Origin of the sequence: Amnibacterium kyonggiense (genome assembly GCF_004364555.1) — a bacterium.
Taxonomy (GTDB): Bacteria; Actinomycetota; Actinomycetes; order Actinomycetales; family Microbacteriaceae; genus Amnibacterium; species Amnibacterium kyonggiense.
On the sequence record NZ_SOAM01000003.1, the window covers coordinates 1 to 55,675 of the forward strand.

A 55,675-nucleotide genomic window follows, 5' to 3' on the forward strand; every position below is an offset into this window, starting at 1 on the left:
TTATTGGCATTGACAATTGTGCACGCTGTTGAGTTCTCAAGGATCGGCCGCACATCGCCCACCAGGCTCACACCCAGCAGCTCGAGGCGCCTCGATTTCGGCTTGCAGACCCTAGCACCGGCGATTCGACTCGCTGTGCGTGAGGGCCGTTCGGCCTGTCAGGCAGTGGGCGGAGAGTCCGGATCGAAGTGACCCTGTCCTCATCCGCGGCGTCGCGCTGACAGGAGAAGACATTACGGGTCTCGTCACCTGTTCGCAACTCGGGCGAAACATGGGGCGTGTCGCGCGTCGTTCCGGGGTTCCGCTCGCGACTCAGGGGGCCACGACGGCGGCGAGCGTCCGCTTGCCGCGCCGCAGCACCGCGAACCGTCCGTGGAGCAGGTCGGCCTCCGCGAGGGCGGCGTCCTGGTCCTCGACGCGCCGGTTGTTCACGTAGACCCCGCCCTGGGCGATGCCGCGGCGCGCGTCGCCGTTCGACTTCGCGAGGCCGACGGTCGTGAGCAGCTCGTCCAGCCGCCGCCCGGGCTCCCCCGTCGTCCGCGGCAGCTCCTCGAGGGCCGCCGCGAGCGTCTCCGCGTCCACGGCGGCCAGGTCGCCAGAGCCGAAGAGGGCGGCCGAGGCGGCGCGGGCGGCCTCCGCCGCCGCGTCGCCGTGCACCAGCGCGGTCACCTCCCACGCCAGCCGGCGCTGCGCCTCGCGCGCCCCCGGCCGCTCGCGGACGGCGACCTCGAGCGCCTCGATCTCCTCGCGGTCGAGGAAGGTGAACACCTTGAGCCGCGGGACGACGTCGGCGTCGGCCGAGTTGAGCCAGAACTGGAAGAAGGCGTACGGCGAGGTCTCGGACGGGTCGAGCCAGATCGCCGTCCCCTCGCTCTTGCTGAACTTCCTGCCCTCGCTGTCGGTGATCAGCGGCGTGCCGATCGCGTGGACCGACACCCCCTCCGCTCGACGGATCAGATCGATGCCGCTCGTGAGGTTGCCCCACTGGTCGCTGCCGCCGGTCTGCAGCACGCAGCCCCGCGACCGGTAGAGCTCGAGGAAGTCGTAGCCCTGGAGGATCTGGTAGCTGAACTCCGTGTAGCTGATCCCGGCGTCCGAATTGAGCCGGGCGGCGACCGCGTCCTTCTTCAGCATCGTGCCGATCCGGTAGTGCTTGCCGATGTCCCGGAGGAAGTCGATGGCCGACAGCGGCGCCGTCCAGTCGAGGTTGTTCACGAGCTCCGCCGCGTTCGGCCCCTCGAAGTCGAGGAACGGCGCCACCTGCGCCTGGATCCGCGCGACCCAGTCGGCGACGAGGTCCTTCGTGCGGAGCACCCGCTCTGAGGTGGGTCGCGGATCGCCGATGAGCCCGGTGGACCCGCCGACGAGACCGAGCGGGCGGTGGCCGGCGAGCTGGAGCCGGCGCAGCACGAGGAGCTGGGTCAGGTGACCGAGGTGCAGACTCGGCGCGGTCGGGTCGAAACCGCAGTACGCGGTGATCGGCCCCGCGGCGAGCGCCGCGGCGAGCGCGTCCTCGTCGGTGGAGACGTGGACGAGTCCGCGCCACTGCAGCTCCTCCCAGACGGAGGCGAAGCTCGGATCGTTGTGCTGGCGGGCGAGCACGGTCGATGACACGGGTCGACGCTAGCAGCGCGGACCCGCATTGATCCTGCAAAATCAAGCATCGGGACTTGTTCCTGCTGGATCAAGCCTGTAGCCTTGCCAAGTGTTCGTCCTCACCGTCGATCAGATCGACAGCCGCGGATCCGACCTGGACGCCGTCGCGGGGGTGCTCGAGGAGCGGGACGCCTGGCGCCGCCGCGGTGCGGCGCTGGGACCGGACCGCACCGCCGGCGACGAGTTCCAGCTCGTGTACGCGGAAGCGGAGCCCGCGCTGGCCGCCGCGCTGCGGCTCCGACGGACGGGGACCTGGAGCGTCGGGATCGGCGTCGGCGAGGTCCGGCTGCCCCTGCCGGAGACGACGGGCGCGGCCCGCGGCGACGCCTTCCTCGCCGCGCGTGCGGCGGTCGACGTCGCGAAGCGGGCGCAGCACCACCTGGCGGTCGCCGCGGCCGACGCCGCCGCGGCGACGGGAGTCTCGGCACTGGTCGGGCTGCTCCTCGAGGTCCGGGCACGTCGCTCCCCCGAGGGCTGGGAGGTCGCCGACCTGCTCGACGAGGGGCTGTCCCAGGCCGCCGTGGCCGAGCGGCTCGGGGTCACGCCTCAGGCGATCAGCCTGCGCGCGCGGGCGGCCGGGATCCGGCTCGAGCACGACGCGATGCCCGCGCTCGTCGCGGCGCTCGCTTCGCTGGACGTCGCCGCCTGACCATACGATCGCCCGCGTGAGCTCCATCGGGTCGTTCTGGTTCCTCTACGCCCTCGGCTGGTTCCTGTTCGTCGTCTGCCCGATCGCGACCGCGGTGGTCTCCGTCGTCGCGTGGCGTCGGCGCGCACAGGTCGTGACGATCGTCGCGGTGGTGCTGCTCGCGGTCACGCTGCTCGTCGCGGCGGTCGTGCCGGACGGATCCCCCGCCGTCGTGACCGCCCTCACCACCCTGGCCGCGCTCGTCGTCGCCGTCGCCGGCGGCAGCCCGGTCGTCCGCCTGCTGCTCGACCGCACCGCCTTCGACGAGCGGGAAGGGGTGCACGGCGGCATCGTCGTGAACGAGCGCGAGGTGCTCCGCGGCGGCGAGGTGATCGGCCTGCTCGAGCGGCTCGCGGTCGCCGGCGCGATCATCGCCGGGGTGCCGGAGGCCCTCGCCGTGATCATCGCGATCAAGGGCGTCGGCCGGTTCACCGAGCTGGACACGGGCCCCGTGCGCGAGCGGTTCATCGTCGGTACGCTCGGCAGCTGGATCTGGGCCGCCGCGGCGGCCGGCCTGGTGCTGCTGACGCGCTGACGCGTCTTCCGTCCGCTCAGCGCGGGGCGCGGGCCCTCGGCGGACGTCCCGGACGATACGCGGACACGGTCGGGTCGTCCGGGATCCAGAACCTCCAGGGGAACCGCTCGCCGTCCCCGCCCGCGCCGGAGACACCGACGCGCGGCCCCGTCGCGACCCGGGCGACCGGCGCCTCCGGGAGCGCCAGGCCGAACGGCGGCGCGAGCAGGTCGGTGCCGCCGTCGGCGAGCGCGATGCCGAGGGCCACGACCAGTCGCGCGGGTCCGCGGGCGAGGTCCGCGTCCCGGCGGGCGGTCGTCCTGCGGCTGCGGGCCAACGAGGACCCCGCCACGACCTCCCCGGCGCGCAGCAGCACCGCGGAGGCGCGGCCGGGCGGGGAGCAGGTCACGTTCGCGCAGGTGTGCATGCCGTAGGTAAAGTACGTGTAGAGCGTCCCCGCGGCGCCGTACATGACGGCGTTCCGGGCCGTCCTCCCGCGGTACGCGTGCGAGCCGGGGTCCTCGCCGTCGCCCTCGTACGCCTCCACCTCCGTGAGGCGGACGGCGACGGTGCCCTGCGCCGTCGTGTGCGAGACGACCGCGCCGAGCAGCCGTGGCGCCACCTCCTGCGACGGCGCCTCGAGCAGCTCCCGGAGCGCAGCCGTCACCGCCGCGGCAGCGCGAACAGGAACCCGTTCGCTGCCGCGTACGCGATCGCCGCGACGAGGATCAGGCCCGCGACGAGCGCGACGATCCGGATCACCCACGGGCTGGACCAGCGGCCCCCGTGGTGCTCGCCGTAGCGGCCGTCCCGCTGCTGGAGCGGTCGCCGCGGACGGCTCACGGCAGGGCCGCCTTCGCGCTCCGCACCCGCTCGGTGAGCGTCGCCAGCTGGTGCCTGACGCGCTCGGGCGCCGTGCCGCTCACCCCGGTGCGACTCGCGACGGAGCCCTCCGCGGTGAGCACCGACCGCACGTCCGGGGTCAGCGCGGGCGACACCGCGCGCAGCTCGGCGTCGTCGAGCCCGTCCAGCCCGACCCCGCGCGACTCCGCGACGGCGACGAGCGCGCCCGTGATCTCGTGCGCGTCGCGGAAGGGCACGCCCTGCTTGACCAGCCACTCGGCGACGTCCGTCGCGAGCGAGTAGCCCTCTGGGGCGGAGGCGGCCATCCGCTCCACGTCGAAGCGCAGAGTGGCGACGAGACCGGTGACCGCGGGCAGCAGCGTCTCCAGCGTCACGACCTGGTCGAAGACGGGCTCCTTGTCCTCCTGCAGGTCGCGGTTGTACGCGAGCGGCAGCCCCTTCAGCGTGGTGAGCAGGCCGGCGAGGTCGCCGACGAGGCGGCCGGCCTTGCCGCGCGCGAGCTCCGCGATGTCGGGGTTCTTCTTCTGCGGCATGATCGACGACCCGGTCGACCACGAGTCGTGCAGCCGCGCGAACCCGACGTCGCGGGTCGACCAGAGGATCACGTCCTCCGCCAGCCGGGACAGGTCGACGCCGATCATCGCCGCGATGAAGGCGAACTCGGCGACCACGTCGCGCGCCGCGGTCCCGTCCATGGAGTTCTCGACCGTGCGCGAGAACCCGAGCCGCCGGGCGACGAGCCCGTCGTCGAGCCCGAGGCTCGAGCCGGCGAGGGCGCCCGAGCCGTAGGGCGACGCGTCCGCGCGGCGCGCCCAGTCGCCGAGGCGGTCCAGGTCCCGCACCAGCGGCCAGGCGTGCGCGAGGAGGTGGTGCGCGAGCAGCACCGGCTGCGCGTGCTGCAGGTGCGTCCGGCCGGGCAGGATCGCCCCGAACGTCGCGTCCGCCTGCGCGCCGAGCGCGTCGACGAGGTCGATCAGCTGCAGCCCGATCACCCGGACGTGGTCGCGCAGGTAGAGCCGGATCAGGGTCGCGATCTGGTCGTTGCGGCTGCGGCCCGCGCGCAGGCGCCCGCCGAGCTCGGCGCCCGCCTCGTGGAGGAGCGCCTGCTCGAGGACCGCGTGCACGTCCTCGTCGTCCGGTCCCGGCACGAGGGAGCCGTCGGCGACCCGGGCGTCGATGCGGTCGAGCGCCGCCGTCAGGCCCGCGAAGTCGTCCGGGGTGAGGTAGCCGGCCCCGGCGAGCGCCTCCGCGTGCGCTTTCGACCCGGCGATGTCGTAGTGCGCGAGCGCCCAGTCGAAGTGTGTCGACCGCGACAGCTCGCGCAGCGCGTCGGAGGGCCCGGAGGCGAACCGCGCGCCCCACAGCGACCCCGCGTTCGTGCCCTGATGCCCGTCGCTCATGCTGCCGCGAGCCTAGCGAAGCGGCTGCGGACCGCGGCCGTCACGCCTGGTCCAGCAGCCAGATCAGGAGGGCCTTCTGGGCGTGGAGCCGGTTCTCGGCCTCGTCCCAGATGACGCTCTGCGGCCCGTCGATGACCTCCGGCGCGACCTCGAAGCCGCGATCGGCGGGCAGGCAGTGGAGGAACACCGCGTCCTCGACGGCCGCCGCCATCAGCTCGGGGGTCACCTGGTACGGCGAGAGCGCCTCGACCCGGACGGCCTTCTCGTCCTCCCGGCCCATCGACACCCACGTGTCGGTGACGACGACGTCGGCGCCCGAGACCGCCTCGCGCGGGTCGTGCGTCAGCGTGATCGAGCCGCCGGTCCCCGCCGCGATCCGCCGCGCATCCTCGACGATCGCCGTCACGGGCGCATACGCCTCCGGGAAGGCGACGCGCACGTGCATGCCGGCGGTCGCGCCCGCGAGCAGGTAGCTGTGCACCATGTTGTCCGAGCCGTCGCCGACGAAGGCGACCGTCAGCCCGGCGAGGCGCCCCTTGTGCTCGCGGATCGTCAGCAGGTCCGCGAGCAGCTGGCACGGGTGGAAGTCGTCGGACAGCGCGTTGACGACGGGGACGGTCGTGCCCGCCGCCATCTCCTCGAGCCCCGCCTGCGCGTACGTGCGCCAGACGATCGCCGACACCATGCGCTCGAGGACGCGCGCCGTGTCCGCGGGCGTCTCCTTCCCGCCGAGCTGGCTGCTCGCCGTCGAGATGATCAGCGGGCTGCCGCCGAGGTCGGCGATGCCGACCGCGAAGCTGACCCGCGTCCGCGTGGAGGACTTGTCGAAGATCACCGCGACCGTCTGCGGGCCCTCGAGCGGGCGCCTCCCCCAGCGGTCCGCCTTCACCTGCGCGGCCAGGTCGAGGATCTCGAGCTGCTCGGCGGGGGTCAGGTCGTCGTCGCGGAGGAAGTGGCGGGTCACCGCTCAACGCTATTGGGGCCGAGCTGGATCGGCCGAATCGGCCGCGGGCCGGCTGCGGGCCGCCTCCGGGGGGCGCGGCACGCGTGCGACTCGGGCGGGATGCGACGATCCGGGCGTCCTCGCACGCCCGGATCGTCGGATCGCGCCCGTCGAGACCTCGGTGCTGCGATCGGAGCCGCCGAGCGCCGACGGGTCAGGACGCGGCGAGCGCCGTCCCGAAGCGCTCCGCGAAGGCCTCGACCTCCTCGTCGCCGACGATCAGCGGCGGCGCGATGCGGATCGACGTCGGGTTGATCGCGTTGACGATGAGGCCGTTCGCGAGCGCGGCCTGCGCGACCGCGGAGGACGCGCCCTCGACCGTGCCGACGCCGATCAGGAGGCCGCGGCCGCGCACCTCCGTGACGAGGGGCGAGCGGAGGCGTTCGACGGCGGCGCGGATCTCCTCGCCCCGCCGGTGCGCGTTGCCGGCGAGGTCCTCCCGCTCGATCACGTCGAGCACCGCGTTGGCCGCCGCGGTCGCGAGCGGGTTGCCGCCGAAGGTGCTGCCGTGGTCGCCCCGCTGCAGCAGGCCGCTCGCGGCACCGAACGTCACGAGCACACCGAGCGGCACGCCACCCGCGATGCCCTTCGCGATCGTCACCGCGTCCGGCGTCACGCCCTCCAGCTGGTACGCGAACCACGCGCCCGTGCGGCCGACGCCGGTCTGGATCTCGTCGACGATCAGGAGCGCCCCGTGCCGCTCCGTGATGCGGCGTGCGGCCGCGAGGTACCCGTCGGGCAGCGGGACGACGCCCGTCTCCCCCTTGATCGGCTCGACGATCAGCGCGGCGACGTCGTCGCGCATCGCCTCCTCCAGCGCCTCCACGGTCGTGTCGATGTGCTCGACGCCGCCGGGCAGCGGCAGGAACGGCGCCTGCAGCGCGGGCTTGCCGGTGAGCGCGAGCGCGCCCATGGTGCGGCCGTGGAAGCTGTTCCGCAGCGCGAGGATGCGCGGCCGACCGGTGCGGCGGGCGAGCTTGAACGCCGCCTCGTTCGCCTCCGCGCCGGAGTTGCCGAAGTAGACGCGGCCCTCGTCGCCGGCGCCGGTGATGCGCTTCAGCGTCTCCGCGAGCTGCAGCTGCGCCGGGCTCGCGAAGTAGTTCGAGATGTGGGCGAGCGTGGCGATCTGCGTGCTCACCGCCTCGACCACCGCGGGGTGCGCGTGGCCGAGCGAGTTCACGGCGATGCCGCCGAGGAAGTCGAGGTACCGCGTGCCCTCGTCGTCCCACACCCAGCAGCCCTCGCCGCGGACGAGCAGCCGCAGCGGCGGCGCGTAGCTCGCCATCAGGTCGTGGGCGTGACGCTCGCGCCAGTCCGTCGTCGTCGCCGTCGTCATGCGGGGACCACCTCCGTGCCGATGCCGCTGCCCGTGAACACCTCGAGCAGCACGGAATGCGGGACGCGGCCGTCGATCACGGCCGCCTTCGGCACTCCGCCGACGACCGCCTCCAGGCACGCGGTCATCTTGGGGATCATGCCCGACTCGAGGGACGGCAGCATCGCCGTCAGCTCGGCCGTGGTCAGGGAGGAGACGAGCGAGTCGCGGTTCGGCCAGTCCGCGTAGAGGCCGGGCACGTCGGTGAGCACGACGAGCTTCTCCGCCCCGAGCGCCACGGCGAGCGCGGCGGCGGCGCTGTCCGCGTTCACGTTCAGCGACTCCCCCGGGCGGTCGAGGTCCGGCGCGATCGTGGAGACGACGGGGATGCCGCCGGCGTCGAGCTGGGCGAGGACCGGCGTCGGGTCCACCGCGACGACGTCGCCGACCTGCCCGAGGTCGACCTCCGCGCCATCGACCTCCGTGGTTCGGCGCCGACCGCCGAACAGGCCGCCGTCCTCGCCGGAGATCGCGGTCGCGATCGGGCCGTGGAGGTTGATCGCGCCGACGAGGTCGCGGCTCACGACGCCCGTCAGCACCATGCGGACGACGTCCATCACCTCCGGCGTCGTCACGCGGTAGCCCCCGCGGAACTCGCTCGCGATGCCGAGCCGCTCGAGCATCGCGGAGATCTGCGGGCCGCCGCCGTGGACGACGACCGGGCGGACGCCGACGGTGCGGAGGTACACGACGTCCTCCGCGAAGGCGGCCGTGAGGGCGTCGTCCACCATGGCGTTGCCGCCGAACTTGATGACGACGACCCTGCCCGCGAAGCGCGTGATCCACGGCAGCGACTCGATCAGGACGGCGGCCTTCGCGGCGGCCTCGTCCGGGGTCGTGGTCTGGACCGGCAGCCCGGGAATCGCCGGCGTGGTCACGAGGCGTACGCGCTGTTCTCGTGGACGTAGTCGTGCGTGAGGTCGTTCGTCCAGACCGTCGCGGACGCCTCACCCGCGTGGAGGTCGATGACGACCGACACCGCCCGCTCCGTGAGGTCGACGAGCGTCCGCGGCTGGTCCGGCTGCCCGGCCCGGCACACCTGGACGCCGTTCATCGCGACGTCGATCCCGAACGGGTCGAAGGCGGCCTTCGTGGTCCCGACCGCGGCGAGCACCCGGCCCCAGTTCGGATCGTTGCCGAACACGGCCGCCTTGAAGAGGTTGCTCCGGGCGACGGCCCGGCCGACCTCGACGGCGTCGTCCTCGTCCGCCGCGTTCCGCACCTCGATCGCGACGTCGTGCGCCGCGCCCTCCGCGTCGGACTGCAGCTGCAGCGCGAGGTCGCGGCAGAGGTCGACGAGCAGCGCCTGGAACTCGTCGGGGTCCGGCGCGACGCCGGACGCCCCGGACGCGAGGAGCGTCACCTGGTCGTTCGTCGACATGCAGCCATCGGAGTCGAGGCGGTCGAACGTGACCCGCGTCGCGGCGCGCAGCGCGGCGTCGAGGTCGGCCGACTCCACGTCGGCGTCCGTCGTGATCACGACGAGCATCGTCGCGAGACCGGGCGCGAGCATGCCGGCGCCCTTCGCCATCCCGCCGACCGTCCAGCCCGTGCTGCCGCGCCGCACCGCCTGCTTCGGGCGCGTGTCGGTGGTCATGATCGCGCGCGCCGCGGAGCCGCCTCCGTCCTCCGCGAGCGCCCCAGCCGCGCGCGCGACGCCGGCGACGAGCTTCGTGGAGTCGAGCTGCTCGCCGATGAGTCCCGTCGAGCACACGAGGACGTCGCCGGGCGACAGGTCGAGGACGCGCCCCGCCGCCTCCGCCGTCTCGTGCACGACCTGGAAGCCGAGCATCCCGGTGTAGCAGTTGGCGCCGCCGGAGTTTAGGACGATCGCGGACACCACGCCGTCCTTGATGACCTGCTTGCTCCAGATGATCGGGTTCGCCGTGCAGCGGTTGGAGGTGAACACGGCCGCCGCGGCCGCGGAGGGCCCGCGGTTGACGACGAGCGCGAGGTCGGGGCCCTCGCCGGAGCGCAGGCCGGCCTCCACGCCGGCCGCTTCGAACCCTGCTGCTGCGGTGACGCTCATGGTGCCGTTCCGTCGATGATCATGGTGCCGTCCCGTCGAGCGGCAGCCCCGCCGCTTCCGGCAGGCCGAGGGCGAGGTTCGCCGACTGGATCGCGGCGCCCGCCGTGCCCTTGACGAGGTTGTCGAGGGCGGCGACCACGACCAACCGGTTCGCCGCCGCGTCGACCGCGAGGCCGAGCAGCAGCGTGTTCGCGCCGATCGTGTGCTCGACCGCGGGGAAGCGGCCGGCCGGCAGGAGGCGGACGAACCGCTCGTCGCCGTACGCCTCCTCGTACACCGCCCGGATCCGCCGCTCGTCCGCGTCGGGAGCGAGCCGGGCCGTGCAGGTCGCGAGGATGCCGCGCGCCATCGGCACGAGCACCGGGGTGAAGGAGACGGTGCCGCGCACGCCGGTGACGAGCGCGAGGTTCTGGAGGATCTCCGGCACGTGCCGGTGCACGCCGCCGATCTGATACGCGTTCGCGGACCCGAGCAGCTCGCTCGCGGACAGCGCGGGCGAGCTGGAGCGGCCCGCGCCGGACGGGCCGACCGCGAGCACCGCGACGAGGTCGTCCTGCTCCACGAGACCCGCCGCGACGGCGGGGGCGAGCGCGAGGCTGACGGCCGAGGCGTTGCAGCCCGGTGCCGCGATGCGCTTCGTCGCCGCGAGGGCGGTGCGGAGCCGGCCGTCGGCGGTGGGCAGCTCGGGCACGCCGTAGGTCCAGGCACCGTGCCACTCCCCCGGATAGAACGCGTGCCAGTCCGCCTCGCTCGTGAGGCGGTGGTCGGCCCCGGCGTCGATCACGAGCACGTCGTCGGGCAGCTGCGCCGCGATCGCGCCGGACTGCCCGTGGGGCAGCGCGAGGAAGACGACGTCGTGGCCGGCGAGCACCTCCGTCGTCGTGTCCTGGAACACCAGGTCGGCGGAGCTGGCGAGGTGGGGCTGGACCTCCCCGACCGTCCTCCCGACGCTCGAGTGCCCGGTCACCGTGACGACGTCGAGCTCCGGGTGCGCGGCGAGGAGGCGGAGGACCTCGCCGCCCGCGTACCCGCTCGCACCCGCGACGGCGACCCGGAATCCCACGTCAGCACCCTACCGAGCCGCGCCTGACGCCCTCCGCGGGCCCCGTCGGCGACGGGGCCCGCGGAGGGCGTCAGGCGAGGACGGCGGCGGCGAACCCGGCGGCGCGCTCGCGCAGCGTGCGGATCCGCTCCTCCCTGGCCGCCTCGACGTCGAAGCCGAGGTAGGCGATCGGCGGCGGCTTGCGGACGTTCGCGGAGCACTGGAACGACTCGCAGACGAGGACGCCGACGGTGTCGCCCCTGCGGCCCGCCGCGCCGGCGCGCTTCGCGGTGTACAGCACGACGTCGTTCGGCAGCCGCACGTCCTGGCACCAGGAGCACTGGGCCCGGGCGACGGGGGTCGCGTCGGCGCGGCGCAGGAGCACGCCGACGGTGCCGTCGTCGGTGGGGACGACGACGTACGCCCGCTTCGCGAGCTTCGGGTCGCGCCAGCCGAGGAGGTCGAGCCGGCTCCAGTCGAGGGCGGCGAAGTCCGCGGGCAGGGTCAGGTCGGACACCTCTTTGCGCGTCGTGTTCACGAACGACGCGCGGAGGGTGCCCTCGTCGAGGGCGTGCATGGATGAACCGTTCTGTCGGATGCGCCCGCGGGCGCGGGGAAAAGGGTCGTCAGGAGGTGGACGACCCTCTGCCGCCGACGGAGAACCCGCCGACGACCTCCTTCCCGTGGTTCACGGCGCCCATTGTCCTCCTGCGGGAGCAGGCTGTGCGCATGAAGCCGTACGAGGTCCGCGCGCCGCGTCCCGACGAGCTGCGCCAGCTCGCGCAGCTGAAGATCGACTGGGCCGGCCTCGACCCGCGTCCGGACAAGGCCGCGGAGTGGGTCTACGCGGACGAGCTCGCCGCCTGGATGGACCGGATGGGCGACCGGGTGCTCTGCCGGGTCGCCGTCATGGGCGACACCCTGATCGGCATGGCGTGGCTCGTCGTCTTCGAGCGCGTGCCCGACTTCGTCGAGCGCAGGCGGAGGACCGGCGACCTCCAGAGCGTGTACGTGCTGCCCGGCAAGCGTGGCCACGGCGTCGGTCTGGCGCTGATGAACGCGATCACGGCGGAGGCCGACCGCCGCGGCATCCCGCGACTCACCGTGCACTCGAACTCGCCCGGCGTCGCCCTCTACGAGGCGGCCGGGTTCCACGGCGCCGCGACGCTGCTGCACCGCGACCGGCCCGCGGACGCCCCGGCGGGCTGACGCGTTCTCCGTCTCGCAGGACGGCTGGTCCTCCGAGACGGAGAGCGGGGCTACTCGCGGAGGCGGGCGCCCCAGCGCTCCGCGGCGACCTCGACGCCGGCATGCTTCGCGGCGGTCGCCTCGGCAGCGGTCAGGGTGCGGTCGGGCGCGCGGAAGCGGAGGGCGAACGTGAGGGACTTCGCGCCGTCCGGCAGGCCGGCGCCGCGGTAGTCGTCGACGAGGTCGATCGCCTCGAGCAGCGCGCCGGCCCCGGACACGACCGCGTCCCGCACCCCGTCCGCCGGCACGGTCTCCGCGACCACGAGGGAGACGTCCTGCGTCGCCGCGGGCATCGTCGAGATCGGTGCGAACTCGACCCCGCGGGGCGCGGCGGCGAGGAGGGCGTCGACGTCCACCTCGACCGCGGCGACGCGGCCCGGCACGTCCGCCACCGAGCCGGGCAGCAGCTCGCCGGCGACGCCGACGACCTGCTCCGGCGTGCCGACCGTCACGACCTCGCCGGAGCGCGTCGGGTGGAACCCGGCGGGCACCGCCTCCTGCCGCACGCGGAGCTCGACGCCGACCGCCGCGCCGATCCGGCGCACGGCGTCGACCGCGTCGCGCCAATCGACCGGCTCCGCGGCGTGCCCGGGCCCCTTCGGCAGGCGGTCGCCCGCGACGACGACCGCGACGTGCACCGGCTGCGGCGGCAGGTCGTCGGTGATCCGCGTGAGGAGCTCCGGCGCGGGCCGCGCGCCGACCGGCGGCAGCTCGGCGGTGCCGTAGGACGCGCCCTCGACGGGGAGGAACACCGAGCCGAGCTCGAACAGCGCCACGTCGACGAGGCCGCGCGCCCGGTTCCGGCGCACCGCGTCGAGCAGGCCGGGCAGCAGGGAGCGGCGCAGGAGCGGCGCCGTCGCGTCGAGCGGGTTCGCGACCCGCATCGACGGCCCGGGCGCGTACGCCGCCTGCTGCTCGGCGGAGACGAGCGGGTAGGACTGCACCTCGGAACCGCCGGTGGCGGCGAGGACCGTGCCGAGGGACCGGCGGAGCCGCTGCTCGCGGGTGAGCCCCCGCCCGGGCGGGGCGACCGGCAGCACCGACGGGATGCGGTCGTAGCCGACGATGCGGACGACCTCCTCGACGAGGTCGACGGGCTCGAGCAGGTCGCGCCGCCACGTCGGCGGCACGACGAGCAGGCCGTCCTCCCCCGACTCGACCGTGCAGCCGATCGCCTCGAGCGCGGCGACGGCCTCCGCGTCGGTCGCCCGCGCCCCGGTGCGGCGGAGCACGGCGTCCGTCGGGAGGAGCACGGCGGCCGGCCGCTCGGCCGCGTCGAACCACGTCTGGCCCGGGTCGGCGGTGCCGCCGCCCAGCTCGACGAGCAGGTCGACGGCGCGCTGCGCCGCGGCCCGGGCGACCGCGGGGTCGACGCCTCGCTCGAAGCGACGGCTCGCCTCCGACGGGAGCTTGTGCCGGCGGGCGGTGCGGCCGATGGACACCGGGTCGAAGTTCGCCGCCTCGATCACGACGTCCGTCGTCGACGCGCCGATCTCCGTCGCCTCGCCGCCCATGACGCCCGCCAGGCCGATCGCGGCGCCCGTCCCGTCCGTGATCACGAGGTCCTCGGCGTCGAGCGCACGCCGCTGCCCGTCGAGCGTGACGAGCGGCTCCCCCGGCTTCGCCCGGCGCACGCCGAGCGCGCCGCCGCCGATCCGGGCGAGGTCGTATCCGTGCAGCGGCTGCCCGAGCTCGAGCATCACGTAGTTCGTCACGTCGACGGCGAGCGAGATCGAGCGGACGCCGGCGAGGCGGAGGCGGCTCGACATCCAGCGGGGCACGGGCGCCGCGGGGTCGATGCCGCGCACCACGCGCGTGACGAACACCGAGCAGCCGGCCCGGCCGCGGATCGGCGCGCCGTCGTCGACCGCGACGCGGACCGCGCCGTCGTCCGTGTCCGGCGGGGACACGGCGAGCGCCGGGTCGCGGAACGCCGCACCCGTGGAGGCGCCGTACTCGCGCGCGACGCCGCGGATCGACAGCGCGTAGCCGCGGTCCGGCGTGACGTTGATCTCCACCGCGGCGTCGTCGAGGCCGAGGAGCGCGATCGCGTCAGTGCCGACCTCCGGGTCGAGCCCGATCTCGGTGAGCCGGAGGATGCCGTCGTGCTCGTCCGACAGGCCGAGCTCGCGGGAGGACGCGATCATCCCGTCCGAGACGTGGCCGTACGTCCTCCGCGCGGCGATCGGGAACGGTCCGGGCAGCACGGTGCCCGGCAGGGTGACGACGACCTTGTCGCCGACGAGGAAGTTGCCGGCGCCGCAGACGATGCCGCGGACGGCCTCGCCGCCGTCGGCCGCGCGCTCGCCCTCCGGCGCCACCCGCACGGAGCACCAGCGGATCGTCTTGCCGTTCTTCTGCGGCTCGGGCGTGAACTCGAGCACCTCGCCGACCACGACGGGACCGGAGAGGTCGCCGCCGTGGACGGTCTCCTCCTCGAACCCGACGCGCACCAGCGCGGCGTGCAGCGCCTCGGGCGTCGTGCCCGCGGGCAGATCGGCGTACTCGGCCAGCCAGCCGACGGGGATCCTCATGCGTGCACCTCGTTCGGAGCGGGAGCGGTACGGCGGCGGGTCACCGGGTCACCAGGCCCCACTGGCCGGCGAAGCGGACGTCGCCCTCGATCATGTCCCGCATGTCGTTCAGGTCCTCCGCGAACTGGAGCGTGCGCTCGATGCCGAGGCCGAACGCGAAGCCCTGGAACTCCTCCGGGTCGAGCCCGGCGGCGCGGAGCACGTTCGGGTGGACCATGCCGCAGCCGCCCCACTCGATCCACCGGGCGCCGCCCTTGGCGTTCGGCTGCCACACGTCCATCTCGGCGGACGGCTCGGTGAAGGGGAAGAAGTTCGGCCGCAGACGGATGCGGGCCGCCTCGCCGAACATGCGGCGCGCGAGGTGCTCGAGCGTGCCGCGGAGGTGCGCCATCGTGAGGCCGCGGTCGATCGCGAGGCCTTCGAACTGGTTGAACACCGGCAGGTGCGTCGCGTCGATCTCGTCGGTGCGGTAGACCCGCCCCGGTGCGAGGACGTACAGCGGCGCGCCCCGCTCGATGAGCGAGCGGACCTGCACCGGGGAGGTCTGCGTGCGCATCACGAGGTGCGCCCCGAGCGGCTCGACGAACAGCGTGTCCTGCGGGCTGCGTGCCGGGTGGTCCGGGTCGATGTTCAAAGCGTCGAAGTTGAACCACTCGTGCTCGAGCTCCGGCCCGGACGCGACCTCCCACCCCATCGCGATGAAGGCGTCCTCCACGGTCTCGCGGACCAGGGTCAGCGGGTGCCGCGCGCCGATCCGCGCCCGCACCGGTGCGGCGGTCAGGTCGACGCGCTCGGCCTCGAGCAGTGCGGCCCGCTCCGCCTCGGCCAGCACGGCCTCCCGCGCGGCGACCGCGGCGTTGACCCGGCCCCGCGCCTGGCCGACCAGCTTCCCGGCGGCGGGCTTCTCGGCGGGCGGGAGGTCGCGGAGGCGCGCGTTCAGGCGGGCGAGCGCCGACGACTCGCCCGTGTGGGCGATGCGCGCGGCCTTCAGCGCCGCGGTGTCGGTCGCGGCGTCGACGGCGGCGAGCGCCGCCTCGACCGCGGCGGACACCGATTCCTCGGTCAGCAGGGCGTCGGACACGGTCCACGATCCTACGGATCCGAGCCCGCCGGGTCCTCCCGCCCCCGACGACCGCCCCGACGACCGCGAGGGGCGCCGCTGGAGGGCGGCCCCGGTTCGGGGCAGACTGCACACCATGCCGCGCCCGGCTCCGAACAACCGTCCATGCTGATCGACCGCCCGCACGTCGGCCCGTCGGCGACCGCGTTCGCCAGGAGCCCGCTGCCGCCCGCGGTCGCGCTCGAGCGCATCGCGGCGTACCCGATCCCCGACATGTTCGTCGGGTGGGGCGTCTTCCCCGCCGTGACCGCCGTCGACGACGAGACCTGGGACCACGTCGGCGCCAGCCGCGTGCACCGCCTCGCGGACGGCGGGACGGTCACCGAGACGATGATCGAGTACACGGCCGGTACGGGCTTCGCCTACGAGCTCGTCGGCTTCACCGATGTGTTCGGCAAGCTCGTGCACGGCGTGCGCGGCGAGTGGTCCGCGTCGCCCGACGGCACCGGTGCGCTGCTGCGCTGGACGTGGGAGTTCGCGCCGCGACCGTTCCGCCGGACGCTGATGGCCCTCGTCGTCGGCCCGCTCTGGAACGCCTACATGCGCCGGATGATCACCGCCGTCACCGCCGCGGTGTCGGAGGAGCCCGCCCGCGCCTGAGCGCCGGACCCGCCCGCGTCCGGTTGACTGACCGTCCGTGACGGTCGTGGTGCTCGGGCTCGTCTCGTCGCTGCTCTACGGCGTCTCCGACTTCTTCGGCGCCGTCGGCTCGCGGACGCGGTCCGCGACGGAGGTCGCGTTCGGTGCGCTCGTCGTCAGCGGCGTCACGGTGCTGCCGGCGTTCGCGATCGTCGAGTCCCGGTGGTCCTGGTCCGCGGTCGTGTTCGGAGCGCTCGCCGGTGCCGCCGCCGGCGTCGGGGTGCTCCTGCTCTACGCGGCGCTCGCGGTGGGGCCGGTCGGCTTCGTCTCCCCGGTCGTCGCCCTGATGAGCGCCGTGCTCCCCGCGCTCTGGGCCTTCTCGACCGGCGAGGGCACCTCCCCGCCGGCCATCGCGGCGCTCGCCGCGATCGTCGTCGGCGGCGTCCTGATCGGTGCGGAGCCCGACGCCGGGCTCCGCCCGCGACCGCGGACCGTGGTGCTGACCCTCGTCACCGGCGTGGTCTACGCGGCGTACTTCGTGTTCATGGACGCGACGCCCGAGGACTCCGGAGCGGTGCCGATGCTCTCGGACTCCGTCGCCGCGGTCGTCGCGGTCGGGGTCCTGCTGCTCGTGAGCCGGCGCCGCGGCGGGGCGGCCGCTCCGCCGACCCGCCGGGAGGTCGCGGTGATCGTCGCCGCCGGGCTGACCCAGGGCGTCGCGACGGTGCTGCTCGTCACCGCGCTGCACCTGCCGGGCCTCGCGATCGTGTCCGCGCTCTCGGCGCTCTACCCCGCGACCACGGTGGGACTGGCGGTCGTCGTCCTCCACGAGCGCCTCCGCGCCCGCCACGCGATCGGGCTGCTCGTCGCCGTCGCCGGGGTGGCCGGGCTCGCCCTCGCCCGCGGCTGACCGATTCTCCGTCTTGGAGGAGGTGGCGTCCTCCAGAACGGAAGGTGCGTCAGCGGAGGGCGGCCTTCGCGAGGAGGACCGCGCGGGTCCGGTCGTTGGTCGCGAGTGCGGCGGCCTCCGCGAGCGCGGCCGCGGCCTCGTCGCGGCGGCCGGCGCGGGCGAGCAGCTCGCCGCGGACGCTCGGCGGCAGATGGGAGCCCCGGAGGGCACCCGTCGCCGCGAGGGCGTCCACGATCGCGAGGCCGGCCTCCGGCCCGTCCGCCATGGCGACGGCGATCGCGCGGTTCAGGGTGACGACCGGGTTCGCGGCGAGGGCCTCGAGCGCCGCGTAGAGCAGGGCGATGCGCCCCCAGTCCGTGGTCGCGACGGAGGGCGCGATCGCGTGCTGCTCGGCGATCGCCGCCTGCAGCTCGTACGGGCCGCGACCGCCGCCCAGCGCCTCCGCCCGGCGGAGGGCGGCCGTGCCGCGGCCGATCTGCGCCCGGTCCCAGCGCGAGCGGTCCTGGTCCTCGAGCAGCACCGGTTCGCCGTCGGGGCCGCGGCGAGCGGCGAAGCGGGAGGCCTGCAGCTCCATCAGGGCGACCAGGCCGTGCACCTCGGGCTCCCGCGGGACCAGGCCCGCGAGCACGCGGCCGAGCCGGAGGGCCTCCGCGGCGAGGTCGGGACGCATCCACTCCGCGCCGCTGGTGGCCGAGTACCCCTCCGTGAACACGAGGTACACGACCCCGAGCACCCCGCCGAGGCGCGCGCTCCACTCCCCGGGGTCGGGCACCTCGAACGGCACCCCCGCGAGCGCCTTCTTCGCCCGCGTGATCCGCGCCTGCACGGTGGGCACCGGCACGAGCAGGAGGCGCGCGATCTCCTCGGTGGTCAGGCCGCTCACGACCCGCAGCGTCAGCGCGACCTGCGACTCTCGCGACAGCGCCGGGTGGCAGGCCGTCATCACGAGGCGGAGGACGTCGTCGCCGATCGGCTCCCAGTCCTCCTCCCGCGTCTCGGCGAGGTCGTGCGCGATCGCGCGGTACCGGTCGTCGAGGCGCTCCCGGCGACGCCATCCGTCGATCACCCGTCGCTTCGCGACCGCGGTGAGCCACGCGCCCGGGTTGCGCGGCGTGCCGACCGCGGGCCACTGCTCGAGGGCCTCGAGCAGCGCCTCCTGCGCCAGGTCCTCCGCGAGGCCGAGGTCGCCCGTCGTCCGGGCGAGCGTCGCGACGATCCGCGCGCTCTCGATGCGCCAGACCGCCTCGACGGCGCGGGCGGCCTCGGCCTCCCCGACGCGGGTCACTGCGCGAGCCGTCGGGCCTCCTCGTCCGCGCGCCAGCCCTGCTCCTTCTGGAGGTACTCGTTGTCCTCGTGCCCGGCGAAGTCGCTCTCGTCCGTCACGCGCCGGACCTCGATCCTGTTCCCCTTCGTCAGCGGCGCCCGCTTCGCCCACTCGACCGCCTCCTCCTTCGTGGCGGCCTGGATGGTCCAGAAGCCGTTGAAGAGCTCGTGCGCCTCGCCGTAGGGGCCGTCGGTGACGATCGGGGCCTCACCGGTGAACTCGACGACCGCGCCCTGCGCCGCGTCGGACAGCCCCTCCCCGGCGAGCAGCACGCCCGCCTCGATCATCGCCTCGTTGAACTTCCCCATCGCCGTGATCACGGCGTCGAAGTCCATCTCCTCGAACGACTGCTCCGACCGGCTGTTGCGCATGATCAGCATGTACTTGGGCATGGTGTCCTCCCGGACGTGTCGTGGGGCGCCCTCTGCGCCTCCATGCCTACACGTCGAACGGGGACACCGCGGATCGACATCGGGGGTTCACGGATACGGAGATCCGGCGCTTCGCGGCGCGGATCTCCGTATCCGTGAACACCTCAGGCGCGGTGGGCGAACGCGGAGGCGTAGAGGCAGACCGCGGCGGCGGTGCCGAGGTTCAGCGACTCCGCCTTCCCGTAGATCGGCACGGCGACCGTGCGGTCCGCCAGCGCCCGCGCCGTGTCGGACAGGCCGTGCGCCTCGTTCCCGAACAGCCATGCCGTCGGACCGCTCAGGTCGGTCGCCGGGAGCGGTTCGCCGCCCATGTCGGCGGCGAGCAGCGACAGCCCGGCGGCCCGCACCTCTTCGGCGGCGGCCTCGATCGTCACGCCGGTCACGACCGACAGGTGGAACAGCGAGCCCGTCGTCGCGCGGACGACCTTCGGGTTGTACGGGTCGACGGAGGACCCGGTGAGGATCACCACGTCCGCGCCCGCGGCATCGGCGGCGCGGATCACCGTGCCGGCGTTCCCGGGGTCGCGGACCTCGTCGAGGACGGCGACGAGGCGGGTGCCCTCCGGCAGCGCCTCGCGGAGTCGGGTGGGCGTCTGGTGGGCGACCGCGAGCACGCCCTGCGGCGTGCGCGTGTCGGCCATCGCGGCGAGGACCGCGTCGGTGACGAACTCGACCTCGATGCCCGCGGCCGTCGCGGCCTCCGCCAGCTCGGGGTGCCGCCCGAAGCCGTCGGACGTGAAGAAGAGCTCCTCGACGGTCGACGCCGCGTGGGCGATGAGCTCCCGGACGACCTGGGGGCCCTCCATGAGGGCGAGGCCGGTCGCCTCGCGGTCGGGCCGCTGCTTCAGCCGCGCCACCCGCTTCACGGTCGCGTTCTTCGTGGACTCGATCAACGGGTCTCCAGTCGTCTCGATGCGGGCCGGACGTGCGACGAGCCCGGCCTCGCGGCCGGGCTCGTCGTGCGGTGCTGCTGCCTACGCGGTGGCGGGCGCCGACGTGTCGGCCGGGAGGGCCGCCTTCGCCGTCGCCACGAGGCCCGCGAACGTGGCGGGCTCGTTGATCGCGAGGTCCGCGAGGATGCGGCGGTCGACCTCGACACCGGCCAGGGTCAGGCCCTGGATGAACCGGTTGTAGGTGAGGCCGTTCGCGCGGGAGGCCGCGTTGATCCGCTGGATCCAGAGGCGACGGAAGTCGCCCTTCTTCTGGCGGCGGTCGCGGTAGGCGTAGACGAGGGAGTGGGTGACCTGCTCCTTCGCCTTGCGGTAGAGGCGCGATCGCTGACCGCGGTAGCCCTCCGCCCGCTCGAGGACGACGCGGCGCTTCTTGGCCGCGTTGACGGCGCGCTTGACCCTAGCCATGAATGTCTCCTTGAGTCCTTCGGGCCTAGCGGCCGAGCATCTTCTTGATCTGCTTGGCCTGCGGCGCGGCCACCTCGGATTCGCCGGTGAGGCGGCGCGTGAGCCGGCTCGGCTTCTTCTCCTGGTTGTGCCGCATGCCGGCCTGGGCCTTCATGACCTTGCCGCTGCCGGTGATCTTGAACCGCTTCTTGGCACCGGAGTGCGTCTTCTGCTTCGGCATCACTGCTCCTGGGATGTCGGGGCTTCGCCCGCACCGGTGGGTGCGGGGGTGTTCTGGCTCCGGGCGGCCGCGCGCTTGGCGTTCTGCTCCGCCTTCGCGTCGACCTTGCTCTTGATCGGGCCGATGACCATGACCATGTTGCGGCCGTCGATCGTGGGGTTGGACTCCACGTTGCCGAACTCGCGCACGTCCTCCGCGAACCGGGCGAGCAGGCGCACGCCCTGGTCGGGACGGGACTGCTCGCGACCGCGGAACAGGATCATGGCCTTGACCTTGTCGCCGTCCTTGAGGAAGCCCTCGGCGCGCTTGCGCTTGGTCTCGTAGTCGTGCGAGTCGATCTTGAGGCGGAAGCGGACCTCCTTGAGGACCGTGTTCGCCTGGTTGCGACGGGCCTCCTTGGCCTTCTGCGCCGTCTCGTACTTGAACTTCCCGTAGTCCATGATCTTGACCACCGGGGGACGGGAGTTCGGCGCGACCTCGACGAGGTCGAGGTCCGCCTCACGGGCCAGCCGGAGGGCGGTCTCGATGGGGACGACACCGACCTGCTCACCGGCGGGGCCGACGAGTCGGACCTCCGGGACGCGGATCTTGTCATTGGTACGGGGATCGCTGATGCGTTGCTCCAAACAGTCGGTCGGTGGGACGACCGCGGATGCGGCGCCCCGTGGGTTCAACCGGCGTTCAGGCAGAAGGATTCCGTGTGCGCGCTCCGGCTGGCCGGTCCGCGCCGCACTCCTGGCACCCCGTCGCCCCGGAACCCGGAGGGAGGTGCTTCGACCTCGTCGCCCTTCGGTGAAGGCGGGCGCGAGGTGGGATCGCTCCACTTTGCACACCGGGTCGAAGCCCGGAACCGCAGCATCGTACCAGAGCCGGCAGGCACGCCCCGGTCCGCAGCCGTTCCCCGGTCCGCAGAGAATGGGGACGTGACCGACTACCGCTTCTCCGACGAGCCTCCGGGCGAGGCCGAGGCCGCCGACTCCCCCGACGAGCTCGCGGACGCGACGCGCGACATCGCCGACGTGCCCGCGGTGGAGGTGATCGGCGCCGCCGCCGTGCACCTGATGAGCGCCGCCGCGGTGAAGTGCGGCCTCGCGGACGATCCCGGCACGGAGACGGACCTCGACGAGGCGCGGAAGCTGATCACCGCGCTCGCCGGCCTGATCACCGCGGCGGCTCCCGACCTCAGCGATTCGCACGCTCGGCCGCTGCGCGACGGCCTCCGCACGCTGCAGCTCGCGTTCCGCGAGGCATCGGCCTTCCCCGACCCGATCGGCAAGGGCCCGGGCGAGAAGTGGACCGGCCCCGTCACGTGAGCGGAGCGCTCGAGACGGGGCCGTTCTTCCACGGGACGGCCGCACCGCTGGAGCCGGGCGCCCTCCTGACGGCGGGCCGGCCGTCGAACTACCGCCCCGAGGTCGTGATGAACCACGTCTACTTCACCGCACTGCGGGACGGGGCCGGCCTCGCGGCCGAGCTCGCCGCGGAGCTGGTCGGCGGCGGCGCCGAGCCCCACGTCTACGAGGTCGAGCCGACCGGCCAGTTCGAGGACGACCCGAACGTCACCGACAAGAAGTTCCCGGGCAACCCCACGCGCTCCTTCCGCACCCGGGAGCCGCTGCGCGTGGTGACGGAGGTCCACGACTGGACGCGGCTCACGCCGGAGGCGCTGCGGACGTGGCGCGAGCGGCTGGCCGCCCTCAGCGCCTCCCGCGCCGAGATCATCAACTGAGCACGGGGATCCGCGTCGCGATCCGAGCCGCATCCGCCGCGCGGAAGCGGCTCGAATCGCGACGCGAAGGGCTCACGCCGTCGGCTGCAGCCGCCGCTCGGCGGGCGGCACCCAGCCGATGGCCGGGGCGACGTGCTTCGCGACCGTCTCGAGCAGGCGGGCGTTGTACTCGACGCCCAGCTGGTTCGGGATGGTGAGCAGCAGGGTGTCCGCCGCCTGCACGGCGGCGTCCTTCGCGAGCTCCTCCGCGAGCACGTCCGGCTCGCCTGCGTACGTCTTCCCGAAGCGGGCATTGCCGCCGTCGAGCCAGCCGACCTGGTCCTCGGAGCCGCGCTCGCCGCCGAAGTACATCCGGTCGACGTCCGTCGTGATCGGCATGATGCTGCGGCTCACGGAGACGCGGGGCTCCCAGCCGTGCCCGGCCGCCTTCCACGCGTCGCGGTAGACCTGGATCTGCTCCGCCTGCAGCTCGTCGAACGGCACGCCCGTGTCCTCGGTGAGCAGGGTGGAGGACTGCATGTTCAGCCCCTGCTCCGCCACCCACGTCGCGGTGGCTCGGGTGCCGCTCCCCCACCAGATCCGCCGCGCGAGGCCCGGCGACTGCGGCTGCACGGCGAGGCCCTGCGAGACGCCCGTCATGCGGGGGTCGGAGGCGACGACGGCCGCGCCGTCGATGGCCGCCATGAAGATCTCGAGCTTGTGGCGGGCGAGGTCGGCGTCGCTCATGCCCTCCGGCGGCACGAACCCGAACGCGTGCGCGCCGTTCAGCGCGGTCTCGGGCGAGCCACGGCTCACGCCGAGCTGGAGTCGGCCGCCCGAGATCTGGTCGGCGACCGCCGCCTCCTCCGCCATGTAGAGCGGGTTCTCGTACCGCATGTCGATGACGCCGGTGCCGAGCTCGATGCGGCTCGTCCGCGCGGCCATCGCGGCCAGCAGCGGGAACGGCGCCGAGAGCTGCGGCGCGAAGTGGTGGACGCGGATGGACGCGTTGTCGATGCCGATCTCCTCGGCGGCGACGGCGAGCTCGATCGTCTCCAGCAGGGTGTCCGCCGCGGTCGGCGTGCTCGACCCGCGCGAGGCGCCCCAGTGCCCGAAGGACAGGAAGCCGATGCGTTTCGTAGACATGTCAACCATCCTAGCGCTCGGACGAGGGATCCGGGAGGGGAGGGCGGCGGTCGTCGGCGGCGACCTCTAGCGTCGGATCGTGGCGAAGCGAGACACGACGGCCCCTCGGCTCTCCCCGGTCGTGCTGCCGGACCTCGTGGACGGCGGCGTGCTCGAGGGGGACGGCCGGTTCGACGGACTCCGCTTCAGCGGGCTCGACGCGTCGGGTGCGCAGCTGACCGGCGCGGTGCTCGACGAGTGCCTCCTCGAGCGCGTCGTGCTCGACGACGCCCGCCTCGACGGCGCGCGCGTCGTCGACAGCGTGCTCGACGGCGTGACCGCCACCGCGCTGCGGGCGGCCCGCGTCACCCTCCGCGACGTCCGGATCGAGGGCTGCCGCCTCGGTGCGGCGGAGTGGTTCGAGGCCGGCCTCGGCCGCGTCGAGCTCGTCGGCTGCCGCATCGACTACCTCGGACTCTCGGACGCGACGTTGGAGGACGTCCGCTTCGTCGACTGCACGATCGGCGACCTCGACCTCCGGGGCGCGACGGTGCGCCGCACCGCCCTCATCGGATCGACCGTGCGGGAGCTCTCCGTGCACGGGGCCCGGATCGAGGCGCTCGACCTCCGCGGGGCGGACCTCGACGGGATCGACCACGCCGCCGGGCTCGCCGGCGCGATCCTCTCGAGCGACCAGCTGCCACGGTTCGCCCCGCTCTTCGCTGAGGCGCTCGGCGTCCGCATCGACTGATCGCGGGACGGCGCGGATCCAGCGGGAACACCGAGGGCGCTCATATAGTTGCTTCTCAATAAGCAACTGATCCGGCCGAGGGCGTCCGGTCCCGAACCACGATCCGCCGGAGCCTTCCCGTGAGCACCACCGCCCCCGCCCCTCGCCGGGCCCTCTTCACGAAGGACCACCCGCACTACAAGTGGGTGGCCCTCAGCAACACCACGCTCGGCATGCTGATGGCGACGATCAACTCGTCGATCGTCCTCATCTCGCTGCCCGCGATCTTCAACGGCATCAAGCTGAACGCGCTCGACTCCGGCAACACGAGCTACCTGCTCTGGATGCTGATGGGCTTCATGCTCGTCACCGCCGTGCTCGTGGTCGGCTTCGGCCGGCTCGGCGACATGTACGGGCGGGTGAAGATCTACAACGCCGGCTTCGTGCTCTTCACGATCGGCGCGATCGCGCTCTCGCTCGACCCGTTCATGGAGGGCGCGGGCGCGCTCTGGCTCATCCTCTGGCGCGTGTTCCAGGGCATCGGTGCGGCCATGCTCTTCGCCAACTCGACGGCGATCCTCACCGACGCGTTCCCGGCCGAGCGGCGCGGCATGGCGCTCGGCATCAACCAGATCGCCGCGATCGCCGGGTCGTTCATCGGCCTGATCCTCGGCGGCCTCCTCGCGGTCATCGACTGGCGCGCGGTCTTCATCGTCTCGGTGCCGCTCGGGATCATCGGCACCATCTGGTCCTTCAAGTCCCTGCACGAGGTCGGGCAGAAGAACCCCGGTTCGCTCGACATCCCCGGCAACGTGCTCTTCCTCCTCGGTCTCACGTCCCTGCTGACGGGCATCACCTACGGCATCCAGCCCTACGGCGGCCAGGCGACCGGCTGGCTGAACCCGTGGGTGCTCGGCGCGATCATCGGCGGCGTCGTGCTGCTCGGCGCGTTCGTCGCGGTGGAGCTGCGGCGCCGCGCGCCGATGTTCCAGCTGCGGCTGTTCCGCTCGCGGGCGTTCGCCATGGCGAACCTGGCCGGCATCCTCGCCGCGGTCGGCCGCGGCGGCCTCCAGTTCATGCTGATCATCTGGCTGCAGGGCATCTGGCTGCCGCTGCACGGGTTCTCGTACGAGGACACCCCGCTGTGGGCGGGCATCTACCTGCTGCCGCTGACCGTCGGCTTCCTCATCTCGGGCCCGCTGGCCGGCATCCTGTCCGACCGCTGGGGCACCCGCGGCCTCGCGACCACCGGTCTGCTGCTCAGCGCCGCGACGTTCGTCGCGCTGCTGCTCATCCCGGTCGACTTCGCGTACCCGGTCTTCGCCGTCATCACGTTCCTGAACGGCGTCGGCTCCGGCATGTTCGGCGCGCCGAACCGCTCGACGATCATGAGCAGCGTGCCGGCGAACCAGCGCGGCTCCGCGTCCGGCATGGCCGGCACGGTGCTGAACGCGGGGTCATCGCTGTCGATCGGCATCTTCTTCTCGCTGATGGTCGCGGGCCTCGCGGGCTCGCTGCCCGAGGCCATGCGGTCCGGCCTGACCGCGCACCACGTCCCCGCGCAAGCCGCCGACGCCGTCGCGAACATCCCGCCGGTGGGCAGCCTCTTCGCCGCGTTCCTCGGCTACAACCCGATCGAGACGCTGCTCGGCCCGACCGGCATCCTGAAGGCGATCCCCGCGGCCGACTCGGCGACGCTCACCGGCAAGGAGTTCTTCCCGAACCTCATCGCCGGCCCCTTCCACGACGGCCTGGTCATCGTGTTCCTCGCCGCCGCCGTGATGTCCGTGATCGGCGCGATCGCGACGCTCGCGGGCGGCGCGAAGGGCGGGCCCGTCGCGGCGCCGACGACCCCGGAGGCGGCGCGCGGCGAGTCCGTGCTGGCCGAGGCGGACGAGGCGATCGCCTACCGCGTCGCGCTGGCGCACGCCGAGCAGGCGGACCGCGCCGAGGCGGCGTGCTCCGGCTCCGCGACGGAGCCGGCCCGGTGACCTCCGCCGACCGGTCGGAGCTGGCGGAGCGGCTCGCGTTCGTCGTCGGCGGCGTGAACCGGCGGCTGCGACCGCCCGCCGACTCGCTGACGCACATCGCCCTCTCGGCGCTGGCGACCATCGACCGCCGGGGCGCGGTGCGCCCCGGCGAGCTCGCCCGGATCGAGGGCGTCGCCGCGCCCGGCATGACCCGCCTCGTGGCGGACCTCGAGTCGCGCGGGCTCGTCGCCCGAGAGGCCGATCCCGACGACGGTCGCTCGCACCTGGTCCGGCTGACGGAGGCCGGCGTCGCCGCGGTCGCGGCGGGGCGGCGCGACCGGGCGGAGGGCGTCGCCGCGCTCCTCGCGGAGATCGCCCCGGAGGACCTCCGCACGCTCGAGCAGGCGGTCACGGCGCTGGAGTCGGCGCTCCTCCGCACGACCCCGGACCCGGCCCGCGCCCGCTGACTCCGCCGGCCGGCTTCGGCGGCCCCGTGCCGCGATCAGGACCCCGTGCCGCGATCAGGACGCGCGCGCTCGATCCGTCCTGATCGCGAGACCTGCGCCTGATCCCGCCGCGACGCGGATCAGCAGAAGGCGGCCTCGAGGCGGACCGTCATCGAGTCGACGCGCGCGCGCACCGTGGCGTCCTCGGTCCAGCGGCGCTGGACGCGCGCCATCAGCTCGGCCACCTCCTGCTGGTCCAGCGTCTCGTGGAGGACGACGACGACGAGCACCTCCGCGCCGTCCAGGGACCCGAGGGGATCGGCGGTGCCGACGCGGGCGGTCGTGACCGCGGGCTCGTCCGCCACCGCCCGCCGGATCGCGCGCCCGACCTCGGGGTCGAGCCACGGCGCGGTCCACGGCAGGTCGCGGGCGAGCGCCTCCAGCGCGCTCCGCCGCACGCCGAACCGGTCGGTCGCCGGGTCGACGACGACGAGCTCGGTGCCGTCGCTCGCCGCCCCGAGCGCGACCTGCCGCGCCGGCGCGGGCACCGGGCGCGCCTTCGGGTTCCAGGCGGCCATCGCCGCAGCGGACGAGAACGCGGGCAGCACGCGGCGCCCGTCCGGGCCGGCGACGGTGACGAGCGCCAGCTCCGCTCGCTTGTCGTGGATCAGCCCGGACGCCGTGACGCCGGTCTCCCCCACCTCCGCGAGCAGCGGGACGAGGAGCCGAACCCCGCGGAGGGCATCGATCACCGCCTCCGGTCCCGCCTCCCCGGCGTGGAAGGCGGCGAGGGCGGCGACGTACGCCTCCGGCGCGGTGCCGTCGTCCGACGTCCACGGCGACGCCTCGAACGCGCGACCCGCGAACGGCTGTCCCGCGGAGTCGGCCCGCCCGGTCACAGCGTGGCGACGGCGAGGGCCTCCGTCAGCGTGAAGGCGCCCGTGTACAGGGCCTTGCCGACGATCGCGCCCTCCAGCCCGGAATCGGTGAGCGACCGGAGGCGGCGGAGGTCGTCCAGGCTCGAGATCCCGCCCGAGGCGACGACCGGCTTGCCGGTGCGCTCGAGCACCTGGGCGAGCAGGTCGACGTTCGGTCCGGCGAGCGTCCCGTCCTTCGTGACGTCGGTCACGACGTACCGGGCGCACCCGGCCCGCTCGAGCCGGTCGAGCACCTCCCACAGGTCGCCGCCCTCCCGCGTCCACCCGCGCGCCGCGAGGGTCGTCCCCCGCACGTCGAGCCCGACCGCGATCCGGTCGCCGTACAGCGCGATGACGCGCTCGGTCCACGCCGGGTCCTCGAGCGCCGCCGTGCCGATGTTCACGCGCTGCGCCCCGGTCGCGAGCGCCGCCTCGAGGCTCGCGTCGTCGCGGATGCCGCCCGAGAGCTCGACGCGGACGTCCTGGACGCGGTCGATGACCGCCTGGACGACCTCGGTGTTGCTGCCCCGGCCGAACGCCGCGTCGAGGTCGACGAGGTGGATCCAGGAGGCGCCCTGATCCGCCCAGTCCCGCGCGGCGGCGATGGGGTCGCCGTAGCCCGTCTCGCTGCCCGCCTCGCCCTGCACCAGGCGCACCGCCTGGCCGCCCGCCACGTCGACGGCGGGCAGGAGGACGAGCGGGCGCTCGAGGACGGTCGGGTCGGGCAGGCTCACAGGGTCTCCAGCCAGTTGGTGAGGAGTCGGAGTCCGGCCGCGCCGGACTTCTCGGGGTGGAACTGGGTCGCCGCGAGCGCGCCGTTCTCCACGGCGGCGACGAACGGACCGCCGTGGTCGCCCCAGGTCACGAGCGGTGCCCGGAGGCTGTTCGACGGCTGCATCGTCCACTCGCGGACGCCGTAGGAGTGCACGAAGTAGAAGCGCTCGTCGCCGAGCCCGGCGAAGAGCTGCGAGTCGTCGGGGGCCGACACGAGATCCCATCCCATGTGCGGGAGGACGGGTGCGTCCAGCTTGACGACCTCGCCCGGCCACTCCCCCAGGCCCTCGGTCGCCTCGCCGCCCTCGAGCCCGCGCTCGAACAGCACCTGCAGGCCGACGCAGACGCCGAGCACGGGTCGACCGCCGGCGAGCCGCCGCTCGATCAGCTCGGGCCCTCGTGCTGCCGTCAGCTGGTCCATCACCGCCGCGAAGGCGCCGACGCCCGGCACGTAGAGGCCGTCGGCCTCCTGCACCGCGCGCCGGTCGGCCGTGAGCGTCACGTCCGCGCCGGCCGCCTCGAGCGCCTTGACCGCCGAGTGGAGGTTGCCGCTGCCGTAGTCGAGGACGGTGACCGCGGGGCGCCTCACAGCGCCCCCTTCGTCGACGGGACGCCGGAGACGAGCGGGTCGAACGCCTTCGCGAAACGGAACGCGCGGGCGAACGCCTTGAACTCGCTCTCCGCGATGTGGTGCGGGTCACGTCCCGCGAGCACGTCGATGTGGGCGGTCATCCTCGCGCCGAAGACGATCGCCTCGAAGACGTGCCGGACCATCGAGCCGGTGAAGTGGCCGCCGATCAGGTGCAGCTCGAAGCCCGCGGGCTCGCCGCCGTGCACGAGGTAGGGACGACCGGACAGGTCCACGACCGCGCGCGTCAGCGCCTCGTCGAGCGGCACGGTGGCGTCGCCGAACCGGGCGATGCCCGCTTTGTCGCCGAGCGCCTCCCGGATCGCGTCGCCGAGCACGATGCCGACGTCCTCCGCCGTGTGGTGCACGTCGATGTCCGTGTCCCCGGACGCGACGACGCGGAGGTCCGTCAGCGAGTGCTTCGCGAACGCCGTCAGCAGGTGGTCGAGAAACGGGACCGACGTGCGCACCTCCGACGCGCCCGTGCCGTCGAGGTCGAGCGACAGCTCGACGGAGGACTCGGAGGTCGATCGGATCCGGGCGGCGATGCGGCTCATCGGGCACCCACCGGGGTCAGCGCGGTCATCGCCTCGAGGAACGCGTCGGTCTCCGCCGCCGTCCCGATGCTGACGCGCAGCGAGCCGGGGATCGCGAGGTCGCGGATCAGGACCCCTCGATCGAGCAGCCCCTGCCAGAGCGCCTTCGGGTCCTCGACGCCGCCGAACAGGAGGAAGTTCGTCCAGCTCGGCGCGACGCGGTAGCCGAGCGCCTCGAGCCCGCGGACGGTGCGCTCGCGCTGCACCCGGATCTCGTCGACCATCCCCAGCATCACGGGAGCGTGGGCGAGGGCGCCGAGGGCGGCCGCCTGCGTGATCGCGGACAGGTGGTACGGCAGGCGCACGAGCCGGAGCGCGTCCACGAACGCGGGGTCCGCGGCGAGGTACCCGAGTCGGGCGCCGGCGAAGGCGAACGCCTTGCTCATGGTGCGCGAGACCGCGAGGCGCGGCCGACCGGGCAGGAGCGTGAGCGCGCTCGGGGCGTCGTCCGGCATGAACTCGCCGTAGGCCTCGTCGACCACCAGCACGCCGTCGGTCGCGTCGTAGGCCGCCGCGAGCGCGTCGAGCGCGACCGGCGTGCCCGTCGGGTTGTTCGGCGCGGCGATCACCACGATGTCGGGCCGGGTGCGCTCGATCTCCGCCGCCAGCGTCGCCGCCGAGAGGCCGAAGTCCTCGTCGCGACGCCCTTCGAGGACGGCGGTGCCGGAGGTCGTCGCGTAGTTCGGGTACATCGAGTAGGTCGGCGGGAAGGTCAGGAGCGTGCGCCCGGGGCCGCCGAAGGCCTGGAAGACGTGCTGGAGCACCTCGTTGGACCCGTTGGCCGCCCAGAGCTGCTCCGGGGCGAGGCCGTGGCCCAGGTAGCCGGCGAGCGCCTCGCGGAGCGCGGTGAACTCGCGGTCCGGGTAGCGGTTCACCCCCCGCAGCGCCGCGGCGATGCGGTCGAGGATGTCGGCCCGGACCTCCTCCGGCACCGGATGCGTGTTCTCGTTCACGTTCAACGTCACGGGCACGTGCAGCTGGGGTGCGCCGTAGGCGGTGCGGCCGACGAGGTCGGCGCGGAGCGGGAGGTCCGCGAGCGAGGTCACGTCCACGATTCTCGCAGACGGCGCCGAAGCGTCCCCGGTCAGCGCCCGGCGGGCAGGACCAGCACGGCCCCAGCGGCCAGGCGGGCGTCGCGGAGGCCGTTCGCGCGCTCGATCGCCGCGACCGTCTCGCGCGGGTCGGTGCCGGGGGCGATGCGCTCGGCGATCGTCCAGAGCGTGTCCCCGGTGCCGACCACGACGGTGCGGGGCGCCTCCCGCGGCGAGGCCTCCGCGGCGCCGGGCGACGCCGCGAGGAGGGCCCCCGAGAGCGCGAGCAGCGCGGGCAGCACGACGAGGACCACCCGGCCCCGACGCGTGAGCCGCAGGCGCGGCGCCGGTGCGGCGACGGACCGCGCGGCGGCGGGACGGACGACGGCAGCCGGACGGACGGCCGCGCGCTGCGGACCGGCGACGACGCGCGGCGCGCTCGTCACCGGCACCCGCTGCGCGCAGGCCACCCCGCCCCGGACGGCGACGCGGCGCGCGGGCACGGGCTGCAGCCGCACCGCTGCCAGCTCGGCCTCCTCGTACTCGATCCAGTCGTTCTGCACCGTGAACATCGCGTTCCCCTTCCGCATCCGCCGTCGGGTTCGAACATAGCTTCGAAGGTCCGAACCGGGCAAGCACATCTTCGAGCGGGGGTCCGACAGCGGGTGCGGACGGTCGAACAGGTGTTTGCATCGGAGCAGCGGCTCGAATAACATCGATGTGACTCCCGATCGGGGGTCGCGCGGGGACGCGGGAGCGTGGAGGACCGATGACGGACGAGCAGACCGAGGCCCCGGCCGTCGACACCAAGCCGCGGTCGCGTCGGCGCACGACCCTCTCCCCGAAGCAGCTCGCCATCCTCGAGATGATCCAGAAGTCGGTCGCCGCGCGCGGCTACCCGCCGAGCATGCGGGAGATCGGCGACGCGGTCGGCCTCGCCTCGCTCTCGAGCGTCACGCACCAGCTGAAGCAGCTCGAGCTCGCCGGCTACCTGCGCCGCGACCCGAAGCGGCCGCGCGCGCTCGAGGTGATCATCTCGGTCCCGACCACCGCGACCGTCGAGCAGGACGTGCCCGCGGTGCCCGTCGGCGACGCGGCGATGGTCCCGCTCGTCGGCCGCATCGCGGCGGGCATCCCGATCACGGCCGAGCAGCAGGTCGACGAGGTCTTCCCCCTGCCCCGCCAGCTCGTCGGCAAGGGCGACCTGTTCATGCTCAAGGTGGTCGGCGAGTCGATGATCGACGCCGCCATCTGCGACGGCGACTGGGTGGTCGTCCGCTCGCAGCAGACCGCCGAGAACGGCGACATCGTCGCCGCCATGCTCGACGGCGAGGCGACCGTGAAGGTGTTCCGTCAGCGCGACGGCCACACCTGGCTGCTGCCGCGCAACACGGCCTTCGAGCCGATCCTGGGCGACGAGGCGGTCGTGCTCGGCAAGATCGTGGCGATCCTCCGCGCTGTCTGAGACGCGGCGTTCGAAGGGCGACTCCCCCGACGGGAGCCGCCCTTCTCCGTTTTCGGCGGGTCGACGCGGCGCATCCCGGCGGATGCCGTCGGCCTCCTCCGCTCGGATGAGATCGGGCGTGCGCTGCGCGATCGCGGGCGCCTCCTCCCTACGGTGGAGGGAGGCGGACGCCGCGTCCGCCGGGAGGAGCGGCCGTGATCGAGGCTGAGGGACTGGTCAAGCGCTACGGCGCCAAGACGGCGGTGGCGGGGATCGACTTCCAGGTCCGGCCCGGTGTCGTCACCGGCTTCCTCGGGCCGAACGGCGCGGGCAAGTCGACGACGATGCGCATGATCGTCGGCCTGGACGCCCCGACGGCGGGCGCCGTGACCGTGAACGGGAAGCGCTACCGCGAGCACCGCGCCCCGCTCCACGAGGTCGGCGCGCTGCTCGAGGCGAAGGCCGCGCACCGCGGCCGGACCGCGCGCAACCACCTCCGCGTCCTCGCCGCGACGCACGGGATCCCGGATCGCCGGGTCGACGAGGTGATCGACCTCGCGGGCCTCGGCGAGGTCGCGCGCAAGCGCGTCGGCGGGTTCTCGCTCGGGATGGGGCAGCGCCTCGGCATCGCGGCCGCCCTGCTCGGCGATCCGGCGACGCTGATCCTCGACGAACCCGTGAACGGCCTCGACCCCGACGGCGTGCGCTGGGTGCGCACGTTCGTCCGCCAGCTGGCGGCGGAGGGCCGCACCGTCCTCCTGTCCTCGCACCTCATGAGCGAGATGGCGCAGACGGCGGACCACGTCATCGTCCTGGGACGCGGCCGGGTCCTCGCGGACATGCCCATCGGGCAGCTGATCGAGGGCGGCGGTTCCCGGGTGAGCGTCGCGTCGCCGCGCGCCGCCGAGCTCGTCGCGCTCGTGCGCTCCCGCGGCGCGACGGCGACGGAGCCGGAGGGCTCCCGCTTCGACGTCACCGGCATGGACGCGGCGGCCGTCGGCGACGCCGCGGCGGCGGCCGGCATCGCCCTGCACGAGCTGACCACGGTCGGCTCGTCGCTCGAGGAGGTCTACATGTCCATGACGGCCGACGAGGTCGAGTACCGCAGCGCGGCGCCCGCCGCCGTGACCGAGGGGAGCCGCGCGTGAGCGCCACCGCACCGACCGTCCGCCCGTCCGGCGCCGGGATCGGCGGCGTCACCGCCGCGCACGTCCTGCGCTCCGAGTGGTTGAAGCTCGTGACCGTCCGCAGCACGTTCTGGACGACCCTGGTCGCCGTCCTCATCGCCGCCGCCGTCGCGCTGCTCGCCGGAGCCGTCCTCAACACCGACCGGGGCGTCGGCGAGATCGCGCTCCGGGTCGCGACGGGGAGCCTCAGCATCGTCGCGCTCGTGATGGGCGTCCTCGGCGTGCTCGCCATCGGCGGCGAGTACGGGACGCTGCAGATCCGCTCGTCGATCGCCGCCGTCCCGCAGCGCTGGCCGGTGCTCATCGCGAAGGGCGTCGTCGTCGGCGCCTGGTCGTTCGTCGTCGGTCTCGTGGTGACGTTCGGCAGCTTCGGACTGCTCGCGCTCCTGCTCGGCGCCCGCGGCGCGGACGTGCCCTTCGACGGCGCCACCGCCGGGGCGCTCGTCGGCGGCGCGTTCTACCTCGCGATCGTCGCCGCGTTCGCGGTCGGTCTCGGTGCGCTCGTGCGCGCGACCGCGGCCGGGATCACCGTGATGGCGGCGCTCCTGTTCGTCGCGCCGATCGTCGTCGCGCTGATCGGGGCCCTCACCGGGGCGGCATGGCTCGGCACGGTGAACGACTACCTGCTCTCCTCGCTCGGCGACGTGCTGTTCGCCCCGCAGGGCACCGCGGCGATCGAGCTGTGGGCGGCGCTCATCGGGCTGGCCTGCTGGCTCGCCGCCGTCTGGATCCCGGCGCTGCTCCTCTCCGCCCGCCGTGACGTCTGAGCCGCGGGCCGTCGTCGTCGATGGGCTCGTCAACGCCCGCGACCTCGGCGGCCTGCCGCTCGTCGGCGGCGGCGAGACGCCGCGCGGCGTGTTCCTCCGCTCCGAGCGGCCGGACCGGGTCGACGCCGACGGCTGGGCGGCGCTGCACGACCGGGGGCTGCGCGCGGTCCTCGACCTCCGCCAGCCGGAGGAGCGGGACGGGCACCCCGCCCGCATCCCCGAGGGCATCGCCGACCTGCACGTCGACCACGACGGTCTCCGCGACCACCCGACGTTCTGGGCGCACTACTGGGAGAACGGCCTCGTCGGCACGCCCCTGTACTACCTGCCGCACCTCGCGGCCCTGCCGGAGCGGACGGTCGACGTGCTCGCCGCGCTCGCGACCGCGCCGGAGGGCGCCGTGCTGTTCCACTGCGCCGGAGGGCGCGATCGGACCGGGCTGATCGCCGCGATCCTGCTGACGATCGCCGGCGTCGAGCCGGACGCGATCCTCGAGGACTACCTCGAGACGATCACGAACGCTGAGGCGATGGCCGCGGGGCAGGGGCGACCGAGCGGCGAGCCCGCCGTCGCCGCGCTCCTCGACTCGCTCGGCACGACGTCCGAGGAGGCGTTCCGCGCCTTCCTCGCCGGCCTCGACGTGGAGGCGCTGCTCGCGGCGCTGCCCGCCGAGCAGGCGACCGCGCTGCGGACCTGGCGGGGGCGCCTCCCGCAGCCCTGAGCGCCCGTCAGACCGGGAGGCTGTTGACCGCGTGCACGCCGGTCGCCCAGAGGTACTGCACGGCGTGCGTCCGGTACGGCCGCCACGCCTCCGCCCGCCCGGCGAGCGCCCGCGGCGCCTCCGGCAGCCCGAGCCGCTTCGCCGCCTGGACGACGCCCAGGTCGGCGGGGAGGAAGGCGTCGACGTGGAGCGCCCGCATCAGGACGGTGTCCGCGGTCCACGGCCCGACCCCGGGCAGGGCGAGCAGCGCCGCGCGCACGGCGGCGGGGTCCGCCGCGAGGTCCACGGCGCCGTCCGCGAGCGCAGCCGCCACCGTGAGCACGGTCCGGATGCGCGTGGCCGGCATCCGCAGCACCTCGCCGACCCGACCAGGGTCGGCGACGAGCGCCGCCGCGGTCGGGAACCGGTGGGTCAGGCCGCCGCTCGGCTCGGCGAGCGACTCGCCGAACGCCGCGACGAGGCGGGCGGTGTGAGTCCTGGCAGCGGCGGTCGACACCTGCTGACCGATCACGGCGCGCAGCACCATGGCCTCCGGATCGAGCGTGCCGGGCGCGCGCCGTCCCGGACCCGCGGCCACGAGCGGCGCGAGCGCGGCATCGGCGGCGAGCACGCCGGCCATCGCCGCCGGATCGAGGTCCAGGTCGAAGGTCCGCCGCACGCGACCGACGACCTCCGCCTCGTCGCGCGCGTCCTCGAGTCGGAGCGTCACCGGCACGGCGCCGTCCTCCGGCAGCCCGACCTCGGCGACGGCCGTGCGGTCCCCCACCGGCACGACGGCGCGGTAGACGCCGCACCGCCACTCCTCCACGCCCGGCACCGCGGTCGCGGCGAGGTGCCCGTACAGGTTCGACGGGTTCAGCGGCGCGATGAACGGCTCCGATCGACGGACCGTCCCCGATCCGACGGAGCGCGCCGTCGGACCGGGGACGTGGCGTCGATCCGGCACTGATCAGACCAGGTACGGCTCGAGCAGCGCACGCTCCTCGTCGCCGACGAGGGCCTGGATCCGCGCGCCGGTCTCCTCGTAGACGGTCGCGAGCACGCGGCCCTTGTCGTGCAGCATCGACACGAGGTTCCCCTCGTCGAACGGGATGAGCACGGTGACCTCGTGCCGCGGCAGCGGCAGCAGCGCGCCGACCGTCTGGAGCAGCCGCTCGACGCCCTCGCCCGTGCGCGCCGAGACGAACAGCGCCGTCGGCTCCATGCCGCGCAGCACGAGCCGCGTCGCCTCGTCGGCCAGGTCCGCCTTGTTGAAGACGACCTGCTCAGGCACGTCCCGCGCGCCGACCTCGGCGATCACCTGCCGGACCGTCGCGAGCTGCGCCTGCGGGTCCGGGTGGGACGCGTCGACCACGTGCAGGACGAGGTCCGCGTGCTCCACCTCCTCCAGCGTGGAGCGGAACGCCTCCACCAGCTGGTGCGGGAGGTTCCGCACGAACCCGACGGTGTCGACGAGCGTGTACGGGCGGCCGTCGGGAGTCTCCGTCTTGCGGACGGTCGTGTCCAGGGTCGCGAACAGCGCGTTCTCGACGAGCGCCCCCGCCCGCGTGATGCGGTTCAGGAGGCTCGACTTGCCCGCGTTCGTGTAGCCGGCGATCGCCACCGACGGCACGGCGTTGCGGACGCGGTTCTGCCGCTTCACCGCACGCGCGGGCGCCATCTCGGCGATCTCGCGGCGCAGCTTCGCCATCCGGGAGTGGATGCGGCGGCGGTCGAGCTCGATCTTCGTCTCACCGGGACCGCGCGAGCCCATGCCGGCGCCCGCGCCGCCGACCTGACCGCCCGCCTGGCGGGACATCGAGTCGCCCCAGCCGCGGAGGCGCGGCAGCAGGTACTGCAGCTGCGCGAGCTCGACCTGCGCCTTGCCCTCGCGGCTCTTCGCGTGCTGGCTGAAGATGTCGAGGATGACGGCCGTGCGGTCGATGACCTTCACCTTCACGACGTCCTCGAGCGCGCGCCGCTGACTCGGCGCGAGCTCGGTGTCGGCGATGACCGTGTCCGCACCGACGGCCTGGACGACGAGGCGGAGCTCCTCCGCCTTGCCGGAGCCGAGGAACGTCGAGGGGTCCGGGTGCGGCCGCCGCTGCAGGAGGCCGTCGAGGACCTGCGCGCCGGCCGTCTCGGCGAGGGCCGCGAGCTCGCGGAGGCTCGTCTCGGCCTCGACCTGGCTGCGCGAGTAGACGCCGATCAGCACGACCCGTTCGAGGCGCAGCTGCCGGTACTCGACCTCGGTGACGTCCTCGAGCTCTGTCGAGAGCCCCTGGACGCGGCGGAGCGACTGACGCTCTTCGAGGTCGAACTGCTCGCCGTCGAAGTCGTCGTGCGTCGCGTCGATCGCGCGCTCGAGGTCGCTGGTGGGGATGGTGTCGCTCAAGGCGCCTCCTGGGCCGCCGACCGGTCGGTCGGCGTGTGGTTCGATGCTTCGTCGTGGATGGGGAGCACTACTTCAGCGCGCAGCCGGTGAGCGAGGCTCACGAGCGCACGATCCGGGTCGTGCTCCAGGGCGAGACGTTCGCGCTGCGGACCGCCGACGGCGTGTTCAGCGCGGAGCATCTCGACACCGGTACCGCCGTGCTGCTCGCGACGGTCCCGCCTCCGGCGACGGAGGGGGATCTGCTGGACCTCGGCTGTGGCTGGGGTCCGATCGCGATCGCGATGGCCAGACGGTCTCCCGGTGCTTCGGTGTGGGCGGTGGATGTGAACGAGCGCGCCCTCGCGCTCGCCGCCGCGAATGCCCGGATCGCCGGCGTACAGGTCAAGACCGCATGGCCCCAGGATATTCCTGACACGACCCGGTTCGCGACGATCTGGTCGAATCCGCCGATCCGGATCGGCAAGGCGGCGCTGCACGAGCTGCTCGAGACCTGGCTGCCGCGGCTCGCGCCGGGCGGCACGGCGTGGCTCGTCGTGGCGAAGCAGCTGGGCGGCGACTCGCTGCAGCGGTGGATCGCGGAGCGCTTCCCGGACCTCGACGTGTCGCGTGCGGCGACGGACAAGGGCTTCCGCGTGCTGGAGGTCTCGCGCGACTGATCGCGGATCCGCAGTTCCTGCCCGACACGCCGACTCCGGTGTCCCGACGCGCGGCGTGTCGCCCGAGCTCTGCGGATCCGCGGAAGAACCGCGGATCCGTGAGAGAACGGGTCAGAGGTCGATGACGCCCGTGTAGACGAGCTCGGCGGGGCCGGAGAGGGCCACGTGCTCGCCGTCCTCCGCGGGGAACATCCGCACGCCGAGCACGCCGCCCGGCACGGTGACCCGCCAGTCGTTCGGCGCACCCGAGCCGGCCCAGTAGCGGGTGGCGAGCGCCGCGGCGACCGCGCCCGTACCGCAGGAGAGCGTCTCGCCGCTCCCCCGCTCGTGCACCCGCATGCGGATCCGGGCGATCCCGTCCTCCACCAGCGGGTCCTCGGGCCGCACCAGCTCGACGTTCGCCCCGGCGGGCGGCGGCGGATCGAGCACGGGCGCGCGGCCTAGGTCGGCGCCCGCGAGCTCGTCGTCGTCCGCGAGGGCGACGACGACGTGCGGGTTCGGAACCGCGATCGAGAGACCGGGGCGGACCACGTCGACGCCCCCCACGGCGACCATGACGTCGTCCGGGCCGAGCGTCCAGCGGCCGAGGTCGACCGCGAAGCCCGTCGCCGTGCGCTGGACGGTCATCACGCCGGCGCGCGTGGCGATCGGCAGGGTCGCGCCCGTCGGCAGCTCGGCCAGCCCCTCCTGCAGCAGGAAGGCGGTGAAGACGCGGATCCCGTTGCCGCACATCTCGGCGACGGAGCCGTCCGCGTTCCGGTAGTCCATGAACCACACGGCGTCCGGGTCGGCCGCGACCGCGATCGGGTCCGCGCCCACCCGCACCGCGCGGAGCAGCCCGTCGCCGCCGATCCCGAACCGGCGGTCGCAGAGCGCGGCGATCCGGCTGGGGGCGAGATCGAGGGTCCCGTCCGGGTCGGCGACGAGCACGAAGTCGTTGCCGGTGCCGTGCCCCTTCGTGAAGCGGAGCTCGGCCATGGGGCGAGCCTACCGAGCGACCGCCCGCGGTCCGGTCGGAGCCGGGCGCAGGACGGGCCGGCGGGCGAGACCCAGCAGCGCCGCGCCCGCGACCGCGAGGAGGGCCGCGGCGATCGCGAAGGCGCCGTCCGGCAGCACGCCCGCTGTGAACGACCCCGCCGCGGCACCGAGGATCACGAGCGCGACCTGCACGGCGAAGACCGCCGGGATGCGGGCGGGCGGCACGAACCGGTCGAGCGCGAGCGCCGATCCGAGGGACTGCACCGCGGTCGCGAGCCCGAGCGCCACCGCCGCGGGCACCGGGGCGAGCCCGAGCTGCAGGAGGACGTACAGCAGCGCCATGCCGCCCGTGCCGGCGACGAGCATGCGGAAGGCGCGCCCCGGCCTGGCGCGACCGCCGAGCAGGACGGCGCCGGCGACCTCCGCGAGCGCGAGCAGGGCGAAGGCGGCTCCGGCCATCGCGGGGGTGGACCGGACGGGGACGAGCACCTGCAGGGTGCCGATCCCGAACCCCGCCGCACCGGCGGCCGCGATGAGCACCAGCGCACCGCGCCCCATCGGTCCGACCCGGACAGCGCCCGCCGGGCGCTCGAGCCGGCTGCGGTGCGCGACGGCGAGGAGCCCGGCGGCGACCAGCCCGCCGCCGGCGGCGATCGCCGGCGCGACGCCGATGAGCCCCCCGGCCGCGAGGGCGGCCGCGACGAGCGGGCCGATCGCGATCCCGGCCTGGAACAGCACGTTCACCAGCGCGTAGGCGCCCGGACGGTCCGCGCCCGGCACCGACGTCGCCAGCCGGCCCCGCACCGCGGGCGTGACGGCCGGGATCGCGATGCCGGCCAGCGCCGCGCCGGCGAGCACCACCCCGCCGCTCAGCAGCGCGGCCGCGACGATGCCGAGGACGGCGAAGAGCGGCAGGAGCACCGCGGCGCGCACCCGGCTCAGCAGCGCCCCCTGGGACACGACCCCGACGGCGTTCCCGACGCCGAAGACGGCGGCGAGCACGCCCGCGTCCGCACCGGTCCCGCCGGCGTCGAGCGCGCCGAGCACGATCGTGAGCGGCCACATGCCGATCGGGATCGCGCCGACCAGCGCCGCGACGAGCGAGACGGTGGTCGTCGGGGAGGAGAGGAGGCGACCGTAGGTGCGCACGGGGACCCTTCGAGAGGCCCGCCCACCCGGAAGAGACTGCTTCCTCAGGGGGCCGCGCGGCGACCCGGGATCAGGGTAGCCGCTCAGGCCCGGCCGTCAGCGCGCGGACCGCGCGCTCCGCCGCGTCGTCGGCGAGCCCGTCGACCACGACCGCGTCGCGGTCGCGGCCGAACCACGCCCGCTGCCGACGGACGAGCCGCCAGGTGAGCCGCGCCGTCTCGGCGATGCCGTCCTCGACCGTCCGCTCACCGCGCAGCACCGCGATCGCCTGCGCGTACCCGACGGCGCGCGAGGCCGTCTGCCCGTCGGCGAGCCCGCGGTCGAGGAGCCCCCGCACCTCGTCGAGCAGGCCCTCCTCCCGCCACATGCGCTCCGCCCGGAGCGCGAGCCGTGCGGCGAGCGGCTCGTTCGCGACCTCGACGCGGACGGTCCGGGTCGGACGCCAGAACGGCGCCGCCTCGGGCAAGGATGCGGCGAACGGCCGGCCGGTCAGCGTGACGACCTCGAGCGCGCGCACCACCTTCCTCACGTTCGCGGCGACGATGCGGCCCGCCGCTTCCGGGTCGACGGCCGCGAGACGCCGCCACAGCGCGTCCGCTCCGGAGGCCTCCGCCTCGGCCTCGAGCTCCGCACGGAGCGCGGCGTCGGTGGCCGGGAAGTCGAGCTCCCGCACGACCGACTCGACGTACAGACCCGAGCCGCCGACCAGGATCGGCACGGCGCCCCGCGCCTCGATCGCGGCGATCGTCGATCGGGCGGCCTCGCGGTAGACGGCGACGCTCGCCGTCTCGGTCACCTCCCACAGGTCGAAGAGGTGGTGCGGGATCCCTCGGCGCTCCGCGACCGGCAGCTTGGCGGTGCCGACGTCCATCCCCCGGTACAGCTGCATCGCGTCTGCGTTCACGATCTCCGCGGACGCGCCCGCCGACCGGATCGCGTCGGCGACGTCGAGCGACAGCCCCGTCTTGCCCGTCCCCGTCGCGCCGGTCAGGACCAGCAGCACGCCGTCGCCTCAGCCGAGCGGGCGCAGCCCGGGCAGCCCCAGGGAGACCGCCCGCGCTCCCCCGGGCTCCGCCGCGGGGACCGCGCACGAGGCGGCCTCGCGGGCGTCCCAGGCGTCGCCGGCCCGGGTGCGCTCCAGCCGGTGGTCCGAGCCCGCGGGGACGTCCGCGATCAGGTACGCGGGCGCCGCGTCCGTGACGCGGACGGTCACGAGGTCCCCGGGTCGGGGTCGCACGGCACCGTCGGGCAGCCCGACGTGCACGAGCCGGTTGTCCCTCGCCCGCCCCGACAGCCGCCGGGTCGCACCGTCCTTGCGCCCCTCACCGGTGCCGACGAGGACCTCGACATCGGAGCCGATCAGCTCGCGGTTCCCCGTCCAGGACAGCTGCTCCTGCAGCGCGGTCAGCCGCTCGTAGCGCTCCTGCACGACCTGCTTCGGCACCTGGTCCGGCATGGTCGCGGCGGGCGTGCCCGGCCGGATGGAGTACTGGAAGGTGAACGCGGAGGCGAACCGCGACCGCTCGACGACGCGGAGCGTGTCCTCGAAGTCCTCGTCCGTCTCACCCGGGAAGCCGACGATGATGTCGGTCGTGATCGCCGCGTCCGGGATCCGGTCGCGCACCGCGTCGAGGATGCGCAGGTACCGGTCCGACCGGTAGGACCGGCGCATCGCCCGCAGGACGCGGTCGCTGCCCGACTGCAGCGGCATGTGCAGCTGCGGCATCACCGCCGGCGTCTCCGCCATCGCGTCGATGACGTCGTCCGTGAAGGCCGCTGGGTGGGGGCTGGTGAACCGCACGCGCCGGAGACCGTCGATGCCGCCCGTCGCGCGCAGCAGCTTCCCGAACGCCTGCCGGTCACCGAACTGCACGCCGTAGGTGTTCACGTTCTGACCGAGCAGGGTCACCTCGATCGCGCCGTCGTCCACGAGCGCGCGGATCTCCCCGAGCACGTCGCCGGGCCGGCGGTCCTGCTCCTTGCCGCGCAGCGACGGGACGATGCAGAAGGTGCAGGTGTTGTTGCAGCCGACGGCGATGGACACCCAGCCGCTGTAGGTCGACTCGCGCTTCGTCGGCAGCGTCGACGGGAAGACCTCGAGGGACTCGAGGATCTCGACCTGCGCCTCGTGGTTGTGGCGCGCACGGTCGAGCAGCCGCGGCAGCGCACCGACGTTGTGGGTGCCGAAGACGACGTCGACCCACGGCGCCTTCTCGACGATCGCGGCGCGGTCCTTCTGCGCGAGGCACCCGCCGACCGCGATCTGGAACCCGTCGTGCTCGCGCTTCACCTTCGCGAGGTGACCGAGGTTGCCGTAGAGACGGTTGTCCGCGTTCTCACGGACGGCGCAGGTGTTGAGCACGACGACGTCCGGCTGCCGGCCCGCCTCCACCGCCACGTACCCGGCCGCCTCGAGGGACCCCGCCAGGCGCTCGGAGTCGTGCACGTTCATCTGGCAGCCGTACGTGCGGACCTCGTAGGTGCGCGCCGGGGCCTCGAGCAGGTCGGTCACCAGTGCAGTGTAGGAACCGAGCGGCTCGCCCACCGGACGCCGGAGCCGTGGCGCGAGCAGGCCGCGGCCCGGACCGGGCCGGGCCGGTCAGCCGATCCCGGCCGAAGCCAGGGCCGACCGCACCGCCGCACGGACGGACGACCCCGAGTAGCCCTTGCGCATCAGGTACGCCGTCAGCCGCCGCTCCGCGACGTCGTACGCCAGCGAGCCGAGCCGGCGGGCCCGGTCGTCCGCGACGGACTGCAGCCGGTCGGCGGCGACCTCCTCGTCCTCGACCTGCTCGGCCAGCACCGCGTCGACGACGTCCTGCGGGACGAGCCGGCCGCGGAGCGTCGACCGGATCGCCTGGTCGCCTAGGCCTTTCCGGTCGCGGAGCCGACTGACGAGCCGCTCCGCGAAGGCCGCGTCATCGACGAGACCGACGCTCCGCAGCCGATCGAGCTCGGCCTCCACGTCCTCCGGCTCGAGGCCCTTCGCGACGAGCTTCGCCCGGAGCTCGCCCTCGGATGCGTCGTGCCGCGTGAGTGCGGCGATCGCGACGTTCTCCGCGCGCTTCGACGCCCGGGTCGGCTCCGGCCTGGGCGGTCCGGACGGATCGTCGACCCCCGGCACGGCCCAGCGCGCCTCGTCCTGCGCGTCGGCGTCGTCCCGACCGGACCGCGGCTCGCGGGCGGCGTCGACCCTCGCGGTGCCCGCCGGATGCCGGGACGGGGCCGAGCTGCGCTCGACCCCGTCCTGCTCATCGCTGCCCGCGCGGTTCCCGGGGAACTGCAGCAGCTCGCCCATGGATCAGGCGCCCACCTTGCGCGCCACGGGCGCACGGTTCTGGAGCGACTCGACCGGAGCAGCCGGTGTCTGCGCGACCTGCTCCTCGGGCTTCTGCTTGTACGCGCCGACGCCGAGCTTCTTCAGGATCTTCTGCTCGATCTCGTTCGCGATCTCCCCGTTCTTCAGCAGGAAGTCGCGGGCCTTCTCCTTGCCCTGGCCGAGCTGGTCGCCCTCGTACGTGTACCAGGCGCCCGACTTCTTCACGATGCCGTGCTCGACGCCGAAGTCGATCAGGCTGCCCTCGCGGGAGATGCCGACGCCGTAGAGGATGTCGAACTCGGCCTGCTTGAAGGGCGGGGCCATCTTGTTCTTCACGACCTTGACGCGGGTGCGGTTGCCGACGGCCTCGGCCCCGTCCTTCAGCGTCTCGATGCGGCGGATGTCGAGCCGCACCGACGCGTAGAACTTCAGCGCCTTGCCGCCCGCGGTGGTCTCCGGGCTGCCGAAGAACACGCCGATCTTCTCGCGCAGCTGGTTGATGAAGATCGCGGTGGTCTTGGTCTGGTTGAGGCCACCGGTCAGCTTGCGGAGCGCCTGCGACATGAGGCGCGCCTGGAGGCCGACGTGGCTGTCGCCCATCTCGCCCTCGATCTCCGCCTTCGGCACCAGGGCCGCGACGGAGTCGATCACGATCAGGTCGATCGAGCCGGAGCGGATCAGCATGTCCGCGATCTCGAGCGCCTGCTCGCCGGTGTCCGGCTGGGAGACGAGCATCGCGTCGATGTCGACGCCGAGCTTCTTCGCGTACTCGGGGTCGAGCGCGTGCTCCGCGTCGATGAACGCCGCGATGCCGCCGGCGCGCTGGGCGTTGGCGATCGCGTGGAGCGTGAGCGTCGTCTTGCCCGAGGACTCCGGGCCGTAGATCTCGACGATGCGGCCGCGCGGCAGGCCGCCGACGCCGAGCGCCACGTCGAGGGCGATCGAACCGGTCGGGATGACCTCGACGGGGGCGCGCTCGTCGCTGCCGAGGCGCATGACCGACCCCTTGCCGAACTGGCGGTCGATCTGGGCGAGCGCGGTCTCGAGGGCCTTCTCGCGGTCGGTGATGGATGGCATTGGAAGGTCTCCTCGTGTTCACGACCCCGGATGTCCCGAGGTGCTCGGCTGCCCATCGGCTGTCGTTCCCGATGCGGAATCGACAGGGCTGGCGGCACTCCGCCTGTCTGGATCCGACTGTACGGAGCACCTCCGACAGCGGGTGCCGGAGGGCTGCCGACCGGTCGGAGGACCTTCGGATGCGCCTGTGGAGGAGCGTAGGCGCGCTCGAACACGAATTCGAGCGACACGCCGCAGGAGAACCACATCCGTGTGATTCGCGTTCGAGCGCGGGGCAGGACGACGTCCGCTCGGGATGGTCTCGAGGCTCGCTCCGCTCGCACCTCGACCAGCGGGCGGGGCGGAGCGCTCGCGCGGGCGTCCTCAGGAGTGGACGGGGCGTCCCCGTCCGTGCCAGCGGGACCGCGGCACGTCGTTCGCGCGACACAGCGCCGTCCACACATCGCCGGTGGGCACGCCGGCGGCGAGCGCCTGCTCGGCGGTCCTGCCACCGAGGTCGTCGAGCACGAGCTCGTTCACGAGCACGCGACCCTGCGCCTCGCCGAACTCCTCGTCGACCGCGAGGCGGAACTCGCTGACCTTCACGGTCGGCGTCCTGCGATCAGTGGGCCACCAGGTCCGGGCGGCGCATGCCGTCCGCGGCGCCCTCGCCGCGGACGAACCGCTCGCCGAAGTCGGCGGGCAGCGCGTCGGGGACCTCGATGCCCTCGAGCACCGCGAGGCGGTCGCCCACCTCGCGCATGATCACCGAGACGGGCGTCTCGAGCGCGTCGGCGACGGACGCGAGGATCTCGCTCGACGCCTCCTTCTGCCCGCGCTCGACCTCGGAGAGGTAGCCGAGGGCGACGGAGGCCTTGCTCGCCACCTGACGGAGGGTGCGGCCCTTCTGCAGACGGAAGTCGCGCAGGACGTCGCCGAGCTCTTGACGAACGAGAACCATGTCGTCCCCTCCTTCTCGGTGTTCGGTGTCGAGCCGTCGGACCCGCCGGGGAAGCGGACGGCCACTGTACCCCTGCTGATCTGCGACAACGGTACGGCCGGTCACGGACACCGCGGTGCCGACGTGCCAGAAGTAACGGGATCGAAACGTCGGCTATTCCGGTGCCTCGAGCACCTCGAGCAGGAGCGCGAGGGCGAGGTCGACGGCGCCACCGCGCACCGCCGAGCGGTCGCCGGGCAGCGCCGAGCCCCGCGCGACGAGCCGCTCCCCCACGGCGACGCCGACCCACACGGTGCCCGCGGCCTTCCCGTCCTGCGCGCCGGGCCCGGCGACACCGGTGGTCGCGACGCCCACGTCGGCGGGACGGTCGTCGACCGCGAGCGCGCGCCGCACCCCGTCCGCCATCTGCCGCACGACCTCCGGGTCCACCGGCCCCTCCCGGTCGAGGAGGCCCGCGTCGACGCCGAGCACCGAGTGCTTCACGGGGGTCGCGTAGGCGACGACCGCGCCGAGCAGCGCCGCTGACGCGCCCGGCACCCGCACGAACGCATCGGCGAGGAGACCGCCCGTCAGGGACTCCGCGACCGCGAGGGTGCGACCGTCCGCCCGCAGCAGCTCGAGGATCCGCTCGGCGCTCATCCCCGGTTGAGCCGGCGGTCGTCGATCAGGTACTGGACGCCGGTGACGATGGTGACCACGAACGCGGCAGCCATGAAGAGCGTGTTCACCCAGTCCACCCAGCCGCCGAGCAGCGCCGGGAACGGGGCGAGGGCGAGCGTGATGGCGACGGATTGGAGGACGGTCTTCGTCTTGCCGCCCTTCGACGCGGGCACGACCCGCTTCGACAGCACGGCGAACCGCCAGACGGTGATGCCGATCTCGCGGACGAGGATCGGGATCGTCACCCACCACGGCAGCTCCCCCAGCACGGAGAGCACCACGAGCGCGGCGCCGGTGAGCGCCTTGTCCGCGATCGGGTCGAGGATCTTGCCGAGGTCGGTGATGAGGTTGCGGCTGCGGGCCAGGTGCCCGTCGAGGCTGTCGGTGGAGATCGCCACGACGAAGAGGACGGTCGCGATCCAGCGGAGCGCGTTCGCCTCGCTGCCCGCCGCGAGCAGGACCACGACGAAGACGGGCACCAGCGCGATCCGCACGATCGAGATCAGGTTCGGCACGCTCCACGTGCTGACCGGTCCGTCGCCCGCGCGGAGCATCCGCGGCCTCGTCTGCCCGTCGGTGCTCATGCACCGACAGTAGGCCCGCGGGCCGGGATGTCCACGGACGAAAGGCGGGTCCGGCGCGGAGCGCTCGGACCCGCCTCCCGTCGCGGTCGGGCTCGGCGGCCTACGCCCGGTCGGTGAGGTTCCAGGCGTCCTCCGAGTCCTCGGAGGGCGCGTCGTCGTCGAAGTAGTCGAGGGCGACCTTGCCGCCGCCGCCGGCCGAGGCGCCGTTGCCCGGCATCCCCCGGATCTGGGCGAGCGTGTCCGCGAGCTGGTCGGCGGAGACGAGCACGTCGCGCGCCTTCGACCCCTCGGACGGACCGACGATCTTCCGCGACTCCATGAGGTCCATCAGGCGGCCGGCCTTCGCGAACCCGACGCGGAGCTTGCGCTGGAGCATCGACGTCGAACCGAACTGCGTGGTGACGACCTGCTCGACGGCCGCGAGCAGGAGCTCCATGTCGTCGCCGATGTCGCCGTCGATCTCCTTCGCCGGCGCGACCTCCGCGACGTCCTCGCGGTAGTCGGGGCGAGCCTGGTTCTTGACGTGCTGGACGACCGCGGCGATCTCGGACTCGTTCACCCAGGCGCCCTGGATGCGCATCGGGTTGGCGGACCCCATCGGCAGGAAGAGGCCGTCACCCTGGCCGAGCAGCTTGTCGGCGCCGACCTTGTCGAGGATGACGCGACTGTCGGTCGCGGAGCTCACGGCGAACGCGAGGCGGCTCGGCACGTTGGCCTTGATCAGGCCGGTGACGACGTCGACGGACGGACGCTGCGTCGCGAGCACCAGGTGGATGCCGGCGGCGCGGGCGAGCTGCGTGATGCGGACGATCGAGTCCTCCACGTCGCGCGGCGCGACCATCATCAGGTCCGCGAGCTCGTCGACCACGACGAGCAGGTACGGGTACTTCGAGAGCTTGCGCTTCGAGTCCGCGGGCAGGCGGATCTCGCCGTTCTCGATGGCGCGGTTGAAGTCGTCGATGTGCCGGAAGCCGAACGACGACAGGTCGTCGTACCGCATGTCCATCTCCTTGACGACCCACTGCAGCGCCTCCGCCGCCTTCTTCGGGTTCGTGATGATGGGGGTGATGAGGTGCGGGACGCCCTCGTACGCGGTGAGCTCGACCCGCTTCGGGTCGACCATCACCATGCGCACCTCGGACGGCGTCGCCCGCATGAGCAGGCTCGTGATCATCGAGTTCACGAACGACGACTTGCCCGCGCCGGTGGCGCCGGCGACGAGGAGGTGGGGCATCTTCGCGAGGTTCGCGACGACGTGCCCGCCCTCGACGTCCTTGCCGATGCCGATCGTCATCGGGTGCGACGACTTCCGCGCCGGGCCCGAGCGGAGGATGTCGCCGAGGCTGACGATCTCCTTGTCCTCGTTCGGGATCTCGATGCCGATCGCGCTCTTGCCCGGGATGGGCGAGAGGATGCGCACCTCGTTCGACGCGACGGCGTACGACAGGTTCTTCGCGAGCGCGGTGACCTTCTCGACCTTGACGCCCGGGTTCAGCTCGACCTCGTACCGCGTGACGGTCGGCCCGCGCATGTAGTCCGTCGCCCGGGCGTCGACCTTGAACTCGTCGAGGACGCTCTGGATCGACGCCTTGATGCGCTCGTTCGCCTCGGTCTTCGCCTTCGGCACGGAACCGGCGGAGAGCACGTGCTCGGGGGGCAGCCGGTAGGCGCCCGCCGGCGCCTGCGCCTGGTAGGCCGCCTGCTCCTCCTCGAGCTCCTCCTCGGTCATCGCTGCGGTGTCCTGCGCCGGAGCGACGATCGGCGACGCCGCCGGGGCGGCGGGCTGCGCCACGACCGGGGCGGTGCGCGGCGCCTCGGTGCGGCCGGACGCGAGCTCGTCGAGGGTGAGGAACTCGAAGTCGCCGTCGTCCTCCGCGGGCTCCGCCGGGGCGGCACCCGCCTGCCCGACGAACGGGTTCCCGGTGGCGGAGGACGGCGTGGCCGACTCCGACTCGACGCCCACGACCGCGGCGGTGCCGGTGGCGTCGATGATCGGCGAGTCGTAGGCGGGGTCGCCCTCGCGGACCGGCTCGTCGACGACGACCTCCGCCTCCGCCTGCTTCCGGCTGCCGGGCCACCAGCGACGGCGCTCGCCGCGCGCCGGCTCCTCGCTCTCCTCGAGACCGAGCGCGGCGAGGTCCGCGCCGTGCAGGTCGTCGCCGACGGCGTCGGGCGCCGCCGGCAGCGCCTTCGCGCCGCGCTTCGCCTTCGGGGCCGGTTCCGCCGCGGGCTCGGCCGCGGCCGTCTGGCCGCCGGTGTCGAACAGGTAGGCGTGGAGGTCGCGGAGGCGCTGCGGCAGCCGGTTCGGCGGGGTCTTCGTCAGGACGAAGAGGCTCAGCGCGAGGACGACGCCCGCGATCGCGGCGGGCAGCGCCGGGTTGCCCCCGGCGAGGGCCTCGAGCGGCGTCACGACGAGCCAGCCGGCGACGCCGCCGCCCGCGGCGAGCTGCTGGAGGTGCTCCGGCTGGGGGTTCTTCGCGACCACCTGCGCGATCGCCGCCGAGGAGACGACGAGCATCGCGGACCCGACGCCGATCCGGCCGTTGTCGTGGACGGTCGCCGGGTGGCGGAACAGCCAGAGCGCGAGCAGCGCCATGAAGACCGGCAGCCCCACCGTGATCGTGCCGAAGAGGCCGCCGAACGTGTACAGGTGCACGGCCTGGGCGATCGCGTTCGAGCGGAAGAACCACTCGACCACGCCGCCGACGACGGCGAGCACGAGCAGCAGGAAGGGCACGCCGTCGCGGCGCTGCTCCTTCTGCAGCGTCTCGGGGCCGAACGTCCGCGCCGCCCCGCCCGCGACGTGCGCGAGGCCGAGGTAGGCCCGCGTCGCCATCGTGTCCTGCTCCTGCGGGGTGATCACCTTCGTCCGGCTGCTCGCGCGGCCGGTCGTCCCCGCCCTGGGCGTCGACGAGCGGCCGGAACCGGCCCGCGCACGCGTCGCGGTCCCCGCGCTCCGGGCGGTGGTCGCCCGGGCAGCGTCCTTCCCCCTGGGTGCAGCCATGCGGTCCAGGCTAGGTCGGTGCGCCGACCGCACCGGGGAGGCGCCCGCCCCCTGATCGGGGGTGTCAGCGGAGGGCGCGGACCATCGTGTCGGCGTCCGCGCCGGACTCGACGACGACGAACCCCTCGCTGCGGTAGAGCCGCTCGGCGAAGTTCGCGCGCTCGACGCTCAGGCTGACGCGCTGGTGCCCGGACTCGCGGGCGAGGTCGCACGCCGCCTCGAGCAGCGCCCGGCCGACGCCGCGCGCCCGCCACATCGGCCGGACCCCGAGCGTGAGCTCCGGCACCCCGCTCGCGACGAACCCGTGGCCCGCGTCGTTCCGGGGCAGCACGCGGTACCAGCACGCGCCGATCGACTCCCCCGAGTCGTCCACCGCGACGACGCCGTCGTCCGCCGGGCGCTTCCAGCCGCGGGCGTAGCGCATCACGGCCGGGTCGGCGAGGAGGTCGGCCTTCGGCCGCACCCGGTCCGGATGCCGGTTCGCGGCCTCGCACGCCATCTCGACGAGGAACGACGCGTCGGCCCGCGTCGCGCGACGGATGCGGTACGCCACGACGACCCCCTCCGCGAGGGAGCCATCGTATCGGCGTGCGGACCGCGGTCAGGCGGGGGCGCCCTCCTCCGCGAGGATGCCGTCGATCTGCCCCATCGCCTGCTGCAGCCCCTCCTCCATGCCCATGTCGAGCATCTGCTGCAGCTGCTCCGTCGACCGGAACGTCGTGACGAGCGCGACGCGGGTCCCGCCGTCGGTCGGGGTGAGCGTCGCCGCCATGCGCGACCACCCGGCCCGCTCGTCGGGGTTCCCGTCCGCGTCCGCGAAGGCGTCCTCGAGCTCGAAGGAGCGCGGCTCGTCGACCGCGAGGATCCGCCAGACGCCGTGCGCCTGCTCGCCGTCCGGGCCGGCCATGAAGTAATGGGAACCGCCGCCAGGCGTGAAGTCATGCCGGAGGAAGGTCGCGGGCCAGCCGGGAGGACCCCAGTGGCGCTGGACCTGCTCCGCCTCGGCGTACAGGCGCCAGACCCGCTCGACGGGGGCGGCGAACTGCGCGGTGACGGTCATGGTGAGTCGGTCGAGGTCCTTCTCGACGTCGAGGACGGGCACGGTCACTCCTTCTGCTCGGTCGGGTCCTCCGCGAGGAGGCGGTCCATGGCTGCGATCCGGGTCCGCCAGAGCTCCTCGTACCGGCCGAGCAGCTCGCGGGCGAGCGCGATCCGCTCGGGCTCGGCCCGCACATGCTGCTCCCGGCCGGCGCGGTGCTTCGACACGAGCCCGGCCCGCTCGAGCACGCCGACGTGCTTCTGCACGGCCGGCAGACTCATCGCGTACGCGCGCCCGAGCGTCGAGACCGACTGCTCCCGGCCGATCACCCGCTCGAGGATGTCCCGGCGGGTCGCGTCGGCGAGGGCGTGGAAGATCTGATCGACCTCGGCCTGGCTCGGCACCGTTTCTACAACCATCGGGTTGCAGATTACCCCTGGTCCGGATCGCCGACAAGCACCTGTTCGGCGAATCGGGATGCCAGGTCGTCGTGGTCTCGACACGGGCGCGGAGCGCCCGGCTCGACCACCGTGCACCGCTACGCGGAGACGACCACCGGAACGATCATCGGGCGACGGCGGTGCTTCGTGTTCACCCAGCGCCCGACCGTGCGGCGCACGACCTGCCGGTACGTGTGCAGGTCCTTCGTGCCGTTGGAGGCCGCGTCGCGGAGCGCCTCGACGATCTGCGGGCGGACCTTCTCGAACACCTCGTCGTCCTCGGCGAAGCCGCGGGCGTGGATCTCCGGGCCGACGACGCAGCGACCGGTGGCGGGGTCGATCGCGACGAAGATCGAGATGAACCCCTCCTCCGCGAGGATGCGCCGGTCCTTCAGATCCGCGTCCGTGATCTCGCCGACGCTCGAGCCGTCGACGTAGACGAAGCCGAGGTCGTACTGCCCGGCCACCGTGGGCACGCCGGCCCTCAGGTCGACGGCCGTGCCGTTCTCCGCGATGATCACGCGGTCCTCCGGCACGCCGGTGTCCTTCGCGATCTGCGCGTTCGCGACCTGGTGCCGGATCTCGCCGTGCACCGGCATGGCGCCCTTCGGCTTCAGGATGTTGTACGCGTACATCAGCTCCCCCGCTGCGGCGTGGCCGGAGACGTGGACCTTCGCGTTGCCCTTGTGGACGACGGTCGCGCCGAGCTTCGTGAGGCCGTTGATGACGCGGTAGACGGAGTTCTCGTTGCCCGGGATCAGGCTCGAGGCGAGGATCACCGTGTCGCCCTCCCCGATCTCGATCGAGTGCTCCATGTTCGCCATCCGGGACAGGACGGCCATCGGCTCGCCCTGGCTGCCGGTGGACATGTAGACGATCCGGTCGTCGGGCAGCTTCGCCGCCTGCTTCAGATCGACGAGCACGTCCTGCGGCACCTTCAGGTGGCCGAGGTCCGCGGCGATGCCCATGTTGCGGACCATGCTGCGGCCGAGCAGGGCGACCTTCCGGCCGTTCTTGTGGGCCGCGTCGAGCACCTGCTGCACGCGGTGGACGTGGGACGAGAAGCTCGCGATGACCACGCGGCGCGGCGCGCGGCGGATCACGTCGTCGAGCACCGGGCCGATCGAGCGCTCGAGCGGGGTGAAGCCCGGCACGTCCGCGTTCGTCGAGTCCGCGAGGAACAGGTCGATGCCCTGCTCGCCGAGCCGCGCGAACGCACGGAGGTCCGTCAGCCGGTCGTCGAGCGGCAGCTGGTCCATCTTGAAGTCGCCGGTGTGCAGGACGGAGCCGGCGGCGGTGCGGATGGCGACCGCGAGCGCGTCCGGGATGGAGTGGTTCACCGCGACGAACTCGAGGTCGAACGGGCCGAGCTGCTCCGTGCCGCCCTCCTTCACCACGTGCGTGTACGGCTTGATCCGGTGCTCCTGCAGCTTCGCCTCGATGAAGGCGAGCGTCAGCGCCGAGCCGAGCAGCGGGATGTCCCGCTTCAGGCGGAGCAGGTAGGGCACGGCGCCGATGTGGTCCTCGTGGCCGTGCGTCAGCACGACGGCGACGACGTCGTCGAGCCGGTCCCGGATCGGGGCGAAGTCCGGGAGGATCAGGTCGACGCCCGGCTGGTCCGTCTCCGGGAACAGCACGCCGCAGTCGACGATCAGCAGCTTGCCGTCGATCTCGAAGACGGTCATGTTCCGGCCGACCTCGCCGAGCCCGCCGAGCGGGAGGATGCGGAGGGTGCCGCGATCGACCGGACGGGGCTCCGGGAGCTGCTCGGCCATCAGCGCGTCGTCCCGGCGACCTTGGGCAGGGCGCCGCCCGCCGCGGCGTTCCGGTCGGGCCGGAAGTTCTTGAAATCGGCTCCGGCCACGTCGTGCACCAGTGCCAGCTCGTCCTCGATCACGGCGGCCTCCGCCTCCTCAGGTCCTACGAGAGGCAGCCGCACGCGCGGACTGCCGATCCGGCCGAGGCCGTGGAGCACGTACTTCGCGGCGACGGTGCCGGGCACGTGGGTCATGATCGCGCGCACCAGCGGCTCGAGCAGGCGGTGCTGCGCGGTCGCGGTCGCGAGATCGCCCGCGTTCACCGCGTCGACGATCGTGCGGTACGGCGCGGCGGCGACGTTCGCCGTCACGCCGATGAGCCCCGAGGCGCCGATCGCGAGGTGCGGGAGCACGTTCGCGTCGTCCCCGGAGAAGTACAGGAGGTCCGTCTGGTTCAGGACGCGGCTGACCTCGCTGAAGTCGCCCTTCGCATCCTTGATGGCGACGATGTTCGGGTGCTTCGCGGCGCGGAGGATCGTCTCGTACCGGATCGGGACGCCCGTGCGGCCCGGGATGTCGTAGAGGATCACCGGCAGGTCGGTCGCGTCCGCGACCATCCGGAAGTGGGTGAGCAGGCCCGCCTGCGTCGGCTTGTTGTAGTACGGCGTGACGATCATCACGCCGTCCGCGGCGTGGGCGGACTTCTTGTAGAGCTCGATCGCGTGCGCCGTCTCGTTCGAGCCGCCGCCCTGGATGATCTTCGCCCGGCCCGCGGCCACGTCGCGGGCGACCTCGACCAGGCGCAGCTTCTCCGGGTCGGTCAGCGTGCTGGTCTCGCCGGTGGTGCCGGAGACGACGATGCCGTCGGCGCCCGCGGTGATCACCGAGTCGATGTGCTTCTCCACCCCGGGCCAGTCCACCTCGCCGTCGGCGGTGAAGGGCGTGACCAGCGCGACGAGCACCTGGCCGAAGGGGTTCTCTGGCACGGACCGGAAGCCTACCGGGCGGCACCGGACCTGTTCTCGCCGCGCGAGCACAGGGCGCTGCACGGATGGGCGCTGCACGGATGAAGGAGTTCGTCGAGCCGACCCGCGCGCACGCCGCCTCCGACGCCTCCCCTGCCCGCCGATCTCCTTCATCCGTTCGGGGAGAGCCCGTCGTCCGCTCCTCCACAGGCCGGATCCGGGCGGTCGTCGCGTCGGAGGGCGGGATCCGGCCGATCGCCGTGTCGCGATCGTGGACCGTGTCCGCCCGTGACACCGATGCAGCAGGTCATCCATGACCGAGGCGGCCTCGCCGCCGCGTACGAGCTCCGCGGCGCGCTGCGGGTCAGCGCGGTCGCGATCACGGCCGCGGTGCAGGCCGGCGACGTCATCCGGGTGCGGCAGGGCTGGTACGGCAATCCGTGGCTCGAGATCACGGAGCAGCACGCGGCCAGGGTCGGCGGCCAGCTCGCCTGCTCGAGCGCCGCGAAGCGACTCGGGATGTGGGAGCCGGTCATCCGTGCCCTCCACGTCTGCGTGCCGGTCAACGCGGCCCGGCTGCGCTCCCCGACGAGCTACCGGACGCACCTCGCGGACGACGGGAGGGTCCTGGTGCACTGGACGGGGCTCGACCCCTGCGGTACGCGGACGCTCGTCTCGCCCGAGCGGTGCATCCGGCAGGTCGCCGCCTGCGAGGCGCCGGAGGTCGCGCTGGCCGTCGCAGAGTCAGCGCTCCAGGCGGGCGTGCTCTCCCCGGACGCGTGGGACGCCGCCCTCCTGGACTTCCCGCCGCACGTGCGGCGCCTGCTGTCCCGGGCCGGCTGGGGATCCGAGAGCGGCACGGAGAGCGTGTTCCGCTACCGCATCGCGAAGGCCGGTGTGTCGCTGCGGAAGCAGGTGTGGATCCCGACCATCGGCAGGGTCGACTGCCTGATCGGCGAGCGCCTCGTCATCGAGCTCGACAGCCGGCGCTTCCATCGGGACGCCGCTGCGGACCGGGCCCGCGACGCTCGACTCTCCGCCCTCGGCTACCGCGTGCTCCGCTTCATGTACGAGCACGTGATGGACGACTGGCCGATGGTCGAGGCCGCGGTCCTCGCTGCCATCGCGCGAGGCGACCACCTCGCGCCCGCAGCCTGATCGCGCCCGCCATGCGCTCCCCGGAGCGCGGCTGACTTCACGAATGAAGGAGATCGCCGCCTGGTCGAGCGAGCGAGCCGCGCGATCCGGCGGGAGCGCGAGTCGCGCGCTCCGCGATCTCCTTCATTCGTGCAGTGGGGCTAGGGGGCGACGCGGCCGTTCGCCGTGAAGGCGGCGTGCGTGGCCGGCATCAGGGTCGCCCACCGCGTCTCCATCGCCTCGGCGACGAGCTCGATCTCGCGCTGGGGGAAGGACGGGACGGTCGCCTCGGGGTGCTTCGTCCGCAGCGAGATGAAGTTCATCAGGCTGCGGGCGTTCATCGTCACGTACATCGAGGAGTAGAGGTTCAGCGGCAGGACGACGCGCGCGACCTCCCGGGCGACGCCCGCATCGAGCATGCGGCGGTACGCGTCGTAGGCGGCGACCGACTGCTCGCGGACGGCCTGCTGCACCAGCGCGTGCTGCTCCTCCGTGCCGGGCAGGAACTCGTACGCCCCCGGCTTGCCGACCTGGACGAGGTTCCGCGTCGCGGCCGGGACGTAGAAGACCGGCTGCAGCTCGCGGTAGCGGCCCGACTCCTCGTTGTAGGAGGCGATCCGGTGCCGCATGAACTCGCGGAACACGAAGATCGGCGCCTGCACGTAGAAGGTCATCGAGTTGTGCTCGAACGGCGAGCCGTGCCGGTCGCGCATCAGGTAGTTGATGAGCCCCCGGTCGCGCTTCGCGAGGTCCCCCTCCTCCTCCGTCGACTCGAGCGACTGCTCCCCCAGCGTGGACACGCGGGCGGCGAAGAGCACGTCGGCGTCGCGGGCGGCGGAGCGCACGAGCTCCACGGTCATCTCGGATCGGAACTCGGGTTCGGTCGCAGTCACGGCCGCTACGGTAGCGACGGGCGACGACACCTACGCTCTCCCCCGTGCTCGCCCTCGTCGCCGCCGCCGCGATCGTCGTCGCCGGCCTCGTCGGCTGGCTGTGGTGGCGGGGCGACGGGACGCTGCGCCGCGGGTCCGGCGAGCGCATCCGGCCCCGGGAGGTCGCGCTGCCCGACGACGCGTTCGGGACGACCGCGACGCTGCTGCTGTTCGGCTCCCAGCAGGACGAGCGGACCGCGACGACGCGGGACCGGCTGCTGGCGCTCGTCGAGGGACGGGACGGGGTCCGCCTCGCGGAGGTCGACCTCACGGCCCGCGGCGACCTCGCGGGCCGCTACGCCGTGACGAGGACGCCGAGCGTGTT

Annotated in this window: 61 protein-coding genes (1 of these 61 cut by a window edge); 17 read left to right on the forward strand and 44 right to left on the reverse strand. The window is 73.7% G+C overall.

The features are described from left to right. Window positions 1-312: 312 nt before the first annotated feature. The gene (gene tyrS, locus CLV52_RS13140; protein WP_133766844.1) at window positions 313-1,614 is read right to left on the reverse strand and encodes a tyrosine--tRNA ligase; all 1,302 of its coding nucleotides are present in this window, start codon (window positions 1,612-1,614) and stop codon (window positions 313-315) included. A gap of 91 nt (window positions 1,615-1,705) precedes the next feature. Between tyrS and CLV52_RS13145 the strand changes: the two genes are divergently transcribed. Both CLV52_RS13145 and CLV52_RS13150 read left to right on the forward strand, forming a co-directional pair. Beyond that, window positions 1,706-2,305 (forward strand): DNA-binding protein, encoded by a 600-nt coding sequence (locus CLV52_RS13145; RefSeq protein WP_133766845.1) that lies wholly within the window; start codon window positions 1,706-1,708, stop codon window positions 2,303-2,305. 16 nt (window positions 2,306-2,321) lie between these two features. Beyond that, complete coding sequence (locus tag CLV52_RS13150) at window positions 2,322-2,879, forward strand: hypothetical protein (protein ID WP_133766846.1); 558 nt, start codon at window positions 2,322-2,324, stop codon at window positions 2,877-2,879. Window positions 2,880-2,895: 16 nt separating this feature from the next. Here the strand turns inward: CLV52_RS13150 and CLV52_RS13155 are convergent, their stop codons facing one another. The 9 genes from CLV52_RS13155 to CLV52_RS13195 form a co-directional block, all read right to left on the reverse strand. After that, the gene (locus CLV52_RS13155; protein WP_133766847.1) at window positions 2,896-3,525 is read right to left on the reverse strand and encodes a DNA-3-methyladenine glycosylase; all 630 of its coding nucleotides are present in this window, start codon (window positions 3,523-3,525) and stop codon (window positions 2,896-2,898) included. Beyond that, window positions 3,522-3,701: a hypothetical protein gene (locus CLV52_RS13160; protein WP_133766848.1), complete on the reverse strand. Its 180-nt coding sequence runs from the start codon at window positions 3,699-3,701 to the stop codon at window positions 3,522-3,524. The genes CLV52_RS13155 and CLV52_RS13160 overlap by 4 nt, the downstream gene beginning before the upstream one ends. Further along, window positions 3,698-5,122: an argininosuccinate lyase gene (gene argH, locus CLV52_RS13165; RefSeq protein ID WP_133766849.1), complete on the reverse strand. Its 1,425-nt coding sequence runs from the start codon at window positions 5,120-5,122 to the stop codon at window positions 3,698-3,700. The genes CLV52_RS13160 and argH overlap by 4 nt, the downstream gene beginning before the upstream one ends. A gap of 40 nt (window positions 5,123-5,162) precedes the next feature. Next, entirely contained in the window at window positions 5,163-6,086 is a 924-nt protein-coding gene (argF, locus tag CLV52_RS13170) for an ornithine carbamoyltransferase (protein WP_133766850.1), read from the reverse strand. A 193-nt stretch (window positions 6,087-6,279) separates the two neighbouring features. Beyond that, window positions 6,280-7,461, reverse strand: coding sequence for an acetylornithine transaminase (locus tag CLV52_RS13175; protein ID WP_133766851.1), 1,182 nt, complete (start codon window positions 7,459-7,461; stop codon window positions 6,280-6,282). Then, window positions 7,458-8,363: an acetylglutamate kinase gene (gene argB, locus CLV52_RS13180; RefSeq protein ID WP_133767400.1), complete on the reverse strand. Its 906-nt coding sequence runs from the start codon at window positions 8,361-8,363 to the stop codon at window positions 7,458-7,460. The genes CLV52_RS13175 and argB overlap by 4 nt, the downstream gene beginning before the upstream one ends. Window positions 8,364-8,374: 11 nt before the next feature. Then, the gene (gene argJ, locus CLV52_RS13185; RefSeq protein ID WP_133766852.1) at window positions 8,375-9,529 is read right to left on the reverse strand and encodes a bifunctional glutamate N-acetyltransferase/amino-acid acetyltransferase ArgJ; all 1,155 of its coding nucleotides are present in this window, start codon (window positions 9,527-9,529) and stop codon (window positions 8,375-8,377) included. Window positions 9,530-9,548: 19 nt separating this feature from the next. Continuing rightward, window positions 9,549-10,592 (reverse strand): N-acetyl-gamma-glutamyl-phosphate reductase, encoded by a 1,044-nt coding sequence (argC, locus tag CLV52_RS13190; RefSeq protein WP_133766853.1) that lies wholly within the window; start codon window positions 10,590-10,592, stop codon window positions 9,549-9,551. Between the two features lie 70 nt (window positions 10,593-10,662). Continuing rightward, complete coding sequence (locus tag CLV52_RS13195; protein ID WP_133766854.1) at window positions 10,663-11,148, reverse strand: FBP domain-containing protein; 486 nt, start codon at window positions 11,146-11,148, stop codon at window positions 10,663-10,665. Between the two features lie 152 nt (window positions 11,149-11,300). Here CLV52_RS13195 and CLV52_RS13200 point away from each other — a divergent pair, with 152 nt between their 5' ends. After that, window positions 11,301-11,780, forward strand: a complete 480-nt coding sequence (locus tag CLV52_RS13200) for a GNAT family N-acetyltransferase (RefSeq protein ID WP_162850849.1) — start codon at window positions 11,301-11,303, stop codon at window positions 11,778-11,780. Window positions 11,781-11,830: 50 nt separating this feature from the next. On the opposite strand, the gene pheT is transcribed toward CLV52_RS13200, so the two are convergent. Together pheT and pheS are read right to left on the reverse strand one after the other, a co-directional pair. Next, on the reverse strand, window positions 11,831-14,353 hold the full coding sequence (gene pheT, locus CLV52_RS13205; protein WP_133766856.1) for a phenylalanine--tRNA ligase subunit beta: 2,523 nt from the start codon (window positions 14,351-14,353) through the stop codon (window positions 11,831-11,833). 40 nt (window positions 14,354-14,393) lie between these two features. Then, the gene (gene pheS / locus CLV52_RS13210; protein ID WP_133766857.1) at window positions 14,394-15,434 is read right to left on the reverse strand and encodes a phenylalanine--tRNA ligase subunit alpha; all 1,041 of its coding nucleotides are present in this window, start codon (window positions 15,432-15,434) and stop codon (window positions 14,394-14,396) included. A gap of 144 nt (window positions 15,435-15,578) precedes the next feature. Here pheS and CLV52_RS13215 point away from each other — a divergent pair, with 144 nt between their 5' ends. Both CLV52_RS13215 and CLV52_RS13220 read left to right on the forward strand, forming a co-directional pair. Then, window positions 15,579-16,073, forward strand: a complete 495-nt coding sequence (locus tag CLV52_RS13215; RefSeq protein WP_133766858.1) for an SRPBCC family protein — start codon at window positions 15,579-15,581, stop codon at window positions 16,071-16,073. A gap of 37 nt (window positions 16,074-16,110) precedes the next feature. Continuing rightward, the gene (locus tag CLV52_RS13220) at window positions 16,111-16,962 is read left to right on the forward strand and encodes an EamA family transporter (RefSeq protein ID WP_133766859.1); all 852 of its coding nucleotides are present in this window, start codon (window positions 16,111-16,113) and stop codon (window positions 16,960-16,962) included. Between the two features lie 49 nt (window positions 16,963-17,011). On the opposite strand, the gene CLV52_RS13225 is transcribed toward CLV52_RS13220, so the two are convergent. The 6 genes from CLV52_RS13225 to infC form a co-directional block, all read right to left on the reverse strand. Next, the gene (locus tag CLV52_RS13225) at window positions 17,012-18,247 is read right to left on the reverse strand and encodes an RNA polymerase sigma factor (protein WP_133766860.1); all 1,236 of its coding nucleotides are present in this window, start codon (window positions 18,245-18,247) and stop codon (window positions 17,012-17,014) included. Further along, window positions 18,244-18,678 carry a YciI family protein gene (locus tag CLV52_RS18760; protein WP_133766861.1) on the reverse strand — a complete coding sequence of 145 codons (435 nt, stop codon included), beginning with the start codon at window positions 18,676-18,678 and terminating at the stop codon, window positions 18,244-18,246. Before CLV52_RS18760 ends, CLV52_RS13225 begins: the two co-directional genes overlap by 4 nt. A 143-nt stretch (window positions 18,679-18,821) precedes the next feature. Beyond that, window positions 18,822-19,610, reverse strand: a complete 789-nt coding sequence (locus tag CLV52_RS13235) for a TrmH family RNA methyltransferase (protein WP_133766862.1) — start codon at window positions 19,608-19,610, stop codon at window positions 18,822-18,824. A gap of 81 nt (window positions 19,611-19,691) precedes the next feature. Next, window positions 19,692-20,075, reverse strand: coding sequence for a 50S ribosomal protein L20 (gene rplT, locus CLV52_RS13240; protein ID WP_133766863.1), 384 nt, complete (start codon window positions 20,073-20,075; stop codon window positions 19,692-19,694). Between the two features lie 25 nt (window positions 20,076-20,100). Continuing rightward, a complete protein-coding gene (gene rpmI / locus CLV52_RS13245) occupies window positions 20,101-20,295 on the reverse strand; it encodes a 50S ribosomal protein L35 (RefSeq protein ID WP_133766864.1) in 195 nt (64 codons plus the stop codon). Further along, on the reverse strand, window positions 20,295-20,921 hold the full coding sequence (gene infC / locus CLV52_RS13250; RefSeq protein WP_246018131.1) for a translation initiation factor IF-3: 627 nt from the start codon (window positions 20,919-20,921) through the stop codon (window positions 20,295-20,297). Before infC ends, rpmI begins: the two co-directional genes overlap by 1 nt. Before the next feature lie 297 nt (window positions 20,922-21,218). On the opposite strand from infC, the gene CLV52_RS13255 reads away from it, so the two are divergent. Then, complete coding sequence (locus CLV52_RS13255) at window positions 21,219-21,608, forward strand: DUF1844 domain-containing protein (protein WP_133766865.1); 390 nt, start codon at window positions 21,219-21,221, stop codon at window positions 21,606-21,608. After that, the gene (arr, locus tag CLV52_RS13260; RefSeq protein WP_133766866.1) at window positions 21,605-22,024 is read left to right on the forward strand and encodes an NAD(+)--rifampin ADP-ribosyltransferase; all 420 of its coding nucleotides are present in this window, start codon (window positions 21,605-21,607) and stop codon (window positions 22,022-22,024) included. The genes CLV52_RS13255 and arr overlap by 4 nt, the downstream gene beginning before the upstream one ends. A gap of 72 nt (window positions 22,025-22,096) precedes the next feature. On the opposite strand, the gene CLV52_RS13265 is transcribed toward arr, so the two are convergent. Then, window positions 22,097-23,149, reverse strand: a complete 1,053-nt coding sequence (locus CLV52_RS13265) for an LLM class flavin-dependent oxidoreductase (protein ID WP_133766867.1) — start codon at window positions 23,147-23,149, stop codon at window positions 22,097-22,099. Window positions 23,150-23,228: 79 nt separating this feature from the next. Between CLV52_RS13265 and CLV52_RS13270 the strand changes: the two genes are divergently transcribed. The 3 genes from CLV52_RS13270 (at window position 23,229) to CLV52_RS13280 (ending at window position 26,295) form a co-directional block, all read left to right on the forward strand. Beyond that, window positions 23,229-23,879: a pentapeptide repeat-containing protein gene (locus CLV52_RS13270; RefSeq protein ID WP_162850850.1), complete on the forward strand. Its 651-nt coding sequence runs from the start codon at window positions 23,229-23,231 to the stop codon at window positions 23,877-23,879. A 119-nt stretch (window positions 23,880-23,998) separates the two neighbouring features. After that, entirely contained in the window at window positions 23,999-25,849 is a 1,851-nt protein-coding gene (locus CLV52_RS13275) for an MFS transporter (RefSeq protein ID WP_246018132.1), read from the forward strand. Then, window positions 25,846-26,295: a MarR family winged helix-turn-helix transcriptional regulator gene (locus tag CLV52_RS13280; RefSeq protein WP_162850851.1), complete on the forward strand. Its 450-nt coding sequence runs from the start codon at window positions 25,846-25,848 to the stop codon at window positions 26,293-26,295. The genes CLV52_RS13275 and CLV52_RS13280 overlap by 4 nt, the downstream gene beginning before the upstream one ends. Window positions 26,296-26,414: 119 nt before the next feature. Here CLV52_RS13280 and CLV52_RS13285 read toward each other — a convergent pair whose 3' ends face one another. The 6 genes from CLV52_RS13285 to CLV52_RS13310 are packed head-to-tail and all read right to left on the reverse strand — an operon-like array spanning window position 26,415 to window position 30,792. After that, window positions 26,415-27,173: an SseB family protein gene (locus tag CLV52_RS13285; protein ID WP_133766870.1), complete on the reverse strand. Its 759-nt coding sequence runs from the start codon at window positions 27,171-27,173 to the stop codon at window positions 26,415-26,417. Beyond that, entirely contained in the window at window positions 27,170-27,919 is a 750-nt protein-coding gene (gene priA / locus CLV52_RS13290) for a bifunctional 1-(5-phosphoribosyl)-5-((5-phosphoribosylamino)methylideneamino)imidazole-4-carboxamide isomerase/phosphoribosylanthranilate isomerase PriA (RefSeq protein ID WP_133767403.1), read from the reverse strand. The genes CLV52_RS13285 and priA overlap by 4 nt, the downstream gene beginning before the upstream one ends. A gap of 2 nt (window positions 27,920-27,921) precedes the next feature. Next, window positions 27,922-28,554, reverse strand: coding sequence for an imidazole glycerol phosphate synthase subunit HisH (hisH, locus tag CLV52_RS13295; protein ID WP_133766871.1), 633 nt, complete (start codon window positions 28,552-28,554; stop codon window positions 27,922-27,924). Next, complete coding sequence (hisB, locus tag CLV52_RS13300; RefSeq protein WP_133766872.1) at window positions 28,551-29,150, reverse strand: imidazoleglycerol-phosphate dehydratase HisB; 600 nt, start codon at window positions 29,148-29,150, stop codon at window positions 28,551-28,553. Before hisB ends, hisH begins: the two co-directional genes overlap by 4 nt. Continuing rightward, the gene (locus CLV52_RS13305; RefSeq protein ID WP_133766873.1) at window positions 29,147-30,235 is read right to left on the reverse strand and encodes a histidinol-phosphate transaminase; all 1,089 of its coding nucleotides are present in this window, start codon (window positions 30,233-30,235) and stop codon (window positions 29,147-29,149) included. Before CLV52_RS13305 ends, hisB begins: the two co-directional genes overlap by 4 nt. Before the next feature lie 38 nt (window positions 30,236-30,273). Next, complete coding sequence (locus CLV52_RS13310) at window positions 30,274-30,792, reverse strand: LysM peptidoglycan-binding domain-containing protein (RefSeq protein ID WP_133766874.1); 519 nt, start codon at window positions 30,790-30,792, stop codon at window positions 30,274-30,276. A 197-nt stretch (window positions 30,793-30,989) separates the two neighbouring features. Between CLV52_RS13310 and lexA the strand changes: the two genes are divergently transcribed. The 4 genes from lexA (at window position 30,990) to CLV52_RS13330 (ending at window position 34,339) form a co-directional block, all read left to right on the forward strand. Continuing rightward, on the forward strand, window positions 30,990-31,685 hold the full coding sequence (lexA, locus tag CLV52_RS13315; protein WP_133766875.1) for a transcriptional repressor LexA: 696 nt from the start codon (window positions 30,990-30,992) through the stop codon (window positions 31,683-31,685). Window positions 31,686-31,879: 194 nt separating this feature from the next. Beyond that, entirely contained in the window at window positions 31,880-32,812 is a 933-nt protein-coding gene (locus tag CLV52_RS13320) for an ABC transporter ATP-binding protein (protein WP_133766876.1), read from the forward strand. Continuing rightward, the gene (locus CLV52_RS13325; RefSeq protein ID WP_133766877.1) at window positions 32,809-33,618 is read left to right on the forward strand and encodes a hypothetical protein; all 810 of its coding nucleotides are present in this window, start codon (window positions 32,809-32,811) and stop codon (window positions 33,616-33,618) included. The genes CLV52_RS13320 and CLV52_RS13325 overlap by 4 nt, the downstream gene beginning before the upstream one ends. Continuing rightward, window positions 33,608-34,339, forward strand: coding sequence for a tyrosine-protein phosphatase (locus tag CLV52_RS13330; protein WP_133766878.1), 732 nt, complete (start codon window positions 33,608-33,610; stop codon window positions 34,337-34,339). The genes CLV52_RS13325 and CLV52_RS13330 overlap by 11 nt, the downstream gene beginning before the upstream one ends. A 7-nt stretch (window positions 34,340-34,346) precedes the next feature. On the opposite strand, the gene CLV52_RS13335 is transcribed toward CLV52_RS13330, so the two are convergent. Continuing rightward, on the reverse strand, window positions 34,347-35,285 hold the full coding sequence (locus tag CLV52_RS13335; RefSeq protein ID WP_133766879.1) for a DNA-3-methyladenine glycosylase family protein: 939 nt from the start codon (window positions 35,283-35,285) through the stop codon (window positions 34,347-34,349). 3 nt (window positions 35,286-35,288) lie between these two features. Beyond that, window positions 35,289-36,701 carry a GTPase HflX gene (gene hflX, locus CLV52_RS13340; protein WP_246018186.1) on the reverse strand — a complete coding sequence of 471 codons (1,413 nt, stop codon included), beginning with the start codon at window positions 36,699-36,701 and terminating at the stop codon, window positions 35,289-35,291. Between the two features lie 65 nt (window positions 36,702-36,766). On the opposite strand from hflX, the gene CLV52_RS13345 reads away from it, so the two are divergent. After that, window positions 36,767-37,369 carry a class I SAM-dependent methyltransferase gene (locus CLV52_RS13345; protein ID WP_133766881.1) on the forward strand — a complete coding sequence of 201 codons (603 nt, stop codon included), beginning with the start codon at window positions 36,767-36,769 and terminating at the stop codon, window positions 37,367-37,369. Window positions 37,370-37,480: 111 nt separating this feature from the next. Here CLV52_RS13345 and dapF read toward each other — a convergent pair whose 3' ends face one another. From dapF to dapA, 16 genes are all read right to left on the reverse strand, one after another. After that, on the reverse strand, window positions 37,481-38,347 hold the full coding sequence (gene dapF, locus CLV52_RS13350) for a diaminopimelate epimerase (protein ID WP_133766882.1): 867 nt from the start codon (window positions 38,345-38,347) through the stop codon (window positions 37,481-37,483). A gap of 9 nt (window positions 38,348-38,356) precedes the next feature. Then, window positions 38,357-39,496, reverse strand: coding sequence for a hypothetical protein (locus CLV52_RS13355; RefSeq protein WP_133766883.1), 1,140 nt, complete (start codon window positions 39,494-39,496; stop codon window positions 38,357-38,359). Between the two features lie 70 nt (window positions 39,497-39,566). Then, complete coding sequence (gene miaA, locus CLV52_RS13360; protein ID WP_133766884.1) at window positions 39,567-40,499, reverse strand: tRNA (adenosine(37)-N6)-dimethylallyltransferase MiaA; 933 nt, start codon at window positions 40,497-40,499, stop codon at window positions 39,567-39,569. A 9-nt stretch (window positions 40,500-40,508) separates the two neighbouring features. Then, on the reverse strand, window positions 40,509-42,008 hold the full coding sequence (miaB, locus tag CLV52_RS13365; RefSeq protein WP_281276079.1) for a tRNA (N6-isopentenyl adenosine(37)-C2)-methylthiotransferase MiaB: 1,500 nt from the start codon (window positions 42,006-42,008) through the stop codon (window positions 40,509-40,511). An 87-nt stretch (window positions 42,009-42,095) separates the two neighbouring features. Further along, window positions 42,096-42,794, reverse strand: a complete 699-nt coding sequence (locus tag CLV52_RS13370) for a regulatory protein RecX (protein ID WP_133766885.1) — start codon at window positions 42,792-42,794, stop codon at window positions 42,096-42,098. Window positions 42,795-42,797: 3 nt separating this feature from the next. Beyond that, window positions 42,798-43,892: a recombinase RecA gene (gene recA, locus CLV52_RS13375; RefSeq protein WP_133766886.1), complete on the reverse strand. Its 1,095-nt coding sequence runs from the start codon at window positions 43,890-43,892 to the stop codon at window positions 42,798-42,800. A 363-nt stretch (window positions 43,893-44,255) separates the two neighbouring features. Then, window positions 44,256-44,477, reverse strand: a complete 222-nt coding sequence (locus CLV52_RS13380) for a DUF3046 domain-containing protein (protein ID WP_133766887.1) — start codon at window positions 44,475-44,477, stop codon at window positions 44,256-44,258. A 16-nt stretch (window positions 44,478-44,493) separates the two neighbouring features. Further along, on the reverse strand, window positions 44,494-44,832 hold the full coding sequence (locus CLV52_RS13385; RefSeq protein WP_170224931.1) for a helix-turn-helix domain-containing protein: 339 nt from the start codon (window positions 44,830-44,832) through the stop codon (window positions 44,494-44,496). A gap of 153 nt (window positions 44,833-44,985) precedes the next feature. Next, window positions 44,986-45,471: a CinA family protein gene (locus tag CLV52_RS13390; protein WP_133766888.1), complete on the reverse strand. Its 486-nt coding sequence runs from the start codon at window positions 45,469-45,471 to the stop codon at window positions 44,986-44,988. Further along, window positions 45,468-46,076 (reverse strand): CDP-diacylglycerol--glycerol-3-phosphate 3-phosphatidyltransferase, encoded by a 609-nt coding sequence (gene pgsA / locus CLV52_RS13395; RefSeq protein WP_133766889.1) that lies wholly within the window; start codon window positions 46,074-46,076, stop codon window positions 45,468-45,470. The genes CLV52_RS13390 and pgsA overlap by 4 nt, the downstream gene beginning before the upstream one ends. Window positions 46,077-46,176: 100 nt before the next feature. Then, window positions 46,177-49,080: an FtsK/SpoIIIE family DNA translocase gene (locus tag CLV52_RS13400; protein ID WP_133766890.1), complete on the reverse strand. Its 2,904-nt coding sequence runs from the start codon at window positions 49,078-49,080 to the stop codon at window positions 46,177-46,179. Between the two features lie 64 nt (window positions 49,081-49,144). After that, window positions 49,145-49,633 (reverse strand): GNAT family N-acetyltransferase, encoded by a 489-nt coding sequence (locus tag CLV52_RS13405; RefSeq protein WP_246018133.1) that lies wholly within the window; start codon window positions 49,631-49,633, stop codon window positions 49,145-49,147. A 48-nt stretch (window positions 49,634-49,681) separates the two neighbouring features. Then, window positions 49,682-50,182, reverse strand: a complete 501-nt coding sequence (locus CLV52_RS13410; RefSeq protein WP_133766891.1) for an SRPBCC family protein — start codon at window positions 50,180-50,182, stop codon at window positions 49,682-49,684. Window positions 50,183-50,184: 2 nt separating this feature from the next. Continuing rightward, on the reverse strand, window positions 50,185-50,538 hold the full coding sequence (locus CLV52_RS13415; RefSeq protein WP_133766892.1) for an ArsR/SmtB family transcription factor: 354 nt from the start codon (window positions 50,536-50,538) through the stop codon (window positions 50,185-50,187). A gap of 119 nt (window positions 50,539-50,657) precedes the next feature. After that, complete coding sequence (locus tag CLV52_RS13420; RefSeq protein WP_133766893.1) at window positions 50,658-52,334, reverse strand: ribonuclease J; 1,677 nt, start codon at window positions 52,332-52,334, stop codon at window positions 50,658-50,660. Beyond that, window positions 52,334-53,302: a 4-hydroxy-tetrahydrodipicolinate synthase gene (dapA, locus tag CLV52_RS13425; protein WP_246018134.1), complete on the reverse strand. Its 969-nt coding sequence runs from the start codon at window positions 53,300-53,302 to the stop codon at window positions 52,334-52,336. The genes CLV52_RS13420 and dapA overlap by 1 nt, the downstream gene beginning before the upstream one ends. 276 nt (window positions 53,303-53,578) lie before the next feature. On the opposite strand from dapA, the gene CLV52_RS13430 reads away from it, so the two are divergent. After that, complete coding sequence (locus tag CLV52_RS13430) at window positions 53,579-54,439, forward strand: DUF559 domain-containing protein (protein WP_246018187.1); 861 nt, start codon at window positions 53,579-53,581, stop codon at window positions 54,437-54,439. Between the two features lie 140 nt (window positions 54,440-54,579). On the opposite strand, the gene thyX is transcribed toward CLV52_RS13430, so the two are convergent. Beyond that, window positions 54,580-55,278: an FAD-dependent thymidylate synthase gene (gene thyX / locus CLV52_RS13435; protein WP_133767406.1), complete on the reverse strand. Its 699-nt coding sequence runs from the start codon at window positions 55,276-55,278 to the stop codon at window positions 54,580-54,582. A 77-nt stretch (window positions 55,279-55,355) separates the two neighbouring features. Here thyX and CLV52_RS13440 point away from each other — a divergent pair, with 77 nt between their 5' ends. Beyond that, window positions 55,356-55,675, forward strand: partial view of a thioredoxin family protein gene (locus CLV52_RS13440; RefSeq protein WP_133766896.1) — the 5' portion only. 103 nt of this gene lie beyond the right edge of the window; only the first 320 of its 423 coding nucleotides appear in the window; its start codon is at window positions 55,356-55,358; its stop codon lies beyond the right edge, outside the window.

Excerpts from the sequence above, each read along its gene's own strand:
- argH (WP_133766849.1), bottom strand. The coding sequence starts at position 5,122 with ATGAGCGACGGGCATCAGGGCACGAACGCGGGGTCGCTGTGGGGCGCG.
- CLV52_RS13175 (WP_133766851.1), bottom strand. The coding sequence starts at position 7,461 with ATGACGACGGCGACGACGACGGACTGGCGCGAGCGTCACGCCCACGAC.
- argJ (WP_133766852.1), bottom strand. The coding sequence starts at position 9,529 with ATGAGCGTCACCGCAGCAGCAGGGTTCGAAGCGGCCGGCGTGGAGGCC.
- CLV52_RS13195 (WP_133766854.1), bottom strand. The coding sequence starts at position 11,148 with ATGCACGCCCTCGACGAGGGCACCCTCCGCGCGTCGTTCGTGAACACG.
- CLV52_RS13200 (WP_162850849.1), top strand. The coding sequence starts at position 11,301 with ATGAAGCCGTACGAGGTCCGCGCGCCGCGTCCCGACGAGCTGCGCCAG.
- pheT (WP_133766856.1), bottom strand. The coding sequence starts at position 14,353 with ATGAGGATCCCCGTCGGCTGGCTGGCCGAGTACGCCGATCTGCCCGCG.
- CLV52_RS13215 (WP_133766858.1), top strand. The coding sequence starts at position 15,579 with ATGCTGATCGACCGCCCGCACGTCGGCCCGTCGGCGACCGCGTTCGCC.
- CLV52_RS18760 (WP_133766861.1), bottom strand. The coding sequence starts at position 18,678 with ATGCCCAAGTACATGCTGATCATGCGCAACAGCCGGTCGGAGCAGTCG.
- rplT (WP_133766863.1), bottom strand. The coding sequence starts at position 20,075 with ATGGCTAGGGTCAAGCGCGCCGTCAACGCGGCCAAGAAGCGCCGCGTC.
- rpmI (WP_133766864.1), bottom strand. The coding sequence starts at position 20,295 with ATGCCGAAGCAGAAGACGCACTCCGGTGCCAAGAAGCGGTTCAAGATC.
- CLV52_RS13265 (WP_133766867.1), bottom strand. The coding sequence starts at position 23,149 with ATGTCTACGAAACGCATCGGCTTCCTGTCCTTCGGGCACTGGGGCGCC.
- hisB (WP_133766872.1), bottom strand. The coding sequence starts at position 29,150 with ATGAGCCGCATCGCCGCCCGGATCCGATCGACCTCCGAGTCCTCCGTC.
- CLV52_RS13310 (WP_133766874.1), bottom strand. The coding sequence starts at position 30,792 with ATGTTCACGGTGCAGAACGACTGGATCGAGTACGAGGAGGCCGAGCTG.
- lexA (WP_133766875.1), top strand. The coding sequence starts at position 30,990 with ATGACGGACGAGCAGACCGAGGCCCCGGCCGTCGACACCAAGCCGCGG.
- dapF (WP_133766882.1), bottom strand. The coding sequence starts at position 38,347 with ATGGCCGAGCTCCGCTTCACGAAGGGGCACGGCACCGGCAACGACTTC.
- CLV52_RS13370 (WP_133766885.1), bottom strand. The coding sequence starts at position 42,794 with ATGGGCGAGCTGCTGCAGTTCCCCGGGAACCGCGCGGGCAGCGATGAG.
- recA (WP_133766886.1), bottom strand. The coding sequence starts at position 43,892 with ATGCCATCCATCACCGACCGCGAGAAGGCCCTCGAGACCGCGCTCGCC.
- CLV52_RS13385 (WP_170224931.1), bottom strand. The coding sequence starts at position 44,832 with ATGGTTCTCGTTCGTCAAGAGCTCGGCGACGTCCTGCGCGACTTCCGT.
- CLV52_RS13390 (WP_133766888.1), bottom strand. The coding sequence starts at position 45,471 with ATGAGCGCCGAGCGGATCCTCGAGCTGCTGCGGGCGGACGGTCGCACC.
- pgsA (WP_133766889.1), bottom strand. The coding sequence starts at position 46,076 with ATGAGCACCGACGGGCAGACGAGGCCGCGGATGCTCCGCGCGGGCGAC.
- CLV52_RS13400 (WP_133766890.1), bottom strand. The coding sequence starts at position 49,080 with ATGGCTGCACCCAGGGGGAAGGACGCTGCCCGGGCGACCACCGCCCGG.
- CLV52_RS13415 (WP_133766892.1), bottom strand. The coding sequence starts at position 50,538 with ATGGTTGTAGAAACGGTGCCGAGCCAGGCCGAGGTCGATCAGATCTTC.
- CLV52_RS13420 (WP_133766893.1), bottom strand. The coding sequence starts at position 52,334 with ATGGCCGAGCAGCTCCCGGAGCCCCGTCCGGTCGATCGCGGCACCCTC.
- CLV52_RS13430 (WP_246018187.1), top strand. The coding sequence starts at position 53,579 with ATGCAGCAGGTCATCCATGACCGAGGCGGCCTCGCCGCCGCGTACGAG.
- thyX (WP_133767406.1), bottom strand. The coding sequence starts at position 55,278 with ATGACCGTGGAGCTCGTGCGCTCCGCCGCCCGCGACGCCGACGTGCTC.